General features: G+C 42.3%; 49 protein-coding genes (2 of these 49 running past the window's edge). 26 read left to right on the plus strand and 23 right to left on the minus strand.

The window, feature by feature from the left end; translation table 11 throughout:
* The 7 genes from B5D54_RS07155 to B5D54_RS07185 form a co-directional block, all read left to right on the plus strand.
* Nucleotides 1–223, plus strand: the end of a protein-coding gene (locus B5D54_RS07155; RefSeq protein ID WP_139364772.1) for a fimbrial protein. The gene continues 302 nt to the left of window position 1, outside the view; only the last 223 of its 525 coding nucleotides appear in the window; the start codon falls outside the window, past its left edge; the stop codon is at nt 221–223.
* A 263-nt stretch (nt 224–486) separates the two neighbouring features.
* On the plus strand, nt 487–990 hold the full coding sequence (locus B5D54_RS07160; protein ID WP_078925848.1) for a fimbrial protein: 504 nt from the start codon (nt 487–489) through the stop codon (nt 988–990).
* A gap of 92 nt (nt 991–1,082) precedes the next feature.
* A complete protein-coding gene (locus B5D54_RS07165; RefSeq protein WP_078925849.1) occupies nt 1,083–3,446 on the plus strand; it encodes a fimbria/pilus outer membrane usher protein in 2,364 nt (787 codons plus the stop codon).
* Nucleotides 3,427–4,161, plus strand: coding sequence for a fimbria/pilus periplasmic chaperone (locus B5D54_RS07170; protein WP_158142142.1), 735 nt, complete (start codon nt 3,427–3,429; stop codon nt 4,159–4,161). The genes B5D54_RS07165 and B5D54_RS07170 overlap by 20 nt, the downstream gene beginning before the upstream one ends.
* A complete protein-coding gene (locus tag B5D54_RS07175; RefSeq protein ID WP_078925851.1) occupies nt 4,158–4,667 on the plus strand; it encodes a hypothetical protein in 510 nt (169 codons plus the stop codon). Before B5D54_RS07170 ends, B5D54_RS07175 begins: the two co-directional genes overlap by 4 nt.
* Nucleotides 4,667–5,671: a hypothetical protein gene (locus tag B5D54_RS07180; protein ID WP_139364773.1), complete on the plus strand. Its 1,005-nt coding sequence runs from the start codon at nt 4,667–4,669 to the stop codon at nt 5,669–5,671. Before B5D54_RS07175 ends, B5D54_RS07180 begins: the two co-directional genes overlap by 1 nt.
* 19 nt (nt 5,672–5,690) lie before the next feature.
* Entirely contained in the window at nt 5,691–6,692 is a 1,002-nt protein-coding gene (locus tag B5D54_RS07185; RefSeq protein WP_078925853.1) for an OmpA family protein, read from the plus strand.
* A gap of 59 nt (nt 6,693–6,751) precedes the next feature.
* On the opposite strand, the gene B5D54_RS07190 is transcribed toward B5D54_RS07185, so the two are convergent.
* Nucleotides 6,752–7,948, minus strand: coding sequence for an EAL domain-containing response regulator (locus tag B5D54_RS07190; protein ID WP_078925854.1), 1,197 nt, complete (start codon nt 7,946–7,948; stop codon nt 6,752–6,754).
* Nucleotides 7,949–8,131: 183 nt separating this feature from the next.
* Here B5D54_RS07190 and B5D54_RS07195 point away from each other — a divergent pair, with 183 nt between their 5' ends.
* Both B5D54_RS07195 and B5D54_RS07200 read left to right on the plus strand, forming a co-directional pair.
* The gene (locus tag B5D54_RS07195) at nt 8,132–8,770 is read left to right on the plus strand and encodes a response regulator transcription factor (protein ID WP_078925855.1); all 639 of its coding nucleotides are present in this window, start codon (nt 8,132–8,134) and stop codon (nt 8,768–8,770) included.
* Nucleotides 8,767–12,369 (plus strand): ATP-binding protein, encoded by a 3,603-nt coding sequence (locus tag B5D54_RS07200; RefSeq protein ID WP_078925856.1) that lies wholly within the window; start codon nt 8,767–8,769, stop codon nt 12,367–12,369. The genes B5D54_RS07195 and B5D54_RS07200 overlap by 4 nt, the downstream gene beginning before the upstream one ends.
* Before the next feature lie 50 nt (nt 12,370–12,419).
* Here B5D54_RS07200 and gdhA read toward each other — a convergent pair whose 3' ends face one another.
* Complete coding sequence (gene gdhA / locus B5D54_RS07205) at nt 12,420–13,772, minus strand: NADP-specific glutamate dehydrogenase (protein ID WP_078925857.1); 1,353 nt, start codon at nt 13,770–13,772, stop codon at nt 12,420–12,422.
* 787 nt (nt 13,773–14,559) lie between these two features.
* Here gdhA and katG point away from each other — a divergent pair.
* Nucleotides 14,560–16,734, plus strand: a complete 2,175-nt coding sequence (katG, locus tag B5D54_RS07210; protein ID WP_078925858.1) for a catalase/peroxidase HPI — start codon at nt 14,560–14,562, stop codon at nt 16,732–16,734.
* Nucleotides 16,735–16,832: 98 nt separating this feature from the next.
* On the opposite strand, the gene B5D54_RS07215 is transcribed toward katG, so the two are convergent.
* The 6 genes from B5D54_RS07215 to B5D54_RS07235 all read right to left on the minus strand — a co-directional run bounded on the left by B5D54_RS07215 (nt 16,833) and on the right by B5D54_RS07235 (nt 24,923).
* Nucleotides 16,833–17,465, minus strand: coding sequence for a DsbA family protein (locus B5D54_RS07215; protein ID WP_078925859.1), 633 nt, complete (start codon nt 17,463–17,465; stop codon nt 16,833–16,835).
* A 296-nt stretch (nt 17,466–17,761) separates the two neighbouring features.
* The gene (locus B5D54_RS17215) at nt 17,762–17,899 is read right to left on the minus strand and encodes a hypothetical protein (RefSeq protein WP_167514861.1); all 138 of its coding nucleotides are present in this window, start codon (nt 17,897–17,899) and stop codon (nt 17,762–17,764) included.
* A 127-nt stretch (nt 17,900–18,026) separates the two neighbouring features.
* Complete coding sequence (gnd, locus tag B5D54_RS07220) at nt 18,027–19,475, minus strand: decarboxylating NADP(+)-dependent phosphogluconate dehydrogenase (protein ID WP_078925860.1); 1,449 nt, start codon at nt 19,473–19,475, stop codon at nt 18,027–18,029.
* Nucleotides 19,476–19,488: 13 nt separating this feature from the next.
* On the minus strand, nt 19,489–20,205 hold the full coding sequence (gene pgl / locus B5D54_RS07225; RefSeq protein WP_078925861.1) for a 6-phosphogluconolactonase: 717 nt from the start codon (nt 20,203–20,205) through the stop codon (nt 19,489–19,491).
* Nucleotides 20,202–21,704, minus strand: a complete 1,503-nt coding sequence (gene zwf / locus B5D54_RS07230) for a glucose-6-phosphate dehydrogenase (RefSeq protein WP_078925862.1) — start codon at nt 21,702–21,704, stop codon at nt 20,202–20,204. Before zwf ends, pgl begins: the two co-directional genes overlap by 4 nt.
* Before the next feature lie 342 nt (nt 21,705–22,046).
* The gene (locus B5D54_RS07235; protein WP_078925863.1) at nt 22,047–24,923 is read right to left on the minus strand and encodes an HD domain-containing phosphohydrolase; all 2,877 of its coding nucleotides are present in this window, start codon (nt 24,921–24,923) and stop codon (nt 22,047–22,049) included.
* 241 nt (nt 24,924–25,164) lie between these two features.
* Here B5D54_RS07235 and B5D54_RS07240 point away from each other — a divergent pair, with 241 nt between their 5' ends.
* A complete protein-coding gene (locus B5D54_RS07240) occupies nt 25,165–25,920 on the plus strand; it encodes a phosphatase (protein WP_078925864.1) in 756 nt (251 codons plus the stop codon).
* A 79-nt stretch (nt 25,921–25,999) separates the two neighbouring features.
* Nucleotides 26,000–26,389 carry a cytochrome b562 gene (locus B5D54_RS07245; RefSeq protein WP_078925865.1) on the plus strand — a complete coding sequence of 130 codons (390 nt, stop codon included), beginning with the start codon at nt 26,000–26,002 and terminating at the stop codon, nt 26,387–26,389.
* Nucleotides 26,390–26,446: 57 nt separating this feature from the next.
* On the opposite strand, the gene B5D54_RS07250 is transcribed toward B5D54_RS07245, so the two are convergent.
* On the minus strand, nt 26,447–27,379 hold the full coding sequence (locus tag B5D54_RS07250) for a LysR family transcriptional regulator (RefSeq protein ID WP_078925866.1): 933 nt from the start codon (nt 27,377–27,379) through the stop codon (nt 26,447–26,449).
* 663 nt (nt 27,380–28,042) lie between these two features.
* Between B5D54_RS07250 and B5D54_RS07255 the strand changes: the two genes are divergently transcribed.
* Together B5D54_RS07255 and tdh are read left to right on the plus strand one after the other, a co-directional pair.
* The gene (locus B5D54_RS07255) at nt 28,043–29,239 is read left to right on the plus strand and encodes a glycine C-acetyltransferase (protein ID WP_078925867.1); all 1,197 of its coding nucleotides are present in this window, start codon (nt 28,043–28,045) and stop codon (nt 29,237–29,239) included.
* Nucleotides 29,236–30,264: an L-threonine 3-dehydrogenase gene (gene tdh / locus B5D54_RS07260; protein ID WP_078925868.1), complete on the plus strand. Its 1,029-nt coding sequence runs from the start codon at nt 29,236–29,238 to the stop codon at nt 30,262–30,264. Before B5D54_RS07255 ends, tdh begins: the two co-directional genes overlap by 4 nt.
* A gap of 254 nt (nt 30,265–30,518) precedes the next feature.
* On the opposite strand, the gene B5D54_RS07265 is transcribed toward tdh, so the two are convergent.
* From B5D54_RS07265 to B5D54_RS07275, 3 genes are all read right to left on the minus strand, one after another.
* Nucleotides 30,519–30,752, minus strand: coding sequence for a hypothetical protein (locus B5D54_RS07265; protein WP_078925869.1), 234 nt, complete (start codon nt 30,750–30,752; stop codon nt 30,519–30,521).
* A 126-nt stretch (nt 30,753–30,878) separates the two neighbouring features.
* Nucleotides 30,879–32,768 (minus strand): sigma 54-interacting transcriptional regulator, encoded by a 1,890-nt coding sequence (locus tag B5D54_RS07270; protein ID WP_078925870.1) that lies wholly within the window; start codon nt 32,766–32,768, stop codon nt 30,879–30,881.
* Between the two features lie 94 nt (nt 32,769–32,862).
* A complete protein-coding gene (locus B5D54_RS07275; protein ID WP_078925871.1) occupies nt 32,863–33,948 on the minus strand; it encodes a glycerol dehydrogenase in 1,086 nt (361 codons plus the stop codon).
* Between the two features lie 346 nt (nt 33,949–34,294).
* Here B5D54_RS07275 and B5D54_RS07280 point away from each other — a divergent pair, with 346 nt between their 5' ends.
* The 4 genes from B5D54_RS07280 (at nt 34,295) to B5D54_RS07295 (ending at nt 38,727) form a co-directional block, all read left to right on the plus strand.
* Complete coding sequence (locus tag B5D54_RS07280; protein WP_158142141.1) at nt 34,295–35,287, plus strand: dihydroxyacetone kinase subunit DhaK; 993 nt, start codon at nt 34,295–34,297, stop codon at nt 35,285–35,287.
* 3 nt (nt 35,288–35,290) lie between these two features.
* On the plus strand, nt 35,291–35,932 hold the full coding sequence (gene dhaL / locus B5D54_RS07285) for a dihydroxyacetone kinase subunit DhaL (RefSeq protein WP_078925873.1): 642 nt from the start codon (nt 35,291–35,293) through the stop codon (nt 35,930–35,932).
* Between the two features lie 329 nt (nt 35,933–36,261).
* Nucleotides 36,262–37,917, plus strand: a complete 1,656-nt coding sequence (locus B5D54_RS07290; RefSeq protein ID WP_078925874.1) for a dihydroxyacetone kinase subunit DhaK — start codon at nt 36,262–36,264, stop codon at nt 37,915–37,917.
* A 201-nt stretch (nt 37,918–38,118) separates the two neighbouring features.
* Nucleotides 38,119–38,727: a 2OG-Fe(II) oxygenase gene (locus tag B5D54_RS07295; RefSeq protein ID WP_078925875.1), complete on the plus strand. Its 609-nt coding sequence runs from the start codon at nt 38,119–38,121 to the stop codon at nt 38,725–38,727.
* A 168-nt stretch (nt 38,728–38,895) separates the two neighbouring features.
* Here B5D54_RS07295 and speG read toward each other — a convergent pair whose 3' ends face one another.
* Together speG and malK are read right to left on the minus strand one after the other, a co-directional pair.
* Nucleotides 38,896–39,423 (minus strand): spermidine N1-acetyltransferase, encoded by a 528-nt coding sequence (gene speG / locus B5D54_RS07300; RefSeq protein ID WP_078925876.1) that lies wholly within the window; start codon nt 39,421–39,423, stop codon nt 38,896–38,898.
* A gap of 164 nt (nt 39,424–39,587) precedes the next feature.
* Nucleotides 39,588–40,709 (minus strand): maltose/maltodextrin ABC transporter ATP-binding protein MalK, encoded by a 1,122-nt coding sequence (gene malK / locus B5D54_RS07305; protein WP_078925877.1) that lies wholly within the window; start codon nt 40,707–40,709, stop codon nt 39,588–39,590.
* Nucleotides 40,710–41,408: 699 nt separating this feature from the next.
* Between malK and malE the strand changes: the two genes are divergently transcribed.
* The 3 genes from malE to malG all read left to right on the plus strand — a co-directional run bounded on the left by malE (nt 41,409) and on the right by malG (nt 45,162).
* Complete coding sequence (gene malE, locus B5D54_RS07315; RefSeq protein WP_078925879.1) at nt 41,409–42,590, plus strand: maltose/maltodextrin ABC transporter substrate-binding protein MalE; 1,182 nt, start codon at nt 41,409–41,411, stop codon at nt 42,588–42,590.
* 91 nt (nt 42,591–42,681) lie between these two features.
* On the plus strand, nt 42,682–44,256 hold the full coding sequence (malF, locus tag B5D54_RS07320; RefSeq protein WP_078925880.1) for a maltose ABC transporter permease MalF: 1,575 nt from the start codon (nt 42,682–42,684) through the stop codon (nt 44,254–44,256).
* 15 nt (nt 44,257–44,271) lie between these two features.
* Nucleotides 44,272–45,162, plus strand: coding sequence for a maltose ABC transporter permease MalG (gene malG / locus B5D54_RS07325; RefSeq protein WP_078925881.1), 891 nt, complete (start codon nt 44,272–44,274; stop codon nt 45,160–45,162).
* A 359-nt stretch (nt 45,163–45,521) separates the two neighbouring features.
* Here malG and B5D54_RS07330 read toward each other — a convergent pair whose 3' ends face one another.
* Both B5D54_RS07330 and B5D54_RS07335 read right to left on the minus strand, forming a co-directional pair.
* Entirely contained in the window at nt 45,522–45,773 is a 252-nt protein-coding gene (locus B5D54_RS07330; RefSeq protein WP_078925882.1) for a hypothetical protein, read from the minus strand.
* A gap of 149 nt (nt 45,774–45,922) precedes the next feature.
* Nucleotides 45,923–46,420, minus strand: coding sequence for an acyl-CoA thioesterase (locus B5D54_RS07335; RefSeq protein WP_078925883.1), 498 nt, complete (start codon nt 46,418–46,420; stop codon nt 45,923–45,925).
* 301 nt (nt 46,421–46,721) lie between these two features.
* On the opposite strand from B5D54_RS07335, the gene B5D54_RS07340 reads away from it, so the two are divergent.
* Nucleotides 46,722–47,303 (plus strand): acyl-homoserine-lactone synthase, encoded by a 582-nt coding sequence (locus tag B5D54_RS07340; RefSeq protein WP_078925884.1) that lies wholly within the window; start codon nt 46,722–46,724, stop codon nt 47,301–47,303.
* Nucleotides 47,304–47,306: 3 nt separating this feature from the next.
* Here B5D54_RS07340 and B5D54_RS07345 read toward each other — a convergent pair whose 3' ends face one another.
* The 3 genes from B5D54_RS07345 to B5D54_RS07355 all read right to left on the minus strand — a co-directional run bounded on the left by B5D54_RS07345 (nt 47,307) and on the right by B5D54_RS07355 (nt 50,018).
* Complete coding sequence (locus B5D54_RS07345; protein WP_078925885.1) at nt 47,307–48,029, minus strand: LuxR family transcriptional regulator; 723 nt, start codon at nt 48,027–48,029, stop codon at nt 47,307–47,309.
* Between the two features lie 146 nt (nt 48,030–48,175).
* A complete protein-coding gene (locus B5D54_RS07350) occupies nt 48,176–48,940 on the minus strand; it encodes a DeoR/GlpR family transcriptional regulator (protein WP_078925886.1) in 765 nt (254 codons plus the stop codon).
* A 175-nt stretch (nt 48,941–49,115) separates the two neighbouring features.
* Nucleotides 49,116–50,018 (minus strand): DMT family transporter, encoded by a 903-nt coding sequence (locus B5D54_RS07355; protein ID WP_078925887.1) that lies wholly within the window; start codon nt 50,016–50,018, stop codon nt 49,116–49,118.
* A 98-nt stretch (nt 50,019–50,116) separates the two neighbouring features.
* On the opposite strand from B5D54_RS07355, the gene B5D54_RS07360 reads away from it, so the two are divergent.
* Nucleotides 50,117–50,905: an AraC family transcriptional regulator gene (locus B5D54_RS07360; protein ID WP_078925888.1), complete on the plus strand. Its 789-nt coding sequence runs from the start codon at nt 50,117–50,119 to the stop codon at nt 50,903–50,905.
* Between the two features lie 38 nt (nt 50,906–50,943).
* Here the strand turns inward: B5D54_RS07360 and pyrC are convergent, their stop codons facing one another.
* Nucleotides 50,944–51,972 (minus strand): dihydroorotase, encoded by a 1,029-nt coding sequence (gene pyrC, locus B5D54_RS07365; protein WP_078925962.1) that lies wholly within the window; start codon nt 51,970–51,972, stop codon nt 50,944–50,946.
* Nucleotides 51,973–52,209: 237 nt separating this feature from the next.
* Here pyrC and B5D54_RS07370 point away from each other — a divergent pair, with 237 nt between their 5' ends.
* Nucleotides 52,210–54,030 carry a hybrid-cluster NAD(P)-dependent oxidoreductase gene (locus B5D54_RS07370; protein ID WP_078925889.1) on the plus strand — a complete coding sequence of 607 codons (1,821 nt, stop codon included), beginning with the start codon at nt 52,210–52,212 and terminating at the stop codon, nt 54,028–54,030.
* A gap of 66 nt (nt 54,031–54,096) precedes the next feature.
* Here B5D54_RS07370 and B5D54_RS07375 read toward each other — a convergent pair whose 3' ends face one another.
* A complete protein-coding gene (locus B5D54_RS07375) occupies nt 54,097–55,203 on the minus strand; it encodes a 1-acyl-sn-glycerol-3-phosphate acyltransferase (RefSeq protein ID WP_078925890.1) in 1,107 nt (368 codons plus the stop codon).
* A 178-nt stretch (nt 55,204–55,381) separates the two neighbouring features.
* Between B5D54_RS07375 and B5D54_RS07380 the strand changes: the two genes are divergently transcribed.
* A complete protein-coding gene (locus B5D54_RS07380; protein WP_078925891.1) occupies nt 55,382–55,990 on the plus strand; it encodes an AraC family transcriptional regulator in 609 nt (202 codons plus the stop codon).
* Nucleotides 55,991–55,995: 5 nt separating this feature from the next.
* On the opposite strand, the gene B5D54_RS07385 is transcribed toward B5D54_RS07380, so the two are convergent.
* Together B5D54_RS07385 and B5D54_RS07390 are read right to left on the minus strand one after the other, a co-directional pair.
* Nucleotides 55,996–56,598, minus strand: coding sequence for a hypothetical protein (locus B5D54_RS07385; RefSeq protein ID WP_172459866.1), 603 nt, complete (start codon nt 56,596–56,598; stop codon nt 55,996–55,998).
* Between the two features lie 111 nt (nt 56,599–56,709).
* Nucleotides 56,710–57,012, minus strand: coding sequence for a YfcZ/YiiS family protein (locus tag B5D54_RS07390; protein ID WP_078925893.1), 303 nt, complete (start codon nt 57,010–57,012; stop codon nt 56,710–56,712).
* Nucleotides 57,013–57,472: 460 nt separating this feature from the next.
* Between B5D54_RS07390 and B5D54_RS07395 the strand changes: the two genes are divergently transcribed.
* A protein-coding gene (locus B5D54_RS07395; protein WP_078925894.1) for a TetR family transcriptional regulator crosses the window boundary here: on the plus strand, nt 57,473–57,671 show its beginning. 266 nt of this gene lie beyond the right edge of the window; only the first 199 of its 465 coding nucleotides appear in the window; its start codon is at nt 57,473–57,475; its stop codon lies beyond the right edge, outside the window.

The raw sequence follows: 57,671 nt of genomic DNA on the forward strand, positions 1-57,671 counted from the left end.
TCGAGGGCTAGAAAATCTTTCCGGAACGGCAGAGGGAACATATTTACAGCTCATGGCCGCCTATCAAGGAAAAGAAAAGAGTATTGATAAAGAAAACTATAAAATCACTTACCCCAAGCCAGAACTGATAAGTAAAGGCATTGATTTTTATGCCACTATACACCGAGGAGAGGGGGTGGGATCTTTTAATACCATCGCTACGGTCAGCATCGTTTATCATTAAACATGATAAATAGCGCCATGCTGAATAGCTTCCTAGAACCATTAAAATTACATTTAGATAATATGAGAAATCCACGGTCTTTTTAGGCGGTGGATTTTTATTGTAACATTTTTAAAGCTGAGGAAAAAATATAGCCAAGAAAATGTAGGATGGTTCCTACACGACGCTCGGAAGATAAGCAATTACAGAAGGGGAGTAAAAACTCTACTATCGTAGATACAAAAGCAAGTCGGCTTTTTAACTACACAGATAGGAAGGTGTTTATGAAACTCACTAAAATTGCTCAATTTATCGCTGTTACTTCTTTATTTTCTGCGGCTTCAGTTTACGCCAGTACCGGAACGATCACCTTCACCGGTGCTGTTACTTCAACCACTTGTGAGATAGTTTTAGATGTTGATGGCCTAACCAATGGTTCAGGAATGATTGACTTAGGCACAGCGGAAGTCAGTGGTGTCGGTACGCTAACAACCATTACCTTAAGCCCGGTAGATCCTGGTACGACAACTCAGTGTACTGGCGTTGGTGAATTAACGATGACATGGCAAGGCCCACTAGGAGCAACGGGTATTGAGAATGCGAATGGTTCGGCAACAGGAACAACGGTTGAACTAAAAGTTGATGGTGGTGCAGCGGTAACAAGCACAAACACAAGCCATGATTTTGATTTGGCGACAGATGAAATCAAATATACGGCTCAACTAAAAGCAGGGGCTGTGGCGGGTACTTATAGTGCCACTACCACATACGCTATTGTTTATAATTAACTCTTCAGTATTTATTTTTGGTTAGACGATTAAAGTAAGGGCTAAAATATATTAGCCCTTATTGTTCTGATATTATGCTTTAGGGTTGTTGTATGAAGAATAAATCAAAATATACAAGTATAGGTTTATTATTTATAGGCTTTAATGTCTGTGCGAATGTAAACAATACATTGTCTTTTGATCTCGATTTTCTTCAAGGGGGTAAAGAGACACCTAAAGTATTCAGATCAACCAGTGGTATTGTAGAAGGCCATTATTTTTCAAATGTTATTATTAACAGTAAGAGTGTTGGAAAACGAAATTTCACAATAACTAAAAAAGAAGAAGTGGAAGATAAGCTTTGTTTAAGTAAGTCGTTTATTTCAGACCTCGATATTAAATTTATACCACAAATAGAAAATTTATATAATACACACTCTTGTATTGATTTTGACGATATGGAGTATGCTTCAGTAAAATTTAATTTATCCGATCAAACCTTGAACATATCCATACCACAACGTTATTTATCAACCGCCAAAGAAGAAACTTATGATTATGGGATTAACGGTATCAGGGTAGGCTATAGTTTTAGAGCTACGACTAATAATTCTGGCGATGAAAGTATTTTTGGCCAATTTAATAGTAAATTAAATATAAATAAATGGGTAGTTAATACGGATTTTACTGGAAGTTGGGTAAATAATGGAACAGAGACAAACATAGCTAATTTATACGCTCAAAGAGTACTGCCTTCTTTAGAAGCTGATCTTTCAATAGGTAAAAAGCATTCAGGGAATAATATTCTTGGTTCGTTTTCTTATGGTGGTATTGGCTTGAAAACGAATAATTATATCAATAGAATGAAATCGAATTATATCCCTCATATTTCTGGGGTGGTCAATAGCAGTGCTCGTGTAACGGTAAAACAAAATGATCGTATTATTTACGCTGAAACGATTCCATCAGGACCATATTTGATTAATGATTTTTCCATTCACGGTTTCGGTGATTTAGTTGTTGAAATTAAAGGTGATAATGGCTATTCAGAAACAAGAAAGTATCCGATTATTACTCTGCCATCGTTATTAAGAAGTACATCATTTGACTACAGTATAGCCGCTGGTAAGCGATTTGACGGTAGTGGTGTTGATGGGTTGTTTGATTCTGACCGTAATTTTATTTTTACCGAAGGTAAATACGGATTCGATGACTACACATTGGAAGGTAGTGTAATTGTTGATGAGAAGTTCAAAGGGATTGGTGCGGGTGCCACTTTTTACCTCGGACGTTTAGGTAGCCTTGCTATTGAAGGAGGGTACTATCATGCCAATTATAATAATTCTCCGACATTAACCGGAAGTAGTATTGGGCTTAAGTATGCGTATCATTTGACCTCTAATACAACACTCCAATTAGCTGCTTATAAATACCAAGATAAAGAGTATACTATTTATAACAATTTTAATCCTGAAGATAATAAAAAAGAAAATAATAAACAAAAAGGAAGGTTTGAACTTTTAATGAGCCATAGTTATAGAAAAATTAATGCCAATCTAATGTTCTGGCAGCAAACTTACTGGGGAAGTAATGACAACGATATAGGTATTAATTCATCTATTAATAGTTATTTCTTTGATAAAGTAACCATTGGGTTGAATGCAAGTTATAGTGAAAATAGAGGAAGAGAAGATTATTCAGCAGGGCTCAGTGTTTCAATCCCTTTATCTTATAATGAAAATAATCACTACCTGATGGCATCGGTTTCAAGCAGTAAACATTCGGATACGGTTTATAGCACAAATGCAAGTGGGCAATTATCCGACCGATTAAGTTATTCAATGAATCTCAATGATAGTGGTATTAATCTCAATTCAAGTTACCTTTTCGATACCGTGAATATGAGTACAGGGATCAGCTATCATGATGGAAATTCATTATTCTCCGCTGGAATATCAGGAGGGGTAGCGTGGACAAATCCAAGTGGGATCATTGCGTATCGACACCGAGCAGATACCGTTGCACTTATTGATAGCAGCGGGGTGGATGGGCTATCTATCAAAGGTTCCGTAACGAATGATCAAGGGTTTGCTTTAGTGAGTGTGAGTCCATATCGAAATAATAATATTAATATTGATCTTGATACTCTTCCTATTGATATAGAGATAGATCATCGACAGCATACAGTTGTACCTGTTGAACATGCGATTGTTTTGAATAAAATAAAAACAAGAAAAGTATTTCGATATATTATAAAAATAAAAGATAAATATGGTGATATCATTACTTCTGGTGATGTAGAGTCTAATGGTATGGTCATTGGAAGTTTATCCCCCAATGGTATGGCTGTACTGTCAAATTCAGAACAGATAAAAAATGCCTACTTGATCATAGATAAAGATAATAATAAGTGTAATATTGATCTAAGTAAAATTAAATCTAATGAGAGGAAGGTTTATGAAGTGGTTTGTCACTAAAATAGTAACGTTTTTTTTATTTTTACCTATATCATCGTCTATTTATGCAGCCTTTGTATTAGATAGTACTCGTTATATTTATAAGGAAGGGCAACCTTCCATGTCACTCTCTCTTTCTAACTATTCCGATAAACTTTTTGGTGGACAGGTTTGGATTGAAAACACCCATGACACGGAAGATATTCCTTTCTCTGTTATTCCTAATATATTTACTTTGGATAGTAAGAAAAAACAGAAGATACAGGTCTCAGTGTTAGAAAGTGACGACTTAAGTAAGAATAAAGAAATGTTATTTTGGCTTAATGTACAGGAAATCCCTCTCAAATCTACAGAAGAGGAAGGAGAAAGTAATATATTAAGGATGGCCGCAAGAACCAAGGTGAAGTTTATTTATAGGCCAAAAGAAATTCAAAATAATCGAGAGCAGGCAGAGGAGGGGATTACTATAGAAAAATCTGAAGAAATTCTAGTTTTTAATAATAATACCCCTTATTACTTTGCTATAGTAAAAGTTAATCAACAATCAGTGAATGATCTATCACTCACTTCTTTTTCTCCATATAGCCAGGCTCGTTATGCATTACCTAGTATGGATAAGAATAGAAAAATAATAGAATTCAGTGCCATTGATGATTGGGGAGAAGTTTATGCTTATCGATGTGATTTATCTAGAACACAGAATCAATGTCGACAAGTAAAAAAGGATAGGCCATGAAATCTATATGTCGAGCATTGATATCATTTTTTATCATGGGCTATGCTGAAGCCGCAGAAATAAGTGGTACTTCAGTTTCAGTAGCATTTGAAGCAATGTATATATCCCCCTCATGTACATTGATTATGCCCCACACGGTAGATTTGGGTATTTTCCCTAAAGGAATAACGGAAGATATCCCTAACCTTTTTGATATCGAAATCGATTGCCAGAACAGTGGAAATTTTGGCAGCTATAGAACTTGGCTTGTGGCAAGTTCTATAGCATCTTCGGTTGATAGTACTCAAATTCCATTAACGTCAGGCAGTACACTCTCATTGTTTCTAACCGAACCTAATGGAGGAAAAAATCCCATTATATTTGATGGCACAACAAAGTTTTGCATCAATAATCATCCTACACAAGAGAATATGAAATGTTCGGTTTCTCCCAAGATTGATATTCCCAACAATGCAGGGTCTGGTTTTTTTTCATCTTCTATTATCATTACAATGGGGTATGATTAATGAATAGAATAATTATAGTGATTATGTTTATTATCACCGCTCTCTTTCCATTAATGAGTTACAGTTATGGAGAACGTTTTTATGCTGGTTCGAGTCCTTCTTCTAAAGTATTAGAGATCCAAGATTATGAAACGTTTACCTTAAAAATAGTGTTGTTGGATTTGTCATTTATTGGTATCCCTAATAAAGAGTATTGGGAGTATATATCAAATGGGGACAGTTTCACATTATCTTATGTTATTGAAGAAAATGCGCATCGTTCTGATGGTTTCGGAATTAGTTTAAATAATCAATTACTCTCTTCGAGTATATCTGGAGCGATTATGGATAGCCCGTTATATCCTTCTCCTGATGGAGTCCAACAGTATATAAAATTTGTGAATGGTTCTGAAGTTAATCTTTTTATAGAATTGCCTCAAGATTATTATCTTAGAGAAGATACCCGTGGAACTGGTCAATATATGGTTTATTATATGAAAGGAGGTGCTTTAGGTATGAAAAATACTTGGTATTATTATCATGTTTCTGCTCTTGATGGTTTTCAGCTTTATGAATTTCATACAGAAGGTATTCTTACTGATGCTAATAATCAAACCGTAGGAGGCGTGACGGGATACAGACCTTATTTCCGTATTTATGTAACCAAAACGCATAAAACATTGCATTTAAAAACAGAGACTAAAGTTGATTTTGGAAATATTATCCAAGATGGTGTTGCAAAAGAAACAGAAATTAAATTGTTACATATTAAACCTGTATTGGGTAATCAAGAGAGCCATGTTCATACGGGTCTCGCAGAGTTTATTATGGAAAGTGAGTTTACGGCTAATTGCGGAGGTCCTAAAATTAAATTCGATTCAGGAATGTCTAGTGAGTTAGCGTTTAATACTTATTATGACCTTGCTCTATTAAATCACCCCCTAGGTGTACAGTGGGTATCTAGTGGAAACTGTTCTCCTGGACCTGCTAATGAAATGAGAAGGTTTACCGTCAGATATAAATAACCGTATATTAGAGACTACCATGAAAAAAAATAAACATATATTTATTCTATCTATAACAATTTTTTCTAATACGATTTATGCTTCTGATTTTACTGATGATTTTTGGTATATTGGTGGAGAAATAGGACGTAGCCATTATATCAATAGCCATGGCCATGTTTACTCTGATAATAATGTGATTGGTGCCTATGTGGGTTACCAATTCTCACCCTATTTATCGGGGGAGTTAGGCTATCATTATCTTGGTGATGTGAATGGACTTATTCCTGATAATCAGGAATATTGGAAGGCTCGTTATCAGCAATTATCGTTTTCATCAAATATCTCTTATCCAATAACAGATAAGTTTTATCCTTATTTAAAAATAGGGTTTTCTGGTTGGTTTGGTAGCGAAAATGACCATTATTTTGAAGGGTTAGCTCCTGTTTTTGGTGCGGGTTTTTCCTATACTATTCATAACAATATTGCAATTCGAATGCAGTATCAGTTTATTGACTCTATAGGGAGCAAATCTGCAATAGAAGAACTCGATCTTAGTATGGTGACATTGGGGGTTAGCTGGCTTTTCTCAACGAAGAATGAAGTGATAACAGAAACGATAGTGACACCGAGTTTCAAAAAAAGCCTAGATGATTACCCAGAAATGAAACCTGAAATCGAAATAGAGAAAATAATACCGGTTAAAAACCCGTTAGAAGAAAAATCAACCCTGTTTTTTGCATATGACTCACCGATACAAGCAAGCGAAGAGTATTTGTACCAAGTCGCACAATATATGCTAGAGAACAAAAAAATTCATATTATGATTGATGGACATACCGATAGTGATGGTAATGAATCATATAATAAAAAACTTTCAGAGCAGCGTGCGGTAAGAATTGCCTATTACTTGATTGAACAAGGCGTTTCTCATTCAAGAATCACAACGAGAGGTTTTGGATCTTTACACCCAATAGCGAATAATAGATTGTTAGAAGGGCGAGCGAAAAATAGACGAGTTGAACTGAAATTTTCAGAATAATAATATTATTTTTTCACTACCCCATAGATTTTCTATTTATCATTAAAAACACAGATTCATCACACATTAAAATACGTCGTCATTAAATTTTCTTGAACCAATGGTTTGGAAAAATAAAATCCTTGTACATAACAACATCCTAGCTGTTTCACTAACTTTAACTGTTGTTCTGTTTCAATACCTTCAATAACGAGATCCATATCTAAATCTTTCGTAAGAGAGATAACGCTTGATACTATCGATTCTAGCTTTGGATCGGTGGCTAAATTGCTAATGAAACTTGCATCAAGCTTGACTTGTGAAAATGGTAAGCTAGACAGTCTGGCTAAAGAGGAATAGGCAACACCAAAATCATCAATGGCGAGTTGGCAGCCTAGTATTCGTAATCGAATAAGGTTTTCTAGATTCGTTGAAAGTGCTGATATTAGAGACGATTCGGTAATCTCAATAGTAATTAAATTGGCGGGGACTTGGTACTCTGCGATTATCTCTGATATTTTATAAACCACATGACTATCATTGAGTTGAGAGATATCTAGATTGTAGGAAATACTTAATTTTTCCCCTTTACTATATAGCTTTTTCTGTAATTGTATTCCTTGTTGAAAAATCTGTAAAAACATATCATCAATCAATTGGTGGTGAATTAGCTCATGAATAAAGTAACTTGGGTTGAGGGTTCCTAAGTGAGGATGGTTCCACCTAGCTAATGCTTCGACGCCAATCATTTCATTGTTACAGATATCATATTTTGGTTGAAAATAAGCAACAAACTCTTGATTTAATAAAGCATTATAAAAATCTTGACATTGTAACTTAAGAGGTGTGAAGGATAAATTTTCCTTATTTTTTTTGATGTTTTGACTTTTTAATGCTTTATAACGTTGAATAATGGATTGCAGCTTATAGCGGGAGGGGGTTTTATCGAGATCGCCTAGATATTGATAACCAAGAGATTTAATCATTTTATAAACAGAATCCCTTAATTCTTTCTCAATCGTACTGAAAAGAGCCACGCTATGAATTTGATAACCCCTTTTTTTGGATTCGTTGAGAAAGGAAAGACCATCTTGTCCTGGCATCATCAAATCACAGATGACAATATCAATAGAGTGATTGTTTGCTAGCCAATCAAGCGCGTCTGGCGTGTTACTGAAGCTGGTTATGTTATTACAATGTAATGATTTTAAATTATGCTCAAGAACTGAGCGATAGAGCTCATGATCTTCAAGCACCAATATTCTTACAGTGTTCACTGGCTATACCTAATATGTTGATAGTCGCATTATTGTTAATAAGAGCTTATACCAACAGGATAAAATTTAGTATGGTTAAGTCGACATATTGTGAATAGGATTATTCCTAGCATCGAATAGGGTTTATCCTACATTTTTTCTTAAATGTAAGATGTAGGATTTCTCTTAAAAAAGGAGAAAGCTATGGATAAGAATAGAAAAAAGAAAATCATTATTATTGATGATCACCCTGTTGTTGTGATGGCGCTAAAAGCGATGTTAGAGCAGAATGATTATCAGGTCATCGCTACCACAGACAATGGTGTAGATGCATTAAAATTGATCAAAGAAAAGCACCCTGATGCGATTATTTTAGATATTGGTATCCCTAAACTCGATGGCTTAGAAGTGATTAACCGTCTTGCACATTTACCCGATCCTCCTAAAGTGCTAGTGCTGACAGCTCAACCTTCTGATTATTATGTAAGCCGTTGCGTTCAAGCTGGGGCCGCAGGTTTCGTTTCTAAAAATGAGGAATTGACAGCGGTAATTGCTGCGCTTAAAGCCATTACTTGTGGTTATGCTTTCTTTCCTAATCAATCGAAATTTAATAGTTATCAGGGGGATAAAAGTAATGAAAAACTAGGTTTGAAAAAATTGTCAGGGAGGGAAATGGCTGTTTTTCAATTATTGGTAAGTGGCTTAACCAATAAAGAAATATCAGAAAGAATGTTACTAAGTAACAAAACGATCAGTACATATAAAAGTAAGATATTTGAAAAGTTAAATGTTAAAACACTGGTAGATCTGATTGAAATAGCAAAACAGAATGGGATTATATGACTAAGAGTATTGGTAGTATCATTTTTTTATTATTACTCACTGTTTCCTACACGCTAAATGCTGAACAAAATTCATATAAGCGCTTAAATATTTTTAGTTATCTTGGATTTTCAATACAAAAAGTAGATGAGGAGATAATCCTTTCCTTCAAAGATAAGTACAAGAAAGTTATCGTTGGGGTACTTAATGAGGATGATCCCCCATATAATATGTCAATGAATGGTTCTGGTTATTACTTTGAAGGAATTGCTGCCGATTATTTAAATTATATCTTTACAGCGTTAGATGTAAGCTTTGATATTATTTTATTTGATGATAAAGATGAACTGATCAAGGCATTACAAGAAGGAATCATTGATATAGTAACTTCTGGACATGTCTATGATTCAGATTTTGAACACTTATCCAGTATTCCTTATATTGAAAGTGTTTTTTTTGTTTATGCAAATGATTATAACACGAATGTTAATAATATTGCTATTCAAAATGGATATATTCAACTTGATGATATTGAACATTTATTTAATAAGAGTCATGTTTATAAATATGACTCTTATTATGAAGCAATACAGTCTACCGTGTTGGGGAGATCGGATGGTGTTATTTTAGATGTGTTTTCTGCTAATTACCTATTAAAAGATTTATATAAGTCATTGAAATTAAATTATTTTGTTGATATTAAACCCTATCAGGCTAAGTTTATTTTTAGTAAAGATAATTTTTTATTAAAAGAAACCTTCGATCTTGTTTTATCTTCCATTTCTGACAGTGAGCATCTCTCAATAAAAAATCGATGGGGCAATAGTTTTCAAGCCATATCAGAGATTAATGATGGGCTCAGCCTTTCAGAATCAGAGAAAGAATGGTTAAAGGCGAATAATACTTTAAGGGTGGTTGTTAACGAATTTAATGCTCCTGTCAGTTATTATGATAAAAATGATATTTTTAGTGGTTTTGCTGCCGATATTCTGGATGTGATTAAAGTTAAATTGGGTATTGATATTATTATTATACCCGTGAAGAATCTAACAGAAGTTGAATTATATTTAAAAAATGATAAGGCTGATATTGCGTTGCTTTCTCCCTCAGAGCGTCGAAGTGAGAACTTTTTATTTTCAAAAAGTATTTCACATGCATACTTATCTTTAATTACTCTTTCATCAAATGCAGTTAGTTCTGATTTTAAGATAGAAAAATTAGCTTTAGCTGAATCGAATGTTGCGAATGATATTAAATACAAGGTGTTTCCTTACGCTGAAGTGAAATTAGTCCCCAACTATTTAGAGGCCATGGATTTGATTGTTGCAGGTAAAGTAGATGCAACGATGGTAACTTTAGGTGTTGCTGACTATTATATCCAACGATATTTTCATGACCGTTTAGGTGTGAGAGAGATTTTCTATGATCTTCCCCCAGTAATGATTTCTTTTGCAGCAAAAAAGAAAAACTCAGAATTAATTTCTATTTTAGATAAGGCAATTTTAGTTATCTCTCCCGATGCTCTACAAACGGTAGATAATCGTTGGCGACGTAATGCGGTTCCTGGACAAGAGAACTGGCGTGATTATAAAAACACCATATTTACTATTTTTATTTCATCAGTCATATTAATTTTAGCCTCATTAGTCTGGGCTCGATTTACTCGTAACCACTACCTAAAAAGGCTCGATATTACGCAAGCACTTAAATATCATTTAAAATTTATGCAAGAGGTCATAGACAGTATCCCTCATCCTATTTATGTTCGAAATTCAAAGCGTGAGATTGTGCTCTGTAATGAAAGCTATCGTAAAATATTTAATCTTCCTTTACCTACGGATGATAAATTTTATAAATTAGCAAAAATGACCTGTTGTACTATGGTGAATATTCATAAAGATTATTATGAAGCGATTAGAGATAGAAAAGCTATTTATAAAGATAAACAACTGATCATCAATGGTCAAATTGTTCATATTTATCATTGGTTTCAACCATACTGTGATCATGAAGGAAATATAGCCGGTGTTGTTGGGGGTTGGATTGATGTTTCTGAGCGTATTCGTTTATTAGAAGAACTCATGCTGGCAAAAGAAAAAGCGGATAATGCAAGCCAAGCAAAAACCAATTTTTTAGCGACCATGATTCATGAGATCCGTACCCCGATGAATGCCATTATTGGTTTGTTAGAGTTGGCGATTAAACATTCAGATAGGGGAGAAACGGATGTTGAATCAGTGAAAATCGCCCATACTTCAGCAAAAGGGCTTTTGGCACTCATTGGCGATATTTTAGATGTAGTTAAAATAGAGTCAGGGCGGTTAGATTTAGTGCCTAAAGATATTAATATTAGGCAAAAAATCACTTATGTTGTTCAGGTTTTTGAAGGGATAGCGAAGCAAAAAGGATTAGAGCTGACTCTATCTTTTGATTCTCAGGTTCCTTCTTTTGTTATATTAGATTCATTGCGAATAAAACAAATTATCTCTAATATTTTGGGTAATGCAATAAAATTCACTGACCAAGGTTTTATTAAACTGTCTGTTTCGATACTAATAAATGATGATGGAAAAGAATGCTTAAATATAAAAATATCTGATTCAGGTGTTGGAATTCCGAATGAGATAAAAGAAAATATTTTTTCACCCTTTATCCAATCGCATAATAATGACAAAGGTGGAACGGGGTTAGGGCTTAATATTTGTTATTCGCTATGTAAATTAATGGGAGGTGATATTTTTATCGAGAGTGAAATGGATAAGGGAACTACGGTGGATGTTATCTTACCGCTTATTATTTCTACTCAGGAAGGTGATCAAGACTCAGAGATTCACCGAATGGAAGTCTCAGAAACAATACTGACGTCTAAATATATCCTTATTGTTGATGATAATAAGGTCAATCGCTTGCTCTTATCCCAACAACTTGCTTATCTTGGCCATGTTGTTGATGAAGCGGCGAGTGGTAAATTAGCGTTAGAGCGATATGAAGAAAATAGCTATCACGCTGTGATTACGGATTGCACCATGCCTGAAATGGATGGTTATGAATTAGCTCGGCATTTGAGAAATGTTGAGAAAATAGAGCACAGGCATCCGGCAATTATTCTTGGCTATACCGCTAATGCGCAGTTAGAAGTAAGAGAAGCTTGTATAGAGGCCGGTATGGATGATTGTTTATTTAAACCACTCAATTTAGATGATCTAGATAGCGTGTTGAAAACCTATTTTTCAGAAGAAGTGAAAGTGGACGAGGGAAAACCATTGATTTCTGCCAATCATTTAACTCCCTGTTTTAAACCAGAAAGTTTAGAACGCTTATTAGGTGGTGATACGTTGGTTGCGAAACAGATATTACATGAACTTGTAACGGTGAATCATGCTGATATTGCTGAGCTAACCGCAGCGGTGGAACTTGAAGAGAGCAATGAAATTCGAAATATTGCCCATAAGATTAAAGGGGTATGTCGGATGATCGAAGCGTCTGATTTGATGGAAGCGTGTGAGCGGCTTGAGCGCTTTGAAAACGTAGAGGCGCTTCCTGAATATTTTGCTGAAGTGAAAAAACAAGTACAGCGCTTAGAAGAAGAAATTCAGCTCTATCTTGAGAAGAGTCGGTAGCCAGTAAGAGTAAGGGGAGTTCCCCTTACTCTCTCGTTGAGCGGTTGAGATTAAACCACACCTTGCTCAATCATCGCATCCGCTACTTTTCTAAAGCCTGCTATGTTTGCACCAAGAACTAAGTTGTGGGGTTCGCCAAATTCTGACGCCGTATCGCGTGCATTACGGTAGATGTTTTTCATGATCACTTTCAGTTTTTCATCCACTTCGGCAAAACTCCAAGTTTGCATACTGGCGTTTTGTGCCATTTCTAGCTGGCTGGTGGCTACGCCTCCGGCATTGGCGGCTTTACCCGGGCCGTAGCAAATTTTTGCATTAAGAAAAACTTCAACTGCATCTTGGGTGGAAGGCATATTCGCGCCTTCCGAGACGGCGATAACCCCATTAGCAACCAAAGTTTGCGCATCTTGCTCAGTAAGTTCATTTTGTGTCGCACATGGGAAAGCGAGCTCAGCAGGGAAGCGCCATACCGCATGACCATCAGTTGGGTAGTCACTGACCGGAATATAACGAGCATCTGGGTGATGCTGTAGATACTCTTCTAGGCGAACTTTACGTACTTCTTTAAGTTCTTTTAACGTGGCTAAGTTGATGCCTGTTTCATGATAGAGAGTGCCGCTGGAATCTGAACAGGTAATAGGGAGAGCCCCGAGTTCATAAAGCTTTTCAATGGTGTAGATAGCCACATTGCCAGCCCCTGAAACTAGACAGGTTTTTCCGGCTAATGATTGATTCTGATCTTCCAGCATGTATTGCGCGAAATAAACACATCCGTAGCCAGTCGCTTCTTTACGAACCAAAGAACCGCCCCAGAGCAGGCTTTTCCCGGTAAATACGCCGTCATAGTTGCCAGTTAAGCGTTTATATTGACCAAACATATAGCCAATTTCACGGGCCCCAACGCCGATGTCTCCTGCTGGGACATCACAAGTTGGGCCTATGTGGCGGTATAACTCATTAATAAACGATTGGCAAAAACGCATGATTTCGCCATCTGATTTTCCTTTGGGATCGAAGTTTGCGCCGCCTTTGCCTCCCCCAATGGGAAGACCCGTTAAAGCATTTTTAAAAATTTGCTCAAAGCCTAAGAACTTGATGATACTTGCATTAACACTTGGGTGGAAACGTAACCCACCTTTGTACGGCCCCAAGGCAGAGTTAAATTCAATCCGATACCCTTTGTTGACTTGAACATTCCCTTGATCGTCAACCCAAGGCACACGGAACATAATTTGTCGTTCAGGTTCGACCATTCGCTCGATGATGGCGTGTTTTTTGTATTTTTCATTGGTTTCTAAAATTGGCTGTAGTGAGTCTAAGATCTCTTCTACTGCTTGATAAAACTCGGCTTGCGCTGGGCTCGTTTTTTGTAATTTGACGATGGTGTCATGAATGTAAGTCACGATAATTTCCTTGTGAGATTAAATTGTTGATGTCCTTGTTAGGGGAAAGCGATGCCCTTGTGCTCTTTCCCTTTTTATCTTGCCATCACGAGCATGAATGGAAGTTCAAACGCTAGGAGTGGAGACATTCTTTCAACCCAACCCCTTGTTCGATGACTTAAGGTTAATGTTGATGAGATATGGGCTTTCCCTTGCGGTAGATGGATTCCAGACTTCTTATTCGTGGGCTCGTACTGATGATTCATCATCTCATAACGGCTTATATATGCTATTGAATAGTGAAAGAAAATGCATCAAAAATGTGTATAAATGTATTAAACGTCGAAAAAAAACAGCAGAGAGAATAAAATTTCATCAACTATTTATGTTATGAATGTATTTGCTTGCCTTTCTTGAGTCAAAGATGAGGGTAAGAAGCCACCCATACCTTGATAAATATCAAGCTATGTCCATTGATTCGGACCAAAGTCTGAAAACTTTTCACCATCATCTATTCTTAATGTCGATGTTCTCTAAATAGTAGGTAGTAGGCATTACCTATTAAACTGATAGTGATAGCGTATTAGTGTTTGATTTATAAATGGTCTAACTTAGTGAAGAACCAATAAGTGCTATCTCCAATACTCTTTCAAATCATGTGGGGAGGACGTTTCTCCCATTACTGATGTATTGGGATGAAGGTTTCCTCATCTCACTGGCTCTTATTAATGGTTTGGGTATATAGGATACATTGATTTGTGACCTAACACGGTTGTCAATCGTAGCAATGCGTAGCAAGGAGAAAACAATGGAAAAGAATGGTATGAATTCAGGCGGTAAATGTCCTGTCATGCATGGGGGGGTAACGTCTGCTGATATGTCCAATATGGACTGGTGGCCAAAAGCTCTGAATCTCGATATTTTGCACCAGCATGATGCGAAAACAAATCCAATGGGGCCTGATTTTAACTATCGAGAACAGTTAAAAAAACTGGATGTCGAGGCATTAAAAAATGATCTCAAAGCGTTGATGACAACCAGCCAAGAATGGTGGCCTGCGGATTGGGGTCATTATGGTGGTTTGATGATTCGTATGGCATGGCACTCTGCTGGGACATACCGTATTGCCGATGGCCGCGGTGGGGCTGGAACGGGAAATCAGCGTTTTGCACCGATTAACTCTTGGCCTGATAATGCCAACTTAGATAAAGCCCGCCGTTTGCTATGGCCGATTAAACAAAAGTATGGCAATAAAATTAGCTGGGCGGATTTGATCATCCTCGCGGGAAATATGGCGTATGAATCGATGGGGCTGAAAACCTTTGGATTTGGCTTTGGTCGGGAAGACATTTGGCATCCAGAAAAAGATACGTATTGGGGCTCAGAAAAAGAATGGCTTGCGCCAAGTGGGGCGAAAAATAGCCGTTACTCCGGTGTTCGTGATTTAGAAAATCCTCTCGCGGCTGTAATGATGGGGTTGATCTATGTGAATCCTGAAGGGGTGGATGGTAACCCAGACCCTCTAAAGACCGCCCAAGATATGCGTGTCACCTTTGAGCGTATGGCGATGAATGATGAGGAAACCGTTGCGTTAACGGCGGGTGGTCACACCGTTGGGAAGTGTCATGGGAATGGCGATGCGGCTAATCTAGGTCCAGATCCTGAAGGTGCGGAATTAGAAGAACAAGGTTTAGGTTGGATCAATCACACAACCCGTGGTGTTGGCCGTAATACGGTGACCAGTGGTATTGAAGGGGCGTGGACAACCAATCCAACACAGTGGGATAACGGTTTCTTCTACTTGTTATTTACTTATGATTGGGAATTGAAAAAAAGCCCAGCTGGCGCTTGGCAGTGGGAACCCATTGATATTAAAGAAGAAGATAAACCCGTTGATGTCGAAGACCCAAGCATTCGCTATAACCCGATTATGACTGATGCCGATATGGCATTAAAAATGGATCCAGAATACCGTAAAATTGCTGAGCGTTATTATCAAGATCCCGCATACTTCTCTGAAGTCTTTGCTCGTGCTTGGTTTAAATTAACTCACCGAGATATGGGACCTAAAGCGCGTTATATTGGCCCTGATGTGCCGAAAGAAGACCTGATCTGGCAAGATCCTATTCCTGCGGGTCGAACGGATTATGACGCCGAGGCGGTGAAAGCAAAAATTGCAGCAAGTGGCCTTAGCATTAGTGAAATGGTGTCTACGGCATGGGACAGTGCTCGAACCTTCCGTGGATCGGATAAACGAGGCGGCGCGAATGGTGCGCGTATTCGGTTAGCCCCACAGAAAGATTGGCAAGGTAATGAGCCAGAGCGTTTATCTAAAGTACTGACTGTGCTTGAAAATATTGCGAGTACGTTTAGCATTAGCGTGGCCGATACCATTGTACTTGCGGGTAATTTAGGGGTTGAACTGGCGGCCAAAGCGGCTGGCGTTGAGGTTAAGGTGCCGTTTGCCGCAGGGAGGGGCGATGCCACATTAGAACAGACGGATGTAGAGTCGTTTGATGTTCTTGAACCTCTATCTGATGGTTTCCGGAATTGGTTGAAGAAAGACTATGTTGTTAACCCTGAAGAGCTGTTGCTGGATCGCGCTCAATTGATGCGTCTGACTGCGCCTGAGATGACGGTATTGATGGGGGGGATGCGAGTTTTAGGTACGAACTATGGGGGATCATCCCATGGTGTCTTTACCGAAAATGTCGGTGTGCTGAGTAACGACTTTTTCGTGAACTTAACGGATATGCGTTACACTTGGAAACCTAAAGGTCGTAACTTGTATGAAATTTGCGAACGACAATCTGGCGCAGTGAAGTGGACAGCGACACGAGTCGATTTAGTGTTTGGCTCGAATTCTATTCTTCGCTCATACGCGGAAGTGTACGCGCAAGACGATAACAAAGAGAAATTTGTTAAAGACTTTGTGACGGCTTGGTGCAAAGTGATGAATGCGGATCGCTTTGATCTGCAATAATTCAGAAGTCGATTGAATGATGATATAGCCCCCAATTGGGGGCTATTGTTTTTCTAGAAATACCTCAGACACTATTTTCGTCGCCTTCTATCAAGATATTATGTTTCATTGATGATGGTTTCCCAGAAATGAATCCACGACGGTGTGTCTCCGTAATAATGGTTGAGCGGCACAAACTGAAGTTTGCCATCTGTATACTCAATCATCATCGAAGGAAAGCCAGATAGCTGCCATGCTTCCATTAAAGTTCGCGTATGTTGAATGGTGGCCTCTAACTGTGTGGCGGCATGATTCATTGCCAGAGACCAATCATCAGCGTTTATGCCTAACTTTTGTGCGAGTTGAGCTAATGTGGCTGATTCAGTCACCATTTTTCCGTCTTGGTAGTGTGCTTCTTGAATCTTTTTCAGCATGTCAAAACCCAAATGTTGATGGGAATCGGCAGCCAATATCGCTTGCGCGGTGACATAAGAGTCCAGAGTGAATGGCTCATGATGATGTAACCTTTCACGATACGCTTGTCCAAAGTGTTGCCCTGTGATTTGAGCAATCCGTTCATCGGCGTTTAAAATATGCTGACGAAAAGGTTCTGCGATTGTTTGGCGAGTTAACATACCACCTGGATGTAACGATAAATGTAGTTCTGGCATCGCATTGAGCGATTCAATTAAAGGGCTGGCGCCATAGCACCAACCACACATCGGGTCAAAAATATAGTGTACCGTTTTCATGCTTGATTCTTCAGTTCTCTGTTTTGTGAGTGCTGAAGTCGAGTATAGAGCGTACGTTTGTACGGATATAGAGCAGAGAGTAGACATCATTGTGTCTTAAAATGAACGAATAAGGATCGATGCAATGGATTAAGTATCCTATCGGAAACAAATGAGGTTGCACGGTATGAAGTATTGTAGGCGACTAAGTGTATAAAAAGTGAAGAAGGGGCCGTGTCTAAATAGGAGAACAGCCTCGGGTTAGGTAGATCCCCGTCATGACGGATAAGAAGGTATCAATCATGACGGGATAATCATTAGCAACCGCCTTGTTGCTGCGCCTGTTCTACCATGGCTTGGCGCTGAGTTTCCTTGTCAGATGTCCATTCATTCATTTGTTGTCCATCTTGTTCTAACGCTTTAGGAACAAAAACAAAATATTTATTGAAGGTCATTGTTAATTCTCTCAGTTGTGAAATTAAAGCAAAAAATAGAGGATGTTAACTAAGTTAACATCCTCCTTGATGCTTATTTTTTAGGCGTAGAGACTAGGATGAGTCTCAAGATATGTATAACGTTTTTTTATACGTCATACGTTGTGGAAGCGGTATCACCGCCAGTGCCTGTCCAGTTCGTATGGTAAAATTCACCACGAGGGCGGTCAATACGTTCATAAGTGTGAGCACCAAAATAGTCACGTTGTGCTTGCAATAAATTCGCGGGTAGGCGAGCGGTTGTATAGCCGTCTAAGAATGTCAGTGCAGAAGTGGTGCAGGGCATTGGAATGCCAACTTCGAGCGATTTCGCTGCAACTTTACGCCATGCCGCAAGGCAGTTATCCAAAATGCCTTTGAAATAAACATCAGAGCCTAAGAAGGCAATGTCTGGGTTTGTGGCAAATGCGTCACGGATGTTACCCAAGAAAGCCGAACGAATGATACAACCGCCGCGCCACATTAACGCGACGTTACCATAGTTCAGATCCCAACCATTTTCATTAGAGGCTTCACGCATCAACATAAAACCTTGTGCGTAAGAGATGATTTTTGATGCCAATAGCGCTTGGCGTAAGGCGTCAACCCATGCTTTTTTATCGCCTTCAACAGGAGCAATGGTTTTCGCAAACAATTGTTCAGCCGCAACGCGTTGATCTTTAAGTGCAGAGAGACAACGAGAGAACACCGATTCCGTAATCAAGGTCAGAGGAATACCCATATCCAGCGCATTGATGCCCGTCCATTTACCGGTTCCTTTTTGGCCCGCAGTATCGAGAATTTTCTCAACTAATGCTTCGCCATCTTCATCTTTATAACCAAGAATATCGGCGGTGATCTCAACCAGATAGCTATCAAGTTCGGTCTTGTTCCAATCAGCAAATACCGCTTGCATCTCATCGGCTGACATACCTAGGCCATCTTTCATAAATTGATAGGCTTCGGTAATAAGCTGCATGTCACCGTATTCAATACCGTTGTGAACCATTTTGACAAAGTGACCTGCACCGTCATTACCAACCCAGTCACAACAAGGTTCACCAGAGTCGGTTTTGGCCGAAATGGCTTGGAAAATCGGTTTTACTGCGGGCCAAGCTTCAACAGCGCCACCTGGCATAATTGAAGGCCCGAAACGTGCGCCTTCTTCACCACCAGAAACACCAGTACCAATAAAGTGAATCCCTTTCTCACGTAACGCAGCGACTCGGCGGTTTGTGTCTGGGTAGTTAGTGTTGCCACCATCGATAATGATGTCGCCTTTATCGAGTAAAGGGACCAATTGTTCAATAAATGTGTCGACCACTTCTCCGGCACGCACCATCAACATCACTTTACGTGGGGTTGCCAGTTTGTCGACTAATTCTTGTAGTGAATAGGCTCCGACAATATTGGTCCCTTTGGCTGGCCCTTGAAGGAATTCATCTACTTTTGCTGCTGTACGGTTGTGTGCGACAACGTTAAAGCCGTGATCATTCATATTGAGAATGAGGTTTTGGCCCATAACTGCGAGGCCGATAACTCCGATATCACCTTTCATTTCTTACTCTCCTTCACGCAATCTTTGCTGCTGCGTCTAAATCTAAATACCACTCCGTATCACCGTGAGATGACTGAATTTTAGCCGCTGGATAAGGAAGATCTTCGGCTGGAGTGGTGTGAATTTCATGGACGATCTCGGCTTTACCTGAGCCAAGAACAAGGTAACTAATACGTTTGGCCGCTTCTAAGACTTTCGCCGTTTTAGAAACACGAAGCTGGCCCGATTCTGGATGAGTCGCTACGAGGGATAGGTGCTCATCTTGATAATTCGTAACATGAGGGAAGAGGGAAGCCGTATGCCCATCGGCACCGACACCTAGCAGGATCCAGTCAAAAACAGGGACTCCCTTTTCCATCGGAATCACTTGAGCCATTTCTTCAGCAAAACGCTTCGCTTCGGCTTGTGGTTCATTTTCGCCTAAAATACGGTGGATGTTGTCAGAGGGAATGTCGATTTGGCTAAATAAGAGCGTGTTGGCTTCGCCATAGTTACTTTCCGCATCATCGGGAGCGACACAGCGTTCATCCCCCCACCAAAAATGCAAATTTTGCCACTGAATGGCAGTGGCATAAGGCGGAGAAGCCAGTAATTGAAACAGCATTTTAGGCGTGCTACCACCAGAAAGGGAAATATGCACGGGCTTGCCTTGCTCGCTATACGTTTGTAAGTCCTTCGCTAAGGATTCCACAACCGCTTGCGCTGTTGGGAAAATTTTATTTTTTATCATAATTCGCAGTAATCCGTATCGGTTAAATTCTTACAGGGGAAACGCCATTCTCGGCGATCTCGATGTAAAAGTTCGTAAGCTTCTTTAGGCCCCCACGTTCCGCAGGCATAACCATACAGTGATTGTGGATCTTGTTTAAAGTCCAAGATAGGTTGTACAAATTTCCAACAGGCTTCCACTGCATCGGTTCGTGCAAATAGTGTGGCATCACCATTGAGAGCATCAAGTAGCAAGCGTTCATAAGCGGTGAGCATTTTCTTTTCCGCCAGCGAGGTGTAGTGGAAGTCCATCGACACCTCTTTCGCTTTAAAGCCTGCCCCGGGTTCTTTCAAACCAAAACTCATCTGAATACCTTCATCAGGCTGAATCCGGATGATCAGTTTATTCTCTGGTGCGTTTTGTCCAAAGACTGGATGAGGTGTGCGTTTGAAATGAATGACCACTTCGGTGACGCGGGTAGGCAGGCGTTTACCTGAACGGACATAGAAAGGAACACCATTCCAACGCCAGTTATTAATAAACATCTTCAACGCAACATATGTTTCGGTGCGTGAATCATCGGCCACTCCCGGCTCATTACGGTAGCTGGGGAGAAATTGTCCACGAACTTCAGACTCGGTGTATTGACCGAGGACGAGGTTGTTGCGGAGATCATCTTCAGAAAGGGGTTGTAAGCTTTGTAAGACTTTATTGACTTCATTACGAATGGAGTTGGCGTTAATCTCAGCAGGCGGTTCCATACTCATCATCGCTAGTACTTGGAGCAGATGGTTTTGGAACATGTCGCGGACGGCGCCGGAGCCATCGTAATAACCACCACGCTCTTCTACACCCAGAAACTCTGCGCCCGTAATTTCGACATAGTCAATAAAGTTACGATTCCATAGCGGCTCAAACATCCCGTTGGCAAAGCGGAAAACCAGTAAATTTTGAACGGTTTCTTTTCCTAAGTAGTGATCAATTCGGTAGATCTGGTGCTCAGAAAAATGACGATGGATTTCGATATCCAGAGCCTGTGCGGAGGTTAAGTCATAGCCAAACGGTTTTTCAATGACTAATCGTTTCCAGCCTTCTTGCTCATTGTTTAATCCGTGAGCGGCCAAGCAGGCGGGAATAACACCATAAAGGCTGGGTGGCGTTGCAAGATAAAACAGCGTATTGCGCTGAGTTTGTTGGTATTGCTCTGCAAGTTGATCAAGGCGAGTTGGTAACTTGGCATAGTCATCAACATTGGATGTGTCAATGGCTTGGTAGTGAAGGTGTTCACTGAAAGCATCAAGAATCGCGGGCTCGGTTTTTTCTAACTCTTGCAGTGAGCGTTTAAGTTTCTCTCGGTAAGTTTGATCGCTGTATTCCGTTCGGCTCACACCCAGAATACTAAAGGATTCAGGTAGTTGTTTGCTTGCATATAAATGATACAAAGCAGGTATTAACTTGCGATAGGTGAGATCTCCCGATGCACCGAAAATAACAATGCAACTGTTTTCAGGTATTACCATCATCTTTCCCTTAAAAACGAGGTATTCAGTATGCGCCAACCCTAGCAGCGCCATACACAAATAAAAAGTAGCTTTTGACTATTAGGTTCATAGTCAAAACCGATAACCCGATCACACTGTGAGTGAAATGGCTATCGTTCTCTGAAGAGTATTGTCTACGACAATTTGATATACATCAACTATTGATAACGCAATCGATTAAATCTTGAGTTATCGCAGGAGGAGCAAAACTCGGTATGGGCAGTGAATTTTCCCTGTCTCTTCATATCTCAAACATCTTTTCAACGTATTGTTACTCCTTGTTTTTTTATCTCTCTCTAAAGGCAACCATGGAAAGGCTTATTAAAACAGATCGCGTAAATAAGTTTTGACACGTTGAATATGCTGATCAAGGTCTACCTGACTTTGCTGTGTTGTGTCGAGGAATTGAGAAGCATAACGCTGATAGATTTTTTGTTCTAAAAAGATCAAATAGAGTTTTGGATCAATATGACCGCTGGTCGCCATGTCTGTCATAATATCGATGGATTCGGCGAGAGTTTTGGCTTTCTTGTACGGCCTATCGCTGGATGTCAGTGCTTCAAAAACATCAGCGATAGCCATGATACGGGCGGGGATGGACAATTGTTGCTCATTTAAGCCTCGAGGGTAGCCTTTTCCATCCATGCGTTCATGATGCCCACCTGCAATATCGGGCACATGTTTGAGATGTTCGGGATAGGGGAGGCGTTTGAGCATGAGGATAGTTTGGACAATATGGTCATTAATCATAAAGCGTTCTTCATCGTTGAGCGTGCCTCGACGGATGCATAGATTGTACAGTTCCCCTCGGTTATATCGTAGCGCACCCGGTTGTAGTACAAATTTTTCTGGCCAAATATCTTGAGGTGCTTGGCCTGTTTCCCATTGAATTTGATGGACCGCTTTGTCGGCCAGTACATTTTCCATCACGGGGAGGGATGGGGTTTCTGTATGACGTTTGGCTTCTAACCATGAAATCCCGAGTTGATCATCCAGCGTTCGTTTCCACTGGCGCTGAGCGATCTGTTTTAAGCGAATGATCGCTTCATCACTCATACATTCAGAGCCCAGGTTACATTGTGCGACAAAAGCAAAATCATCATCGAGACTCTGTTGCTCATGAATTCGCTGTGCTTCTAAGGCGATAGGGTCTCCTCCTTGAGCAATGCCTTGCCAGTAATCAACCTCGGCTTGGCATTTTAATAGTTCAAACCGCATCCGTATTTCGTGGATTCGATCATAAATGGTTTCAAGTTTGGTGGCTTTATCGACCACGTATTCGGGGGTCGTGACTTTACCGCAATCGTGCATCCAAGCGGCGAGCATCAGCTCTTCCCACTGCTCAGAAGATAAAGAAAAACTTGGGAAATACTGGTTGTCTTGGCTGGCGGCCTCAGCCAGCAGGCGAGTTAACTCTGGTACTCGCTGGCAATGCCCACCTGTATAGGGGGATTTAGTATCAATAGCGGAAGCGATAAGAGTGATAAAGGCATTCAACATTTCTTTTTGTTGCTGCATTTTATCAATATTATCTTTAGCAATTTCTGCAAAGCTGAGCACTTCGCGTAAAAATGCGTGCTTGTCCGCTTGAGCTTTGGTGATGGCACGTTCATAACCTAAATTGAGTACCCCAACAAGCTGGCGAGCTTGGTTTAGGAGGGGGAATAGATAAATGTCGCTATTGTAGAGCTGTTCTCGATAAGCGTGCAGAAGGTTATCTTGGCGAGTGAGATGTACCGTTTCACCTTGACGTAGCTGAGCAAGCAACCAAGGGGTTTCTTGCACCAAGGTGTTGATGTCAATTTTGAATGGAATGATGGCGTGATTTGCGGCGGTGGTGAAGCGCTGAGTTTCACTTGAATAGGTATAAAGCAAGATGGTTTCTGCTCGAGTCACGAGATAACTTTGGTGGGTAATAATTTTGGCTAACACATCAAAGTCTTGGTTTGAGGCAGTATCTCGTAGTAAACGGAGTAGATCATGCAGCGTATGCTCCATCAATTCGATAGACTTCGTTAAATCGGCCACTTCTTTGATTGCGCTTTTGGGGTAGCGTGTTTTTTGAAAATCAAAGCGGGAGATATTGTCTGTTTGTACCACCAAATTGGTCAGGGGTCTTGCAAGTCGTTCAGCCACTAGCCAAACGATGATAAAGCATACGCCTAGCAGTAATAAAGCGACCGATACTTGCCTGTCTCGCATGGAAAGCAGGGTAGCAAGAATATCTTTTTGTGGGGTGGCTTCTGCTAAAAAAAGGTGTGTGTGTGGATTAAGGCTTACTGGCGTGAGGGTGATGGACCAATCTTCATTTGCTAATTGAAGGGTTTCATACAGTGTTTGATGGCTGATCCGGTGAGCAACGGAGGCAAATATGCCAGTTTTCAATTTTTCGTTGATGGTGGCTTGATCATCGTCGAGTTGCAAGATGGTATTGTGCTGTGCCAATAGGTTAAATTGTCGATCAAAGAGAGCCAATCGGGTGTTAGCTGAAAAACCAATTCGAGATAACTGCTGAGAGAGAGAATCTAAGGTAAAGTCAGCGCCAACCACTTTGCTGCCGTCGGCGGAGCGACGAGAAAAGGTAATCCCTGGTGTTTGTAAAAAGTAGAAAAAATAAGGGTCAGTTAAACGAACCTCGCCATCTGGCTGAGCGCTTTCATACCAAGGCCGGATTCGAGGGTCAAAAGCATTATCTTGTGTTTCTTGAAAATCAATGATTTGTAATTGTTCATCAAGAAAGGTCACTTTATTCCACCCATCAACCTTAGTCTCGTTCACCAATAAGACGGCGTGTTCAGGTGCTTGAAAGTGGTGTTGGGTCTCTCTTGTAAAAAGGGGGCGAATCTGTGTGAAGTCGCCATTGTCACTGCCGTAGTAAAGGGCAACTAAGTCTTGGTTACGTTGAAATACCAATTGTAATGAGGCTAGCCAGCGAACATCTTCGCTCACGGAATTTGGACTCTCAATAAAACGACTATAGGCGAGAAAATCTAAAGCCGTCAGAAGCGGAGCACTTTTTTGTTGAAAGGCATTTTCTAATTTTTTGCTATTTTCATGACTGATGGATTTGGCGCTGGTAGTGAGCAGACGTTGTGAATGTTGGTAACTAATGGTGATAAGGGCAACGCCAATAAAGGTCACCAGCACCAAAAATAAGGTACTAATCTGAATGCTTAAAGGGTAGTGGCGTCTAATCATCAAGTTATCCTTATCCATTCGGTAAACTAAGTATTGTTCAACCTGAGTAACTTGCAAAAAAATTAGTAAATTGTGTGAGTTAGCAAAGAGTTCTCTCTTTAATCGTTTAGGTTTTTGCTATGAAATTATGGGGAATATTTGTTTAATCAATGGGTTTGGTTCGCTTGAAGACCAGACTCTATTGGTAACCTTTTTATGTGGCTGGTAAACTGATCTCCGCTTAAACATGAGGAGGGGTAGAATGAGACTTGCTGTGGATACTCATACACATACGTATGCGAGTGGTCATGCTTATAGTACGTTAATTGAAAATGCTAAGGCGGCCAGTGATAATGGGCTAACCATGTTTTGTACGACCGATCACGCTGAGTCTATGCCGGGTGCTCCGCATTATTGGTTCTTTGCGAATCAGCGAATTTTACCTCGCTTTTTGCACCATGTTGCTATCATTCGAGGGGTTGAATCCAATATCCTTAATACTCAAGGCGAGGTTGATCTTCACCCTTCGGTTGATCAACATTTAGATTGGATTATTGCCAGTTTTCATGAGCCTGTTTTTCCACCTAGCACGAAAGCGGCTCATACACAAGCGCTTATCAATACGATAAAAAGTGGCCGAGTGGATGCATTAGGGCACTTAGGAAATCCCAATTTTGATTTTGATTTTGAAGCAGTGGTTGGTTGCGCGGCGGAGTATAATGTTGCTATCGAAATTAATAACAGCACTTTAAAAGGGCACAGCCGAGTTGGCAGCGTCGAACGCTGTTATCATATTGCTGAAGTTGCGAAAGCGGCCGGAGCCTGGATAACCACAGGAAGTGATGCTCATTTTTGCCAAGATGTTGGGAATTTAACCTTGGCAAGTGAGTTATTAGATAAGGTTGGCGTTGAACCATCCCGCGTGATTACCCATAGCCCGCAGCAATTTTTGGCATTTCTGACACTACGAGGGCGTCAGCCGATTTCTGAATATCAATCCCTACTACTACAGGGTTGAGGATCCATCACTGTATTTTCTCTCTCATGATTAATGAAACTATTAGGATAATAACAACACCACAAAAGGAAGCCATACAATGAAAAAATGTTTATTGCTGAGTGCCGGATTATTATTTGCTGCCGGACAGGGATTTGCGGCGGATATGGATATGAAGCAGATCATGCAGCAGATGAAACTAGAGTTTAAAGGCGCAGCAGAAGCTCAGAGTGTTGAGGAGATGCAAGAGCCCATCACGCAGTTGAGTCTATTGGTTGTTCAAGCCAAGCAGACACCATACCCGCCAGAAAGAGCGGGCATTTACCAAGAAGGATTTAATAAGCTGGCGGTTGCATTAAATAAAGCCACGAATGAGTTGGCAAGTGGCGAGTTTGATGCCGCCAAACTGACTCTCAAAGAGGTGGATGATCTCCGTATCGAATACCATGAGAAGAAAAAGCCCAGTATTTTTAAACGGTTGTTTGGTTAGTTCATCACTCAGTGAAAACCATAGATGCTCAAGCCCCTCGTGCTTGAGCATTGTTGTTTATGTCGGTAGCGTCTCTAATTTGGGTTTAAGGTGTCGTAAAATAAAGTCAATAAAGACGCGTAATCGAGCGGGCATATATTTGGTTTGAGCATATTGCATCGCAATGGCGCCATGATAATTACTTTTTATCGTCCAATTTTGTAATAACTGAACAACGTTTCCCTCTGCTAATGCGTCTTGTACAACAAAGTCATGAAAAATACCGATACCTAAGCCATTTTTCACCGCATTTAGACGCATTTGAGAATGATTGACGGCATACCGACCCGTTACTGGAATGGTATGAAATTCATCTTCTTTCAGAAAATCCCAAATATGATCTCGTTCTGTCTCCGCGAGATATAGGCAATCATGATGGACTAATTCTGTTGGATGCTGAGGGCGACCTCGTTCTTTTACATAATCTGGGCTTGCGCATAGTACGAGATTTGTTTTACACAACTCTCGTAAGACTAAATTCTCATCGGGCCTATCGGTGAGTTTGAACGCCACATCAATATTGTGACGAAAAAGATCAATTTCTCCGTCGGCAACCCGTAATTTGAGCTGAATATGGGGGTATTGTTTCAGAAAGGGAATGACGAACGGTTGCAATACGGAGTTAAGAAATGCTTCAGGTGCGGCCACGGTTAGTGAGCCGGAAGGCTCGGTGTGATCGGCGTTCGAGAGTTCAAAGGCTTGTTGGGCTGCGTTGACCATGACTAAGCATTGATCGTAAACCCTTTGTCCCGCTTGAGTAATCACGAGCTTTCGAGTGGTTCTTTCAAACAATTTCACAGAAAGTGCTAGCTCAAGGCGAGTAATTAATTTGCTTAAAGCCGATGGTGTGACTCCAAGTTTATGCGCCGCGGCAGTAAAACTGCCTTCATTGACCACTAAAATAAAAGTGGCTAAGTCAGGGAGTAGGCTGATGAGTTTTGTATTAAGCATAATCGTTGTGCTTATTCTTATTAATTGCCAATAGGAGTGAATAAAAATCCATCGGCAGGAAAGTAGGATTGTGTCGTGACCACCTTCTCACCAATAGTGTGTTGGTTTGCTTTATTTTATATTGTCGCCAAATGCTCTTTATAATCAAAATAGAATGTGTGGCGCTCTTCATTGTGCATTTTATCGTGAGTCATGCGGTTACTTTGACAGAAACGTGTTATTTTGGCAGATTAATAACCAATCAGCCTTTGTGTATCATTTTTGATACTCGTTTTTGTGATCTTAAGCAAAGATTATTCACTCGATTCTACTATGGCTAACTGGGCTATTAATAAATTAAAAATATTCTGTGATTAGGGAAACACTTTATCTATTAAAGGCCGTGAAACCAATGGATAGGCATTATTCCTATTCTGATTAATTTATTCTTCTCTCTGTATTTTTTCTTTCTTCCAGATAAATATCTTTATTTATGATTTAAATTCACAAATGGTTTTCCATAACTCGAGATAATTCTCAGACTACACTTCTATTACACTGATGAAAATTCTCAATATTAAAGTCATCATCGATAGATAATAGGTTTGGTTTTACAGTGTAAATGAGAAGGGCTCTGACCCGTTTTCTTAACCAATGAACAAGAATATAAAGAAGGATCATGCAATGTCTTGTGATTTTTATCAGCAGATACGCCAACAGCTTGACGATGTTAAAACAGAAGGTCTCTATAAGTCTGAGCGTATCATTACGTCACAACAGCAAGCGGCAGTTCGTATTTCTACTGGTGAAGAGGTTCTTAATTTTTGTGCAAACAATTATTTAGGGCTTGCCAATCATCCTCAATTGATTGAAGCGGCTAAAAGCGGGATGGATGAGCATGGATTTGGTATGGCCTCGGTGCGTTTTATCTGTGGTACGCAAGATATCCATAAACAGCTTGAAGAGAAGCTCTCTATTTTCCTTGGTAAAGAAGATACCATTCTCTACACCTCGTGTTTTGATGCTAATACAGGGCTATTTGAAACCCTATTAGAGAAAGAAGATGCCATCATTTCTGATGCTCTAAATCATGCTTCGATCATCGATGGTGTTCGTTTATGTAAAGCCATGCGTTTTCGTTACAGCAATAACAACATGCAAGAGTTAGAAGAGCAGTTGATTGCCGCCGACAACGCAGGGGCGCGTCATAAATTGATTGTCACGGATGGCGTTTTTTCAATGGACGGCGTGGTGGCTAATCTACCGGCGATTTGTGATTTAGCGGATCAGTACAATGCTCTGGTGATGGTGGATGATTCTCATGCGGTCGGCTTTATGGGCGCCAATGGGCGTGGTACTCATGAATATCATAATGTTATCGACAGAATCGATATTATTACCGGAACGTTAGGCAAAGCCATGGGCGGCGCTTCTGGTGGCTATACCTCAGGTAAAAAAGAAGTGATTGACTGGCTTCGTCAACGTTCACGTCCTTATCTCTTTTCGAACTCCGTTGCCCCCGCGATTGTTGCGGCTTCTTTACGCGTATTGGATCTGTTAGCCGAAAGTGGAGAGCTGCGCGATAAATTATGGCTCAATGCTGCGCATTTCCGTACACGCATGGAGGCGGCGGGTTTCATCATGGGCGGAGCTGATCACGCGATCATTCCGATTATGCTTGGTGATGCAAAAGTCGCAGCTGAGTTTGCTGAACGCGCATTGGTGAAGGGCATTTATGTGGTTGGCTTTTCTTTCCCGGTCGTACCGAAAGGTCAGGCGCGGATCCGTACGCAAATGTCAGCAGCCCACAGTCGGGAGCAACTGGACAGAGCCATTGACGTCTTTATTGAAGTCGGCCAAGAGATGGGACTAATTAAATGAAAATTAAAGCATTATCAAAGCTAAAACCAGAACAAGGGATCTGGATGACCGAAGTCGATATGCCAGAGCTTGGTCATAATGACTTACTGATTAAGATTAAAAAAACCGCCATTTGCGGCACCGATGTGCATATTTACAATTGGGATGAATGGTCACAGAAAACCATCCCTGTGCCTATGGTCGTTGGCCATGAGTATGTGGGTGAAGTGGTTGGGATTGGTCAAGAAGTTCGCGGTTTTTCTATTGGTGATCGCGTTTCTGGTGAAGGTCATATTACCTGTGGTCATTGTCGTAACTGTCGTGGTGGGCGAACACATCTATGCCGCAATACGATTGGTGTTGGTGTTAATCGTACTGGGGCATTTTCAGAATATTTAGTCATTCCCGCTTTTAATGCTTTTAAAATTCCCGCGGATATTTCTGATGATTTAGCAGCGATTTTTGATCCGTTTGGTAATGCGGTACATACGGCATTATCATTTGACTTAGTTGGGGAGGATGTTTTGATCACCGGTGCTGGCCCGATAGGAATAATGGCTGCCGCCGTGGCAAAACATGTCGGTGCTCGTCATGTTGTCATCTCTGATGTGAATGAATACCGCTTAGACTTAGCTCGTAAAATGGGAGTGACCCGTGCGGTGAATGTGGCGGAGCAGAGTTTAGAGTCGGTGATGGATGAATTAGACATGGCAGAAGGTTTTGATGTAGGCCTAGAAATGTCGGGAGTCCCCAGTGCGTTTAGCTCGATGCTGAAAACCATGAACCATGGTGGACGTATTGCACTATTAGGTATTCCACCTTCTGATATGGCGATAGACTGGAACCAAGTGATCTTTAAAGGGTTGGTGATAAAAGGCATTTATGGTCGTGAAATGTTCGAAACTTGGTACAAGATGGCAAGCCTCATTCAATCGGGCTTAGATTTAACCCCAATCATCACCCACCACTTCAAGGTCGATGATTTTCAAAAAGGCTTTGATGCTATGCGTAGCGGGGCTTCCGGCAAAGTTATCCTTGATTGGTAAGCGTGTAACCCACAAGAAATAGTAAGGAGCTCAATGAGCTCCTTTTAAGTTATGGTATTGAAAAATAATCTTATTGGCATATACCCAGCCTACCCACCGCTATGCAATTTGCGTTGCAAAATGAAATGGTTGCATATCGCCTGATGAATAAGCGGTTCTGTTTTTTATGATGCTGTTGTGTCTGTTTTTAACGGCTGTTGCTCGATTCAGGGTATATGAGCCACATTTGTTTAGTCTAAAGGGTGACGAATACGCTAACAAGCGATCTGGTTACTCACTTCAAACTGAGTTTTATCCCATTCGGTTAAGTTATCGGTGACTTTACCAATCAGTGGCAGTAAACGTCCTGCATCTCTTTCTTTAAAAGGATGATTAGTGATCACGGCAAACCCTGCAATGCAGTATTTCCCCCCTTTGGCCTGAATAAACTGGGCAAGAGAGTGGACGGCTTCTTCGCTGTAGGATTCAATTTTATAGAGATGGCCCATGATACTTTCCTCTCATTGGTTATTCAGCATGGTGACGAGTGAGCACTGAGTTATTTTTATTAAGCATATATGGTGCCAGTTTATATTAATTGAATAGAATAGATGTAAGGTATGTCTGGCAGTCGACTAAGAAGATTCAACAATTGCGGTTTCATCAATATCGTATTTACGAATCTTGCGCCATAAGGTTGTGCGGCCAACGCCCAATGCTTTGGCGGTTTGTTGTAAATGTCCCTGATGATGTTTTAACGCTTGAATAATGGCATTTTTTTCCATTAACTCAAGGCGTTGAATGGGCTGCGCTTGGTCAGTGCGTTGGCGGATCCTATCAGGCAGGTCGCAAAGACGGATAACACGATGAGCCGAGCTGAGTAACACTTTATCCATCACACTCAGTAACTCGCTGCGATTACCGGGCCAGCTATAGTCCAAGAGAGTTTGCAAAGCCTCTGCGGTAAGCGTGCAGTTGGCTCGGTGAACAATATGTGAGATCAGGGTACGGGTATAATCAATGGTCTCTCGCTGTGGAGGAATACACACCTCAATGCCTTGCATCGCGTAATACAATTGACGGCTAAATACCCCTGATTCGACTAATTTATCCAAATCAGCACTACTGGTGCTGATCACGCGCACATTGACTGGAATCACTTGCTGACTATGTAAGCGGGTGAGAAATCCGGTTTTTAAAATCGCCAATAAGCTGGCTTGTAAGTAAGGTGGCAGATACTCGATGTGTTCTAAAATCAGCGTGCCATTGTAAGCCAATTCAAATTTTGATGGTTGGCTCTGCTGATCATCCCCGAGTAGCGCTTGCGCTAATTGTTCGGGTTGTAAAGCGGCACAATCAATAATCATCAGTGGTGCGAGGCGTTGCTGGCTTTTATGATGAATGGCTAATGCGAGCGAGAGTTTACCGACGCCATCTTCTCCTTGTAATAGTACTGGCACCGAGACTTTGGCCGCTTTTTCAATTCGCTGCTGGCAAGGGTGGCCTTCCAATAACCACAAGTTTTCGCCCGGTTGCCAATAGTCGCCGCCAATAAGATGCCGTTCATGATGTTGAGACAGTGGTTCACAGGGATGAAATAGCGCCATCACTTCACCACTACTGAGTGGTTTAAGCGAGAGAATCACTTTCAGCAATTGTTGCTGACAATCCACCATGACTTCGACTTTTTCCAGTTTAGTTCTATCAGCTAAAGCTTGTTCAACCACGGGGGGAAAATGGAATAACGCTTCAATGTGCAGGCCAATATGACTCTCATCTAAGCCTAACCATTGCCGAGCACAGTGATTGATGTACTGCACATAGCCAGACGCTTGCCATGTGACGACGCCTTGTTCTATTCCTTCTAATAATACATCACGCTGGGTGAGTAGCGTATTGGCTTGGGTAAGGCGTTGCTCTGAATTGAGTAGAGTTTCAATTTCCCGGGCGGCACTTTCCATTAATGCATCAATCATCATGGTGTGTTGTTGAGTTTCACCTATCAGAGTCAAGCTTGCTAGTAACTCGCCCATGGGATCGAAAATCGGTACTGCCGAGAAAAACCAAGGATGCAGTGCTTTACTCAGGTGCTCAGCTCCACTTGATAACTGTGCTTGATGTGTGAGTAAGCAGCGCTCGATGGCGTGATTACCGATCCGTTTATCTGTCCAATCCGCTCCGATGCCTAAGCCGAGGTTCGATAACGCTTGGCTAATTTTTACCGTACCTTGCAGGTGTAAGGTGACTCCTTGTGCATTGGTTATGCAAAATAACCAATCGGGATCGCGCAATTTTTCGGTGATAGCGTCTAAGACTCGTTCGCTAAAACAGAGCAGGTTTTGCTGGGATTGCAGAGCCTCGTTAAGCGTTGAGCCTCTTAAGATTCTTGGCGGTTGCCAAGCTTTAGCTTGGCAACATTGGCTTGCTTGCTGCCATTGTTGATAGAGCTCAGCATGCTGGCCTTTAACCGGTAACCAGCCAGTATCGACAAAAATTTTCCATTGTTTATAGGTATCGGCAACCATAAATACATCTGCGGCTAGGGAGGCTGGGGATATGGTAACAAGAAGCTCGCCAAAAAACGAATCCCCCAATAAGATTGGGGGACAAGCAGTACCGTTAGGCGGTCGTTAAGGCATGGGTGGTGAGGATCGCCGCATAGACTTGGTCGGCACTCACGGGAAATGGCATGTTATGAATGGTCTCGCCTTCGGCGCAGGCCATTTCTGAAACCGCCATGATTTGTGGTAAATCGATAGTGGTGACGCCCATTTCGTGTAAATTGGTTGGTAGCCCCACCTGACGGCAGAAAGCCAGCACTTGGGCAAATTCTTCTTTAGGGGCATTCTCTAATACCAATTGTACTAAGGTACTGAACGCGACTTTTTCACCATGATAAAGGTGGTGACACTCTTCTAATACCGTTAAACCGTTATGAATCGCATGGGCTGCCGCCAGTCCGCAGCTTTCAAAGCCAATACCGCTTAAATACGTATTGGCTTCGATGATATTTTCCATCGCTTGAGTAACAAGACCTTGTTTGCCCGCCATCATCGCGCTATATCCATCTTCTAATAGCGTTTGATAACAGGTTTGAGCAATCGCAAAAGCCGCTTTGGTGGCGAGGCCCCCTGCCATGGTGGCTTTACCAGAAGCAATGGTCGCCCGCGCTTCAAAGTATGTGGCAAGGGCATCGCCCATCCCAGCAACCAATAAACGCACTGGAGCTTTGGCAACGATTTCGCTATCGACCAATACCATATTAGGGTTAGCAGGGAAGAATAGATACTCGCTGAACTCGCCCTGCTCGGTGTAGATCACCGCCAGAGAGCTGGTGGGGGCATCGGTGGAGGCGATGGTAGGGATGATCACCACTGGTAAACCTAAGTAATAAGCGACGCTTTTTGCCGTATCGAGCGCCTTACCACCACCAATGCCTATGATCACTTGAGCCTGATCTTCTTTAGCGACTTGCACTAAGCGTTCAATTTCATTACGGCTACATTGACCGTGAAAAGGCGATAGAGTGAGATGCATGTCGAGGCCAGCGAACTGAGTCGCTAGGCTATCTTCAACCAGTGGGAGAACCATAGGGTCAGTGATGGCGAAAGCCCGTTGACCAAAACCTGTGACATGGCGAGCCACTTGATGGATAGCGCCTTTACCTTGAATGTATTTACTGGGCGAGATTAAGATTTTTTCCACGTTATTGATCCTTATTATTTGATTTACATGAACCATTTTTATAGCGAGCTTGACGGTGAGAAGAGATGCCTCGCTCTGTTGGCTCTAGTAGTAAGTGGTTAAGCTCGGTTTGACAATCAGTTTTGCCAATCTGATGACCAATCAAATCCTTGTTTCACATTTCGTTAGTTTTTTATGCTGCTCACCAACCAAGAAAAGAGATAGATCACAAATCTCAGCCAATTGGTTCATTATGAAACAGCTTAAGAGCTTTGGTGGTTTCATAATGAAACCTTTGTCGGATAAATTGCTTAATTTAGCGCTAATGATAGAGTTTTTTGACTAAACATTGCTTGGAGTGTTGTCTGTGTATAATGTGTTTGACCCCTGCTTTTTGAACGATTCTCCTTCCCCGGTCGCGGTGATTAGCGGCGGTGGACAGGGCCACGAACCTTTGCACAGTGAATTTGTTGGTCGAGGGATGCTGGCCGCTGCGTGTATCGGTGAGCATTTCACCGCGCCATCAGCGCTGCAAATTACTGAGCACGTTAATAAGCACTTACCATCCTCGACTCCTATCTTGTTTTTAGTGAAAAATCACACTGGTGACGTGCTGAATTTTCAACTGGCTACCGAGTGGCTAACCGAGCAAGGCTATCAGGTGGATTTTTGTTTGGTTGATGATGATTGTGCTCCTTTACCCGCGCACTGCATAATGGGAGGCAAAGGGTTAGCGGGGATTGTCTTACTACAAAAACTGCTGGGTGCTTACAGCTTACAATTGGCTCATTCGGGTTTATCGGGTCAACAGCAACTCAGTGTTTTGACTGAGCAAGCGCGGCAATGGACGGCGCAATGCCATACCATCAGCGTGGGTTTTGTAGGCGATCAAGCTCCCGAGCCAGATCAACTGCTTGAGCAGATCAAAGTCGGGGTGGGGTTGCACAATGAACAAGGGATTATGCAGTTAACGTCGGGGACGTTTGCCGAGGTGTTGCAGCATCTGCATCAGCAGTTATTGATTGCGCCACAGCGATCTCGATTGCAAATCCAGTGGTCGAGTGCAACCCATGATTGGCAGCAGCAATTTATCACTGCGCCAGTGGTGACAGATCCGCGTTATTTATTATTACTCAATGGCTTAAGTGGGCAAGATCAGCAGCAGTTAGACCACCTCTGTCAATCAGTCAGCCAGCAATTAGCCCAGAGTGAGATGACCATCGTCGACGCTATTGTGCAAGCGGTATGCCGTGGGGCGCATCCGAATGCTTTTTCTGTGACCTTATTCACCCTTGATGATCGGGCTTTATCGTGCTGGCAAGCTCCGGTCGACACCGCCTATTGGCAATGGGGGAAATAAACCATGCTTAGCCAAGCGATGGTGTATCACTGGTTGCAGTTACTCAGCCAGAATTTACTCCAACACAGTGAATACCTTAATCAGTTGGATGCCGAAATTGGCGATGCCGATCATGGCGTGAATATTCAGCGCGGTTGTACTTTATTGGTCAGCAAATTGCCGAGCCTAGCGGATATGAGTATTGCCCATTTACTGCAAAATTTAGGCTTTGTGTTTCTTTCTGGCGTTGGCGGGGCCAGCGGACCTTTGTACTACACCTTATTTCAGAGAGCGGCGCACAGCGTGGAAGGCAAAACCGCGCTCAGTGTCGATGATCTTTATCGAGCGTTATTGAATGGCCAGCAAGGAGTGAAAACTCGCGGTTATGTGCAGTATCAAGATAAAACCTTATACGACATTTGGTATGTGGCGACAGAAACGCTACAGCGCTGCGTGGCTAGTCAATACACTATGGCGCAAAGCCTCACGGCATTGAATGAGGCCTGTCAGCAAGCGGCTCGTGATTCGATTGCCCTGCCCGCTAAGCGCGGTAGAGCGGCCTACTTAGGCGAGCAAAGCTGCGGTTATTTGGATCCCGGTATTGAGTCAAGCCGAGTGATGATTGCCAGTTTACAGCAAGCGTTTGAGCATCTCTGCGCTTCTTAGAAACTTCTCTCTTAAGTCCGTTTTTTCCATTTCTTATCTGAATCAAGCAGCGCTCGTATGGGCTGCTTGGTATTTTCTGCTGCTCTCTATCAGTAATGTTCAGTCGTTTTGGGGCTTCATCAACTTTTGAGGCTAGGGAGTCAACGGCTTTCACGTCATATCGCCTAAGTTCACACTCTAAGGAGAGTGAGCGCTGATGGTGTTTCATTATGAACCCATCTTGAAATTAATGATGTTTCATTTTGCAACGTCAGAATTTTTTTGCTGTTCGTAGTCGTCATACGCACAATCAAAGCTGTTGATTTACTTTCAATCCAAGGAATAACGAGATGACTCAATTTTTTATTAATAATAAAGAGCAATTAGTAAACGAAGCGATTGAAGGGGCGGTATTAACCAGCCCTTGGCAAAACTTAGAACAATTGGACATCGACCCGCATATTCGGATCGTGGTTCGCCGTGATTGGGATAAAAGCAAAGTAGCGATTATTTCTGGCGGTGGTTCGGGCCATGAACCCGCTCACGTTGGCTTTGTCGGTAAAAATATGCTGACCGCCGCGGTGTGTGGTGATGTGTTTGCTTCGCCCAGTGTTGATGCGGTGTTCAATGCCATTGTTCAAGTGACCGGTGAAGCAGGCTGTTTATTGATTGTAAAAAACTACACCGGCGATCGATTAAACTTTGGTTTAGCAGCAGAAAAAGCCAAACGTCTCGGTTATCAAGTTGAGATGGTGATGGTCAGTGACGACATTGCCTTGCCAGACAATAAGCAGCCACGTGGTGTGGCTGGCACCTTATTTGTACATAAAGTCGCTGGCTATGTGGCGGAGCAAGGTCAATCGCTTGCTATGGTGGCACAAGCGGCGCAAGTGGCGATTCAACGCACCGCCAGTATTGGCGTGGCACTCTCCAGTTGTCATTTACCGGGTGAAACGCACAGTGAGCGAGTCGCCCCCGGTCATGCTGAGTTAGGCTTAGGTATTCACGGCGAGCCTGGCGTTTCGGTTTTAGCGACGCAAAATAGCCGTGAGATTTTAGCCATCATGATTGAAAAGCTGCTGAGCGCTTATCCGTTAACGGGTGATGATAAAGTGGCAGTGCTACTCAATAACTTGGGTGGCGTATCCAATCTTGAAATGAGCTTGTTAACGCGCGATCTGTGTCATTCTTCTCTTGCGCCCTCAATCCAATATTTAGTGGGTCCAGCGCCCTTGATGACGGCGTTGGATATGAAAGGTTTTTCCATCTCGTTACTGCATTTAGATGCGCAACTGGAAACGGCATTACTGGCTCCAACCGAGGTCAGCAGCTGGCCAACGCCTTTAGCGGTTAATGAGGTTGCACGCCGCGTAGTCGAAAAGCAAGCCGATCAACTGCAATATCAAGCCTCCGAACATGCTGAGCATCAAATGATCGTTAACTGTATTTGCCAGACCTTGATTGCTAATGAAAGTGAGCTTAATCGTCTCGATAGCCTAGTTGGTGATGGCGATACCGGCTCTACCTTTGCTGCTGGTGCACGACAAGTCTATCGTGAGAGCCAAGCTAATCAATTGCCATTCGCGCAAGTCGATAAGTTATTAGGCGTGGTGGGAGAGCGTCTTGCAACCGTGATGGGCGGCTCAAGTGGGGTGTTATTGTCGATTTTCTTTACCGCTGCGGGTCAGCAGATGAGTGAAGGTCAATCGCTGGCGAGGGCATTAGTGGCGGGATTAAATAAAATGAAACAGTACGGCGGCGCTGAGTTGGGTGATAGAACCATGATTGATGCGCTGCAGCCAGCACTAGAAGCGTTAGTGGCTGGGCAAAACTTAACCGAAGCGGCAAGCGCTGCTGAGCAAGGCAGTGCTTCCACCGCGTTAATGAATAAAGCCAATGCTGGACGCTCGTCTTATTTAGCCAGTGACAGTTTAAGCGGTGTTAAAGACCCCGGTGCCGTTGCGGTCGAAAGCGTCTTTGCCGAGCTGGCCAAACGGAATCGTTAATCCTTTAGATTATTAATGCTCTTAATGTAAACCACTGGTTTCCGGTGGTTTTTTTATTTACTAACCATTGAAAAGTCTTCTTATCTTCGTTGTGTCAGCATGATTGATAACGATGATTGTTCTTATGGATTAACATCGTGATTTGTGCAGAGAACAGAGTCTGGTTATAACCCATGATTCGTTAACCAAGTAGTGAACATCATGGGATTAGAGAAGTTGCTGGACGCGATAGCAGAACAAGGCTGGTATGTGTGGGATGATTTTTTGACTCCCGATCAAGTCAGCCGTTTACGATTTTGCGCCCCTAAAAGTTGGCAGCGAGCCCGTGTTGGTCGTCAAGATGAAGCCCAGCACATTAGCCAGATCCGCAGTGATAAGATTCAATGGCTGAAAGAGTCTATGGGCCAGCCAATACAAGATTATTTGGATCAGATGGAGCAGATTCGCCAGCAGGTCAATCAACACTTCTTTTTAGGGTTATTTGAATACGAGGCGCATTTCGCAAAATACGAGGTGGGGGATTTCTATAAAAAACATCTGGATGCGTTTCGAGGCAATGAAAACCGTAAGTTAACCACGGTGTTTTACATGAACCCCCATTGGTGCGCTGCCGATGGCGGAGAATTGAAGCTTTATGATTTGAACGATCAATGGATTGAAACCATTGCTCCCACCTCAGGCCGTTTAGTGGTGTTCTTATCGGAGAGATTTCCTCATGAAGTCTTACCGACTCAAGCGGAGCGGATCAGTATTGCGGGTTGGTTTCGAACCAATGGGGTGACAGAAAACAGGTTGGATATTGCTCGCTAGAGATAATCACGAAGCGAGTCATTGGTGATTCGTCTCGTGCTTATATCTTTATTACTTGAAGCATCCATGGTGTGACCGGCATGTCTTTGCTTCAATCACCTTTATTATTTATATTGATGGAGAAATTCTTATTTGCCACTTACTGACCACATCAAGCTATTTAAGTGTCTATTCTTGATTGGATTTTTTTAAATAATCACTTTGTAGAATGTACATACGTTTGACATCTCGGTAACCGCCATTAATGAAAAACTCTTGTACTAAATGGCCTTCTTCAATAAATCCGCACATTTCATAAAGATGGATGGCTTTATCATTTTCAATGGCGACATGCAGATAAATTTTGTGTAGGTTAAGAATCGTGAAAGAGTAGTCGAGAGCTCGGTGAATGAGTGTACGAGCATAGCCTTTACCTTGGTGTTCTGGCGTGATAATAATCTGAAATTCAGCACTCCGGTGGATGTAGTTAATTTCAATTAATTCGACTAATCCGATCAGCTCTTTCTGTGCATTTTCAACGACAAAACGGCGTTCAGCATTATCATGAATATGTTTATTATACAGTTCTTCCAGTTCATCGAATGATTCATAGGGTTCTTCAAACCAGTACGACATAATATTGCGATTATTGTTAAGGTTATGGATAAAGCGTAAATCGCCGCGCTCTAAAGCCCTAAGCGCTAATTGGTGTTTCATAAAGCCTCATATTTCCCTTTTTAGGAGAGATTACTTTACTGCGGATAGGCGGGTTTGGCGAGAGGGGCTTAAGATTTTATTGAGTATTTTTATCGTCAGCTAAAATAAAATATCCCCCTAATACTATCTGCATGAGGGGGATGAGGGTTGTCGTTCATGGCTGCTTAGCGAGAAATTACGACGCCTTTTTCTTGATGAAGACGTTGGCAAGCTCGACCATCACTGTGGAATAGGTGGCAGCGATGAGCGGGTAGACCAATGGTTAAGGTATCACCCACTTCAATATCTAGCGTGTCGGGTTGGCGATAGATAATGTCTGAATCTGAACCTTTTACATTCATATAAACTTGGGTTTCATTGCCGAGTTTTTCGACAATCATCACCTTACCTTCTATCTGCGCATCACCTTCTTCGGCTTTCAGTAAATGTTCTGGTCGAACACCCAATGACATCCGTGAACCTTTTTCTACGGTAGTACCGTCGACAGGGATCCAGAACGTAAAGCCATTAGACAGTTTGACTTTGACTTGTTCTTTTTCGGTCTCTTCAATGGTGACACTCATGAAGTTCATTTTTGGAGAACCGATAAACCCGGCCACAAAACGGTTTTGTGGGTAGTGATACAGTTCAAGGGGTTTACCAATTTGTGAGACAAATCCGGCATCGAGAACCACGATTTTATCAGCCATAGTCATGGCTTCGACTTGGTCGTGTGTAACGTAGATCATTGTACAGCCAAGCTTACGTTGTAGTTTGGTGATCTCTGAACGCATTTGTACACGAAGGGCTGCATCAAGGTTAGATAATGGTTCATCAAGCAGGAAAACATTCGGTTGTGATACTAGGGTACGACCAATGGCAACACGTTGACGTTGACCACCAGATAATGCTTTGGGTTGACGATCCAGCAGGTGGCTAAGTTGTAAAATATCCGCAGCATGTTCAACACGCTTACTGATCTCTTCTTTTTTTGCTTTGGCTAACTTTAAGCCAAAAGACATATTGTCATGTAAGTTTAGGTGTGGGTAAAGCGCGTAAGATTGGAACACCATACCTACGCCACGTTTAGACGGTTCAACATCGTTCATCCGCTTATCGCCGATATACAGATCACCGGAGGTGATGTCTTCAAGGCCAGCAATACAACGTAGCAACGTTGACTTACCACAGCCTGATGGACCGACGAACACGACAAATTCGCCTTCTTTAATTTCCAAATCGACATTTTTAGAAATTAATACATCGCCATACGCTTTACATACATTTTTTAACGTGACATTCGCCATCTAGCTTGCCCTCGATCAAGATTTTTTAATGATTACTGCCCATCATTATATGAATTATGTAGTAGACAATAACAGTAGGAATTTGTGTTAAGGTGAATCCCATTTCATAGTGATTCAATGGCTACGCCCAGTTACCTTTAACGTGTGAGTAAGAAAAGAAAGGGTGATGTCCACAAACAAAAGGTTTGTAGAAAGCATCACCCACCAAAGCCAAGAATCAATTTGCTTCCCCCGGCATGAATGAGCGTCTCCCCCGTACAATAATTACCACGAACGCTCAATTTATGACAGCAAACCAATTTAGCAATGCAAGCCAGTACTATTTGAATACTGGAAAGGGTTCTTACCATCCACTCTTGGATGTACTTAGTTTCGCTAAAGGCGAGAGGAACCACATCCTCCTAATCCTTTTTTTTACAGGGGGAGTAGTGAAGGAGGAGGAGGAGAGGCTTAAAAAACACCAAGTTAGATCCAGTTCAAATTATTGACTGAGATGAAGTTGAACTGGATCACAGTCAGTATTTTTTTTGTGATCTACATCGCCAACTGTAGAGGATGTAGATCACGAAAATAAGTCATAATACCAAGGGCGTAGGGGGGAGGAGGATGAGTTATCCCCTTTTTTTACCGATGATGAGTGGGAAATATGGCATAACCTCGATTCGGTGAGCCCTACAACACAAATAAAAGGATATGAATATGAAAAATGCCCTAAGCACCGTCGCGCTAAGTACTCTAGTTGCGCTTGGCTCATTTGGTGCAAATGCTGCTATTCAAGAAGGACAACTGACTATCTGGATCAATGGTGACAAAGGTTACAATGGTCTTGCTGAAGTGGGTAAAAAATTTGAAGCGGATACTGGCATTAAGGTGACGGTTGCTCATCCTGATGGTCTGCAAGACCGTTTCCCACAAACGGCAGCAACGGGTGATGGTCCAGACATCGTGTTTTGGGCTCATGACCGTTTTGGTGGTTACGCAGAAGCGGGTTTGTTGGCTGAAATTAAACCTTCACAACGCATTCAAGAAGGGATTGTCGATTTTGCATGGGATGCTGTTCGTTATGATGGCAAACTGATTGGTTACCCGATTGCCGTTGAATCACTATCGCTGATTTATAACAAAGATTTGGTTCCGAATCCGCCAAAAAGCTGGGAAGAAGTGGCTGAGCTTAATGCAAAACTGAAGAAGCAAGGTAAATCCGCCATCATGTGGAACCTAAAAGAACCTTACTTTACTTGGCCGCTCATGGCCGCTGATGGTGGTTACGCCTTTAAATATACCGGTGGCGGTTACGACATTAAAGATGCCGGTATTGCTAAACAAGGTGTAAAAGATGCCATGAACTTTGTGAAAGGTTTAGTGGATAAAGGCGTGATTTCCGCTGATATGGACTATTCTGTTTCTGAAGCAGAATTCAACAAAGGCAACACGGCGATGACCATTAATGGTCCTTGGTCTTGGAACAACATTGAACGCTCTGGTATCAATTATGGCGTTACCACATTGCCCCGTTTTAATGGTAAAGCATCGAAACCGTTTGTTGGCGTATTAACGGCGGGTATTAGTACGGCTTCACCAAACCGTGACTTAGCGGTTGAGTTCCTAGAGAACTACTTACTGACCAATGATGGACTACGCATGGTGGATAACGATAAACCACTGGGTGCTGTTGCGTTGAACTCTTTCCAGCGTGAACTCGATTCTGATGCTCGTATTGCGGCGACCATGGACAACGCAATGAACGGTGAAATCATGCCCAATATCCCACAAATGAATGCCTTCTGGGGGGCGGCGAAGAGTGCGATCATTAATGTAGTGGATGGTCGTCAAACCGTGGATGCTGCTTTAGCAGACGCTGAAAGACAAATGACTCGCTAATTATTACGAGTCACTTATATTGTGTTACTTTTTGAGGAGAGGGTAACCTCTCCTTACTTTCCCAGTTTTCAATTCGCTAGCAGGTTGTAATATGCAGTCAATTCAAGATACAAAGGCGATGCCAGTTTCAGCCAAGACACGACCAGTCAGCAAGGGTGCCTTTATAAAGTGGGCCATTTTAGGCGCAGTAGGTATCGTGAATGGCTACGCAACAATTCTAATGTATTCTCGCGGCGAGCTTGCGTTTGCATTGCTTACGATGATTCTTACGGTATTAGCCTTATATATTTTTGGCAGTAAGAAAACGTATGCTCACCGTTATATTTATCCAGGGGTAGCCGGGATGATCCTGTTCATCCTATTTCCTCTTGCTTATACCGTTAACTTAGCGTTTACCAACTACAGTGCAAAAAATCAGCTTTCTTTTGAAAGAGCCCAGACAGTACTGGTTAACCAAACTTATCAAAGTGGCGAAAGTTACCCTTTTACCTTACATCGTGTTGAGGATGGGTATCGTATTGCAGTAAAAGATGGTGAGACGTTATACACAACGGAAAGTTTCTCTTTATCTCATGCTATTCCATCTGATCTTTATCTCACTATGGTCGATCAGATGGCTGGTGAACCTGAGCCCATTAAAACCATTGTTGGGTATCGTAGTGTGTTATCTGGTATTGATCTCCACTTCCCATCTGGTGCGGATATTCGTATGAGTGGTTTACGCCAGTTCGCCGCCGTCGTCCCGCTGTACACTTTACAAGAAGATGGGTTAACACTATTTAATAATAGAACGGGTGAAACACTTAAACCCAATATGGATGTGGGCTTTTACCAAGTGATTGATGAGCAAGGTCAGTTTGTGGGTGGCAATGTTTCTCCTGGTTTTATCGTCTCTATTGGCTCACACAATTTTGAACGTGTGTGGAAAGATGATGGTATTAAAGAACCGTTCATTAGTATTTTCATCTGGACCGTGGTGTTTTCTGTATTATCGGTCGTTTTTACCTTGATTATTGGTTTAATCTTGGCAAGTGTCGTTCAGTGGGAAGCCTTAAAAGGTCGCGCTATTTATCGTGTACTACTGATTCTACCTTATGCTGTTCCCGCCTTTATTTCGATATTGATCTTTAAGGGCTTGTTTAACCAAAGCTTTGGTGAAATCAACATGGTGCTGCAAGGTCTCTTTGGCTTAAGCCCAGCTTGGTTCTCTGATCCATTTTTGGCGAAATGCATGGTGCTCATTGTTAATACTTGGCTAGGCTTCCCTTATATGATGATTTTATGTATGGGGCTACTTAAAGCGATTCCAGATGATCTGTATGAAGCTTCTGCCATTGATGGTGCCAACTTTGTACATAACTTTACGCGCATTACCCTGCCGTTAATGATTAAGCCACTGACTCCATTATTGATTGCTAGTTTTGCTTTTAACTTCAACAACTTTGTCATGATTCAGCTATTAACGGGTGGTGGTCCAAATATGATTGGTACCTCAGAGCCTGCTGGTTATACCGACTTGTTAGTTAGCTATACATACCGTATTGCGTTTGAAGGTGCAGGTGGTCAAGACTTTGGTCTAGCCAGTGCGATTGCAACCTTAATCTTCTTACTGGTGGGTGCATTAGCGTTACTCAACCTACGTTTTACCAAAGTATCTCAGAACTAAATAGGAGCGACGAATATGGCTATGGTTCAAGGAAAATCGCTCAAATATCGTGTTTGGGCTTCACATCTCGCGTTATGGGCTTTTTTAGCATTGATCATTTTTCCATTGCTAATGGTCATTGCTATCTCTTTCCGTGAAGGTAACTTTGCGACAGGCAGCCTGATTCCTGAGAGACCATCGTTGGAACACTGGAAACTGGCGTTGGGAATCGCGGTCACGAATGCGGATGGGACGGTGACTCCGCCTCCATTCCCAGTACTGACTTGGTTATGGAACTCAGTGAAAGTGGCTTCGATTTCATCCATTTTTATTGTGTGCTTATCCACGACATCCGCGTATGCGTTTGCCCGTATGCGTTTTAAAGGTAAAGACACTATCTTAAAAGCGATGATGATTTTCCAAATGTTCCCAGCAGTGCTAGCACTTGTCGCCATCTATGCACTGTTTGATAAACTTGGACAATATATTCCATTCTTAGGGCTAAATACCCACGGTGGGTTGATCTTCGCTTATCTTGGTGGGATTGCTCTGCACGTATGGACAATCAAAGGTTATTTCGAAACGATTGATAATTCGTTAGAAGAAGCCGCAGCACTGGATGGGGCAACCCCTTGGCAAGCCTTTAGATTAGTTCTGTTGCCACTGTCTGTGCCGATTTTAGCGGTGGTCTTCATCTTGTCATTTATCATGGTGGTAGGTGAAGTTCCGGTGGCGTCATTACTACTTTCTGATGTAGAATCGTACACACTTGCCGTTGGTATGCAGCAGTATCTTTACCCGCAAAACTATCTGTGGGGAGACTTTGCAGCAGCAGCAGTGTTGTCGGCATTACCCATTACCATCGTATTTTTACTTGCGCAACGTTGGCTTGTCGGAGGACTTACCGCCGGCGGTGTGAAAGGATAATAATGATAAGGGCGGCCATTAGGTCGCCCATTTTGTCCTCTCTTAACACCTTTGGTTTGGCCGCCGATCAGTTAAGAGCGTACAAGCTTCTGGCGTTACGCATAGCTGGCTGTTAGCTCTATTCCTTACTAGCTACATGACTAACAGTTTTTGTAACCGAAACCTGAGTTTTACTCAGGTTTTTTTATCTCTATAGAAAATGATACTTTTGTCGTTTTGTTTACCCTGAGTGAAAATGAGGGATAGGATAGAAAAGCAGAGAGTAGCATAGCGGTTACTCACAAAGAGGGAAGCAAAAGCGGAGTAGAATGCGAGTCAGATCGAATGGATCCAAAAGATGGGTCGCTAAATCGAAGAGGTTAGAATTCACGGCTGGATGGGGCACATCCTACGTATTGCAGCAGTACATAGACACTTTCTTGTTGGAGTGCCACCCGGCGAAAGAGATCAGCAAACGTGTCATCCCCCCCAAAACACGTTTTGATGTAGTGATTGATATCATGAGGCTGATAGCCTTCTACATAAAGAGAACGTACCCACTGGTATTCCACGGCTTTAGCATTGGTGAGTGTGGATTCTCCTAACGTGATTTGCTTGAGTGTCAAGGGCATACCTATTTTTCTCTGTATTATTGTTGAGGTATTACAGCAAAGAAAAATGAATCTACTATGACAAGCTTCTATGAACACAAAAAATGACGATAAATGAAAGAGGGGGTTACCGTCATTGAGTTTTTAATAGGATAGTGCTTATCGATTAGTCATGAAGCCGGAGTCTTGAGATATTTCACATGTGCTTCCATCTCCTCGCCAATTTGCGTGCGCATGTTCATTAGCCGTATGGCGGAATCACGTAATTCTATATCTTCTGGTGAGGTTGGAATCCATTCGGGCACGGCTGTGGGCTTACCTTGCTCATCGACGGCGACCATGATCACAATACAGTGAGTCGTTAAACGATTTTTCAGTGCGGTGGGGTCACTGGCCTGTACATCAATGGCAACATGCATTGACGTTTTTCCGGTACAGATCACTTTTGCATTGACTTCAACTAAATTCCCCACATGAATTGGAGCCACAAAGCGAATGCCGCCCGCATAGGCTGTAATGCAGTACTTGCCACTCCACCCTGCAGCACAGGCGTAGGCTGCTAAGTCAATCCATTTCATCACGGCACCGCCATGAACTTTACCACCAAAATTAACATCACCAGGCTCGGCTAAAAAGCGCAGTGTGACGTCTCGTTTTCCAAAACTCATTGATACTTCCTTTATCATGGGGAGAATGTAGATATACCGCACTATGCGGTATATGCAAGTGATAAAGCAAAAGAGGGATAGCGTCAATGAAAAACCCCTCTGGGGAGAGGGGTTTAGATGCTTGGTACAAATTAATTATTGGAAGTGTGTACCTAATACTATTGCCAACTGATTGTTAGTAATTCAGCTTGAATCCATCATAATTCATCCATATTGATGATGTAACTGTTCGATCGGACAGCTTTTTGCTGAGGTTAGATTGTATAGCGTGATTTCTCCATTAACCCAAAGGAGAAATACCATGCATATTGATATTTACAGTCATTCATTCACTCAGTTACCTAAGTCAGACTATGTTGCATTACTCAAACTGCGTTATAAGGTTTTCTGCCAACGTTTACACTGGGATCTTAACTCGGAGGCAGAGTTAGAAAGTGATGAGTATGATATCCCTCAAGCTCATTATCTGTATGCCAAAGAGGCAAGTGGTCATTTAGTGGGGTGTTGGCGTATTTTACCGACCACGTCTCACTATATGTTGGAAAGTACTTTTCCTGAGTTATTAGGAACGATTGCTGCGCCAAAGCATCACAAAATCTATGAATTAAGCCGGTTCGCGGTTGATAAGGAGTATTCTGCACTCGCAGGGGGGGTTAGTGATGTAACTCTGAAAATGTTTCAATCCTTGTATTACCACGCTCAACAACATGACATTGCCCATTATGTGACCGTGACATCGACGGGGGTGGAAAAACTGATTCAGCGTTTAGGTATTCCTTGCGAAAGGCTGGGAGATAAACAAGTACATTTATTAGGAACGACACGCTCGGTTGCTCTTTCAATTCCGATGAATTCCCAATACCGTGAAAGTGTGGGCGCTTAATGGTTATAGATAAGGGTGAATGTAGTGACCTAAAATAGCTTTAGTAATAGCTTGGTAGCGATTCGTCGCACCAAGCTTTTTACAGGCATTAGCAAGGTGAAATTTTACTGTACGTTCCGAGGTATTAATAATTTGAGCAATTTCCCAAGCACTTTTCCCTTCTGCTGCCCAGCTTAAACATTGGCGCTCTCGTGCAGTAAGGCTGGCTTTGGGTTGAGCCTCTTTGTGGCAATGGGCAATGTTATTAATATTTTGTGAGAGTAGTGGAATGATCAGTTGTGACGTTTGAATGGCTTGAGCATTGAGTGTGTAATGATGGGCATCTGAAGTGGCGAAACTCAGCATACCAAATTCTCCTCTTAGCCCATGAACGGGGATAGAAAAGCCTTCTTTGAGCCCGTTGATTCTTGCTTCTTCAAAAATTACACGGCTGTGTGGATTCTGGGCTCGCATCTGTGACCATTGGATGGGAAGAAAATTGTTCATGCTATAGGCGACGATAGGGTCAATTAACATGAATTCTGACTCATCATATTGTTGACGCCAAGACAAAGGGTAATTATCGGTAATGAGCGTTTCACTCTTTGTTAAGCTGGTTTGTAGAGAAAGGCCAAACAAGAAATACTCATGATCAATTAAGTTATTCAGCTTGAGTAGCGTTTGCTCAAGATGCTGGTGGGTGGTGATGCTCTGATTTTCTTGGATAAGTCGAAGAATCTTTTGCATTGAGAGCAGTCTGTCGGTTTATTTATATTGATAATATACCGAAATAATTCCCCATAGAACGAAATAGTGAGTAAATCTCAGTTTAGTTGCACATTTAATAACTACTTCGTTCGTAATTTGATCAATGTTATACGCGTTGATGGCGTTTAGAGGGCAACCTGAATGGTGACTTCGTGTTCTTGAGCGAAAGATTCAATCTCTTTCGGAGGTGGTTGATCGGTGATCACCAAATCAATATCAGCAAGAGTGCCCAGCTTAACCATGGCATTACGACCAAATTTACTGTGGTCGACACCTAAATAAACGCAGCGGCTATTCTCAATAATGGCACGTTTCACACGGACTTCGTGGTAATCAAAATCAAGCAGTGAACCATCGTAATCAATACCACTGATCCCTAAAATTCCAAAATCGAGGCGAAACTGAGAAATAAAATCTAACGTTGCTTCACCAGTCACCCCTCCATCTTTATTGCGAACCTCACCACCTGCCAGAATAATACTAAAATCAGGTTTACCCATCAGGATGGTGGCAACATTAATGTTGTTGGTGACGATCCGTAGGTGGTGGTGATCCGCCATTAATGCTCGGGCGATCGCCTCTGGGGTTGTGCCAATATCAATAAAGAGAGTGGCACCATCTGGAATATGTTTGACTAAAGCGGCCGCAATGGTCTCTTTTTCCAACTGTAAAGTGACTTGACGCGTGTGATACGACGAATTTTCAGAGCTGGTAGCAATAGTCGCCCCGCCATGATTGCGTCGTAATTTATTGGCATCGGCCAATTCGTTAAGATCTCGGCGGATGGTTTGTGGGCTCACGTTAAACCGTTCAACTAACTCTTCCGTGCTGACAAAGCCTTGAGTTTGAACAAGTTCAATAATTTCTTGGTGGCGTTTAACCGCTTTCACTGGCATATCCTTATACGTTGAAGTGCGAATACCTAAGAAATTTCAACTTTTCGTTAAAGAGGCATCTTGAGGTCACTTGAGCATACAAGTGTACGATTTACTCAATAAAATTCAATGAATACCTTCGTTTTAAGCTTCGTTTCAGACAAAACGAGCATGAAACCAATAAGGGATATTAAAGTGGTGATACTTTTTCTATCGATTTTAAGACTACACGTCGGCGAATCTTAATTTGCGATAAAATCACCCCACTAATTACCATCAAACCTCCGAACACATGGTAGGCATGTATTTGTTCACCCAACAAGGTTGCCGCTAAAGTGAGGGCGATGACAGGTAATAAATTCATAAACATGGCAGAAGAGTCTGCGCCAATGGCGTCAATGGCTTTGATCCACATCCAAGGCGCCAGTAACGAGGCCGCCATGCCCGCATACATAATGAGAACCCAGGAGCCTTCCGTTGGAAGCAAATGCTCACTAGTAAACCAGAGCGGGGTGAGCATAATCACCGCACATACCCCTTGTAAGTAGATAAGCGTCCAACTGCTAAAAGGCATTTTCCAGCGTTTGAGTAGCACGCAATAAAGCGCGTAAACGAGCGCGGCAAGTACCATCAAGCCATAGCCTTCAGTAATGGGTTGATGAAAGAAAAAAAGCATATCGCCTTGCCCAAGCATCAACGCTAATCCCAGCAATGAAATGATACCGCCAGCAATGCTTAAACCAGAGATAGATTTTCGTAATAAGGGCACGCTCATAAACACACTCAAAAGGGGGACAAGAGAGGTGATTAACGACATATTGGAGGCAGTGGTGGTTAACCCCGCGTAGTAACCTAATGATTGGTTAAGCACCATTCCCAGCAGAGCTAAGCAGGCCAGTTTGGGTAAATAGGGTTTGATCAGGTGGCGCTGTTTGAGCACGCTAGGCAAACAAAATGGGCTTAAAATCAGCATCGCAATGAACCAGCGGTAAAAACTCATTGCGCTGGGCTCAATGACACTGGCTGCCAGTTTATTAACAATGGAGTTGCCTCCCCAAATCAGCACAGTAAATAAAGGAAGTAAATAAATCATCGGTGCCTCATTGCCAGTTAAGTGTTGGTACTAGTGTGACAGGTCTATATAATAATATATATCTTTAAAAAGACACTTTGAGCGATAGGAAGACAAGTTTGATGAAGCCAGCAAGAAACCTTCACCCCTCATTATCAATCGAACACGCACCATCCGATGTGTTTATGAATTTTGAAGCCTTTCTTTCTAATACCGAAACTCGAGAGCACAGCCATCATTGGGGGCAAGTACAATTAATTTCGGGGGGGATTTTAGAAATGGAAGCCGAAGATACACGATTTTTAGCGCCGCCTCATTTAGCGATTTGGGTCCCTGCGGGCATTCGTCATAAAAGTTATAACCGCCGGCCGCTGGAGTATTGCTCTCTCAATATTGCGACGGAGATGACTCAAGCGTTTCCGAATAAAACCAGCCTTATTAAAGTAACACCGATTGTGTCGGCGATTATTGATGACTTTCGTCAACGTGAAGTGAGCATTGCTCAGAGTGTGGAGGATAAGCGTTTGGTGCAAGTGTTATTAGATCAATTAGCCACCCAAGAGACTCAGCATCATTTCTTACCGACCAGCACCCATAAATATTTATCCCCCATATTGAAGGCGATAGAAGAAACGCCAACGGATGAAACCAGTTTATCGGAATGGGCACAAAGGATTCATACCACAGAAAGAACCCTTGCTCGTTATTGTCAAACCGAACTGGGAATGAGCTTCACTGAGTGGCGGTTACGTGTGCGTTATCTTTATTCGATGGAATTGCTACGGCATGGGCATTCGGTGAAAGAAGTGGCATTAACACTGGGCTATAACCAAGCAAGTCCGTTCATTACCATGTTTAAAAAATACTCCGGCCAAACGCCGGAGCAGTATAAAAACCGTTTGTTATGACTTGTGGGTAGGGCATATCGTTCGTTAAATAAAGGGGGTTACTTCACAGTCCACTGCACCGTTTCACCCGCACGAATAGGTGTTACTCTCTCTTTCCCAAATGGCAAAGAGGTCGGCACGTCCCATGCTTGTTTAGTGAGTGTGACGGTATCACTATTACGTGGTAGCCCATAAAAATCAGGCCCATTATGACAAGCAAATGCGGCCAAATTGTCTAGTTTTCCTACCTTTTCAAATACTTCTGCATAAAGTTCTAAGGCGGCATGTGCGGTGTAAGAGCCTGCACAACCACAAGCAGCTTCTTTATTGCCTTTTGCGTGGGGGGCAGAGTCGGTCCCTAAGAAAAATTTTTTATTGCCGGAGGTAGCGGCGGCAATCAACGCATCTTGGTGAGTGGCACGTTTGAGGATCGGTAAGCAATAAAAATGCGGGCGAATACCGCCAACTAACATATGGTTACGATTAAAGAGTAGGTGATGTGCGGTGATGGTTGCCGCGAGATTTTCACCTGCATTTTTTACAAAGTTAACGGCTTCGGCGGTGGTAATGTGTTCTAACACAATCTTTAATTGTGGAAAATCTTGCACGATAGGGGCTAACACCGTTTCTAAAAAGGTTTTTTCTCGGTCAAAGATATCGACATCGTGCGTGGTTACTTCCCCATGAATCAAGAGTAGCAGCCCCTCTTCTTGCATGGCTTGCAAAACCGGGTAAATATTTTTGGGGTCAGTGACGCCGGAGTCTGAATTGGTGGTCGCACCTGCTGGGTACAATTTTGCCGCCACAATCGCTCCTGAAGCTTTGGCGTTACGAATTTCTTCAACGGAGGTGTTATCCGTTAAATAGAGCGTCATCAAGGGTTCAAAATGAGCGTGAGGTTTTGCCGCCATGATCCGTTCACGATAAGCCAGCGCCATTTCTGTGGTGGTGACGGGGGGGACGGTATTCGGCATTATCAAGGCGCGTCCGTTATAACGGCTAATATCGCGTACCGTATCGGCTAGAACCTCGCCATCACGCAGATGAACATGCCAATCGTCAGGACGAGTGATCGTAAGTGTTGTCATGAATTGCTCCCACCATGGATAAGTTGAATGATTGGAGCCTAAACCTGACCATTCCATATGACGCAAACGGTTCCGTTTAGGCGACAGGATGATAGAGGAAAAACGGCACAATATCACCTTTTTCTTGGAAGAAGAGGGGGCTGAAAGGGGCTTAATAAGCGTTTGAGGGCGATTGAATCTTGCTTTATTTGTTTTAGTATAGCCAGTGCAGAGAATAATAATGAATAAGGAATCGTCATGTCGTCCGCTCTACTTTCAAAAATTTCGGTCTATCCCGTAAAGTCCATTGGTGGATTGTCTCTTTCCAGTGCTTGGGTTGAAAAACAAGGTTTGTTGTTTGATCGTCGCTTTATGCTGGCTTTTGCTGATGGTGGAATGGTGACGGCGAGAAAGTACCCCACCATGGTTAACATCCGCTCGGTGTTGACACCGGATGGTCTGATATTTTCAGCCCCCAATAGGCCATCATTAAAGGTTTGTTACCAGACATTTAAAATGCAACCCGCTCAAGCTCAAGTATGGAAAGACTGTTTTACTGCTTATACCACCACTGATGAAGCCAATGATTGGTTTAGTGATGTATTGGGCCGGCGCGTTGAGTTGTTGTTCACTGGAGAGCAATCTCATCGCATACGTGAAAAAGTGGGTAGTAATGTCAGTTTTGCTGATGGTTATCCTGTGCTGGTGATTAGCCAAGGTTCATTAGATGAACTTAATCGCCGAAGCGTAGAAACGCACAGTATGGATCAGTTTCGAACCAATTTGGTCGTTTCCGGAACGGAACCTTTTGCTGAAGATGGTTGGAAGCGAATTCGAATTGGAGAAGTGGAGTTTGAAGCGATAAAACCCTGTGAACGCTGCATTCTGACGACGGTGGATGTGGAGAAAGGCGAATTTCGGGCATCGAAAGAGCCTTTGCGGACATTGTCTCAGTTTCGTGCCAATGAACAGGGTGGGGTGTTTTTCGGTCAAAACTTGATTGCCAAAAATGAAGGTATGATTCATGTTGGTGATGAAATAGAAGTGCTGGAATATAAAGAGAAAGAGATCTACATCGATCATGGATTCGCTCGTTATCAAATGACTTGTGTAGAGCGTGAAACAATAGCCAATAATTTTGTTACCTTCTGGTTAGAACCGGATCAGGCCATGCCCGATTATTTACCCGGTCAGCATTTGCCGATTGACATCACGTTAGATGGGGAAACGATTTCTCGCTGTTATACGCTTTCTTCTAGTCCTTCTCGCCCCGGCCGTTTGGCCATTTCAGTTAAAGGCATTGAAGGTGGGCTCGTCTCCAACTGGTTATTGGATAATTTACACATTGGAGACACGCTAGAAACACAATCACCGAATGGGCGTTTTCATTTACAGCCCCAGCCGTCGTATCAGCCTCTGTTATTACTTTCGGCTGGCAGTGGGGTTACCCCCATGTTGTCGATGATTCGTTATCTGGCCGATCAAGACCAATTACACGATGTGGTGTTTTATCATCAATGTCGGACAGTGAACGATATTCCTGTACGGGAAGAGTTGGACGAATTAAAGCGAACTTACCCAGGCTTCAAAATGATGATTTGTTTAACCCAGCCACCGATAGATTGGTTTGGTTTAAAAGGGCGACTATCCTTATCTCATCTTAAACAGATATCTAATCTGTCCCAACGTCAGGTCTTTGTGTGTGGTCCAGAAGGTTTTATGCAAAAAGCTAAAAATTTATTGTTAAAACAAGGGCTACCAGAAGGTGCCTATCATCAGGAGGCATTTGGAGTGGCACTATCGGTCAGTAAGGCTTATAAAACCGTGCAAATCAGTCTTGATGGGAAGGTATTTCGCGGAAATAACCAATCCAGCTTACTTGAACAAGCGGAAGCCGCGGGTGTTCCCATAGCGAGTAGCTGCCGAGCTGGATTTTGTGGCGCTTGTAAAGTCACCGTGGCGTCAGGCAAGGTGTCTCAACCCGAACTTCCAGCATTACTGGAAGAGGAACGGCATCTAGGGAAAGTTTTGGCATGTAGTTGTATACCAGAAACGGATATCGAAGTGGTCAGTGACTAGGTACGATGGTTGATGTGATATTCACCTGAAGAGCCAGCGTTAACGGCTTCTTCAGGTGAAAATAGATTAAGATTTATTGCGGACAGGATTTGCATAACTATCAAGTAAATAGCAATGCGCACCTTCAGGTAAGAGGTGTAATTTCTCAGCAAGTTGTGCTTGGTGTTGTGCGGTGATGCCCTCGTTTTCTTTTTGTGCTGCTAAGTAGTTGATCGGATAGAGACGGTAATGGTGGTGAATCTGTCGATCAATTTCTTCAGCTAACGATTCCGGTGTGCTAAAGGGGTCATTAATCACATCACCGAAAGCGACATGAACACGGCCTTTTTCGCCGACGATGCCTTGAATAATACTTTCTATATCTTCAAATTCGCCTTTCTGATATTGGCCATGCGTGGCTTTCTCATACAGTTCACGAGCTTTCGCCACATCGCAAGGGTCATTTTCATAAGAGATAGAGACAGGAACAATCTTTAACGATTGAATATAATCGGCAAACTCAATTTTTTGTTTACGGCCTTCGACATGAAACATTTTTAAAATAGCGGCATCCGTAAAATCATTCCCATCTTTGGCGCGCCCTTCTTTTTGTGCAATCCAGATAGAATTACCCGTATCCAATGAGTGCTTGATATAGGCTGAGAGCGTGCTGAGCGCTTTCATCATTTCGCGTGGGCCTTTCGCGGAGCGTTTGACAATAAAGCTTTTATTCAAGCGCATTAATTCCGTCGCACAGGGTTTTTTGAGTAAATTATCACCAATGGCAATGCGTACCGTGCGATGACCATGGGTGTGTAGGCCGTAGTTAACCAGCGCGGGGTCCATCGCAATATCTCGGTGATTAGAGATAAACAGATATGAGGTATTTTTATCTAGTTTATCTAATCCACTATAGGTCACTCCTTGGGTGGTGTGCGCTAAGGTCTGGTCAAGATACTTTTTTACTTCCAGTTGAATCGCTTCAACAGAAGTCAGTTTTGCCCATTTGAATTTAAGATAAATTTTAACGATGGGTCCCATCAGTGGTTTTAGCCACGCAGGCTGACGAGCAAAGCGATGCTGTAAAATCGCGGAAATAAATTCTTCATCATTGATTAAACGCTCAATGGCTGCGGGAATTTCCTCGTCATTGTAAGGACGAATATCAATATAGGGATCGTTTGTTGAAGTCATAGTTTTGTACATCAAATAAAAAGCTGGCTCATTCTACGCGTACTAGCCAGTACTCGCAGCTACCGTTAGCACATAATTTATAAGGTCAGACCAGAATCGGGCTGATAAGGTTCAGTTCAGTTGGCTTTTTTATCGAGAAGCGTTACTCTTAGCGCCCTCCAATGAGATGAGGCGAATCATGAACTACGCTATTCAGTCAGAAACTTGCACTTTCCCCTATTTGCAAGTGACGGCGCGAAAACGTGCGATTAAACATAGCTTGATACAAGTCGATCAAGGTTTAGTGCTCTTTAAGCTGGGTAAACAAGAATACGCGATTGAAACCAGCCAAGCACTCTGGATTCCTTTAGATTGTTTGTCCGCACTTACTTTCTTTCCCAATACTCAGATCACTAAAGTCGACTTCTCTGTACGACTACGAGACACATTCCCTCGCCAAGCTGGGGTGATTAAACACAGTGAGCTAAGCTCTGCAATCATTAATCGATTACGTGAAAGTGTTGCCAGCGATGCAGTGTATCCTCATTTACAGCAAGTTCTAAAATATGAAGTGCAGAACTTTGAACCCAAACTAAAAATGACGGCTTTAAGTCAAGCATTGAATGTGTGGCATCCAATGCAACCTGGTCATGTCAGTAAAGAATGGCATGTTGTTTTGTTGGTTCGAGAAGCCATGAAACGTCGCCTTTCTGGGGGTAAAGAGCAAGGTATCATTGATGAGTTATTCAGTGGTCAATGCGAACAATATCATCAGTTATGCCAGCTTGTTTTGGGGAAACCTCTTTAAATAAGCTATCTAACGACCACTCCGCCGAGCGTTAAATTTGTAGGCCATTGCTGGATTTGATTGCCCCCTAAGAAGATATTGCCATTAACGGTCAGAGTGTCTGGAAAGTGAGTAATCTGAGATCCGCCAATATAAAGGTCACCTTGAACCACTAACCCTTCTGGTAAAGTTTCTAATGGGGTGCGCACCACACTTAAATCACCTTTTACGGTCAGCCTTGGCGGTAAACGAACCAAAGGGGTATCGGTGAAGTTTAAATACCCTCCAACATTCACGCCGGCTGGCCATTGTGTGATTTGAGAACCGAGTAAATTAGCATACCCTCGGATAAATATACCCCTAGGAATACGTGAGAGTTGACTATTTGATGCCTCTAAGCTTCCTTCAATGCGTAATCCTTGAGGAAGTGCTCGGATCGCTGTTTTGGCAATATTCAGATTACCTTTAAGTTCTAAGCCTGTGGGAAGTTGCGTATAAGGTTTATTGCGTAAATTTAGATTTCCATAGTTATCTAAATGGTTCAATATCTTATATTGATCAAGAGCGCTGGCCAGTAAAGGGAAGGAGCACTGTAGGATTAACGTGTAAATCAACCAGCGTAACATCATCATATCCTATGAATATGGGTAGGGAGTGCGATAGTATCAATGGCAATCGCTCTGATTTCAACACCTTCCTTTGAGTGAAAAGTGAGCGATTATTCGCTCACTTTTGAAGATTTAGCGTGCTAGAGAGCGTGACTTAAGTTCAAAGATCAGTTTTTCTGCACTGACTTCAAATTTAAACCGTGCATGTAACTCTTGTTCATTGTCGGTCATGGGTAATACTTCGTGCTCAACATTGGTGCACACCTCTTTGGCTAATTGAATATATTTATCCAATTCTTGCTGAAGAAGCGCTTGGCTATCTGCGATAACGGTTACTTCAGCCACTTCATCTCCTTCTTTGATGATAAAGCCCATTTCACCCGCCACACCGCATGCTTCACAGACTTCATTTTCTACGTAGCTTTGATCACTCATCTCATTATCCTCTTACAAAATTTAAGGCTATTTTACCTCTCACCCACCTGTGATGCCAATCAAATAACTTGGGGTATTCACGAGATCAAGGGAGGTGATCATGTGAGTTTTTTCGATGCGCAACGGAATTTTGGCGAATGAAAAGATGTTTGATGTGACTCATATCTAATATTTATCACACAATGTGCCAGTATTTTGTCAGAATAGCATTTGTTTCATTGTCTTAACGAATGGATTATAAGATGATTCTTTTGATGTATAAAATTATTGCTCATGATGGTTTCACCGCTTGGCTGACTTAGGTTATCAACAATAAACACTTTGTATGTAGAGCGGCTTTGTATTTGTTCAATTTATCTTGTTGGAGTGTCGATCGTCATTCGGCTCCACGTCACTGATGCGAATAAGATCAAATTGTAGGTTTAAAGATACACGAATAATTTATAGAAGAGTCTAAACCATGCCAAAACGTAGTAAAGAAGAAACAGAGATCACTATCCAAAGGATCATGGATGCGGTGATCGATCAACTATTAAGGTTGGGCTACGACAAAATGTCTTATACGACGTTAAGTCAGCAAACCGGAGTCTCCAGAACTGGGATCAGCCATCATTTTCCGAAGAAAACGGATTTTGCGTTAGCTCTCGATGGGAAAATTT

It is taken from the genome of Vibrio cincinnatiensis DSM 19608, from assembly GCF_900167345.1.
GTDB classification, from domain to species: Bacteria; Pseudomonadota; Gammaproteobacteria; order Enterobacterales; family Vibrionaceae; genus Vibrio; species Vibrio cincinnatiensis.

Excerpts from the sequence above, each read along its gene's own strand:
- B5D54_RS07160 (WP_078925848.1), top strand. The coding sequence starts at position 487 with ATGAAACTCACTAAAATTGCTCAATTTATCGCTGTTACTTCTTTATTT.
- B5D54_RS07165 (WP_078925849.1), top strand. The coding sequence starts at position 1,083 with ATGAAGAATAAATCAAAATATACAAGTATAGGTTTATTATTTATAGGC.
- B5D54_RS07170 (WP_158142142.1), top strand. The coding sequence starts at position 3,427 with ATGAAGTGGTTTGTCACTAAAATAGTAACGTTTTTTTTATTTTTACCT.
- B5D54_RS07175 (WP_078925851.1), top strand. The coding sequence starts at position 4,158 with ATGAAATCTATATGTCGAGCATTGATATCATTTTTTATCATGGGCTAT.
- B5D54_RS07180 (WP_139364773.1), top strand. The coding sequence starts at position 4,667 with ATGAATAGAATAATTATAGTGATTATGTTTATTATCACCGCTCTCTTT.
- B5D54_RS07185 (WP_078925853.1), top strand. The coding sequence starts at position 5,691 with ATGAAAAAAAATAAACATATATTTATTCTATCTATAACAATTTTTTCT.
- B5D54_RS07195 (WP_078925855.1), top strand. The coding sequence starts at position 8,132 with ATGGATAAGAATAGAAAAAAGAAAATCATTATTATTGATGATCACCCT.
- B5D54_RS07200 (WP_078925856.1), top strand. The coding sequence starts at position 8,767 with ATGACTAAGAGTATTGGTAGTATCATTTTTTTATTATTACTCACTGTT.
- katG (WP_078925858.1), top strand. The coding sequence starts at position 14,560 with ATGGAAAAGAATGGTATGAATTCAGGCGGTAAATGTCCTGTCATGCAT.
- B5D54_RS07215 (WP_078925859.1), bottom strand. The coding sequence starts at position 17,465 with ATGAAAACGGTACACTATATTTTTGACCCGATGTGTGGTTGGTGCTAT.
- B5D54_RS17215 (WP_167514861.1), bottom strand. The coding sequence starts at position 17,899 with ATGACCTTCAATAAATATTTTGTTTTTGTTCCTAAAGCGTTAGAACAA.
- gnd (WP_078925860.1), bottom strand. The coding sequence starts at position 19,475 with ATGAAAGGTGATATCGGAGTTATCGGCCTCGCAGTTATGGGCCAAAAC.
- pgl (WP_078925861.1), bottom strand. The coding sequence starts at position 20,205 with ATGATAAAAAATAAAATTTTCCCAACAGCGCAAGCGGTTGTGGAATCC.
- zwf (WP_078925862.1), bottom strand. The coding sequence starts at position 21,704 with ATGGTAATACCTGAAAACAGTTGCATTGTTATTTTCGGTGCATCGGGA.
- B5D54_RS07235 (WP_078925863.1), bottom strand. The coding sequence starts at position 24,923 with ATGATTAGACGCCACTACCCTTTAAGCATTCAGATTAGTACCTTATTT.
- B5D54_RS07240 (WP_078925864.1), top strand. The coding sequence starts at position 25,165 with ATGAGACTTGCTGTGGATACTCATACACATACGTATGCGAGTGGTCAT.
- B5D54_RS07245 (WP_078925865.1), top strand. The coding sequence starts at position 26,000 with ATGAAAAAATGTTTATTGCTGAGTGCCGGATTATTATTTGCTGCCGGA.
- B5D54_RS07250 (WP_078925866.1), bottom strand. The coding sequence starts at position 27,379 with ATGCTTAATACAAAACTCATCAGCCTACTCCCTGACTTAGCCACTTTT.
- B5D54_RS07255 (WP_078925867.1), top strand. The coding sequence starts at position 28,043 with ATGTCTTGTGATTTTTATCAGCAGATACGCCAACAGCTTGACGATGTT.
- tdh (WP_078925868.1), top strand. The coding sequence starts at position 29,236 with ATGAAAATTAAAGCATTATCAAAGCTAAAACCAGAACAAGGGATCTGG.
- B5D54_RS07265 (WP_078925869.1), bottom strand. The coding sequence starts at position 30,752 with ATGGGCCATCTCTATAAAATTGAATCCTACAGCGAAGAAGCCGTCCAC.
- B5D54_RS07270 (WP_078925870.1), bottom strand. The coding sequence starts at position 32,768 with ATGGTTGCCGATACCTATAAACAATGGAAAATTTTTGTCGATACTGGC.
- dhaL (WP_078925873.1), top strand. The coding sequence starts at position 35,291 with ATGCTTAGCCAAGCGATGGTGTATCACTGGTTGCAGTTACTCAGCCAG.
- B5D54_RS07290 (WP_078925874.1), top strand. The coding sequence starts at position 36,262 with ATGACTCAATTTTTTATTAATAATAAAGAGCAATTAGTAAACGAAGCG.
- B5D54_RS07295 (WP_078925875.1), top strand. The coding sequence starts at position 38,119 with ATGGGATTAGAGAAGTTGCTGGACGCGATAGCAGAACAAGGCTGGTAT.
- speG (WP_078925876.1), bottom strand. The coding sequence starts at position 39,423 with ATGAAACACCAATTAGCGCTTAGGGCTTTAGAGCGCGGCGATTTACGC.
- malK (WP_078925877.1), bottom strand. The coding sequence starts at position 40,709 with ATGGCGAATGTCACGTTAAAAAATGTATGTAAAGCGTATGGCGATGTA.
- malE (WP_078925879.1), top strand. The coding sequence starts at position 41,409 with ATGAAAAATGCCCTAAGCACCGTCGCGCTAAGTACTCTAGTTGCGCTT.
- malF (WP_078925880.1), top strand. The coding sequence starts at position 42,682 with ATGCAGTCAATTCAAGATACAAAGGCGATGCCAGTTTCAGCCAAGACA.
- malG (WP_078925881.1), top strand. The coding sequence starts at position 44,272 with ATGGCTATGGTTCAAGGAAAATCGCTCAAATATCGTGTTTGGGCTTCA.
- B5D54_RS07330 (WP_078925882.1), bottom strand. The coding sequence starts at position 45,773 with ATGCCCTTGACACTCAAGCAAATCACGTTAGGAGAATCCACACTCACC.
- B5D54_RS07335 (WP_078925883.1), bottom strand. The coding sequence starts at position 46,420 with ATGAGTTTTGGAAAACGAGACGTCACACTGCGCTTTTTAGCCGAGCCT.
- B5D54_RS07340 (WP_078925884.1), top strand. The coding sequence starts at position 46,722 with ATGCATATTGATATTTACAGTCATTCATTCACTCAGTTACCTAAGTCA.
- B5D54_RS07345 (WP_078925885.1), bottom strand. The coding sequence starts at position 48,029 with ATGCAAAAGATTCTTCGACTTATCCAAGAAAATCAGAGCATCACCACC.
- B5D54_RS07355 (WP_078925887.1), bottom strand. The coding sequence starts at position 50,018 with ATGATTTATTTACTTCCTTTATTTACTGTGCTGATTTGGGGAGGCAAC.
- pyrC (WP_078925962.1), bottom strand. The coding sequence starts at position 51,972 with ATGACAACACTTACGATCACTCGTCCTGACGATTGGCATGTTCATCTG.
- B5D54_RS07370 (WP_078925889.1), top strand. The coding sequence starts at position 52,210 with ATGTCGTCCGCTCTACTTTCAAAAATTTCGGTCTATCCCGTAAAGTCC.
- B5D54_RS07375 (WP_078925890.1), bottom strand. The coding sequence starts at position 55,203 with ATGACTTCAACAAACGATCCCTATATTGATATTCGTCCTTACAATGAC.
- B5D54_RS07380 (WP_078925891.1), top strand. The coding sequence starts at position 55,382 with ATGAACTACGCTATTCAGTCAGAAACTTGCACTTTCCCCTATTTGCAA.
- B5D54_RS07385 (WP_172459866.1), bottom strand. The coding sequence starts at position 56,598 with ATGATGTTACGCTGGTTGATTTACACGTTAATCCTACAGTGCTCCTTC.
- B5D54_RS07390 (WP_078925893.1), bottom strand. The coding sequence starts at position 57,012 with ATGAGTGATCAAAGCTACGTAGAAAATGAAGTCTGTGAAGCATGCGGT.